Source organism: Pseudomonas sp. CFII68, assembly GCF_000416195.1.
In the GTDB taxonomy this organism is placed as follows: domain Bacteria; phylum Pseudomonadota; class Gammaproteobacteria; order Pseudomonadales; family Pseudomonadaceae; genus Aquipseudomonas; species Aquipseudomonas kilonensis.
Map to the genome: position 1 here is coordinate 56,720 of NZ_ATLN01000112.1, position 57,671 is coordinate 114,390.

Annotated in this window: 48 protein-coding genes and 2 pseudogenes (2 of these 50 running past the window's edge); 18 read left to right on the forward strand and 32 right to left on the reverse strand. The window is 62.1% G+C overall.

Annotated features, from left to right (window positions below; all coding sequences use genetic code 11):
• Nucleotides 1–573, forward strand: the 3' portion of a protein-coding gene (locus CFII68_RS07190) for a MurR/RpiR family transcriptional regulator (RefSeq protein WP_170842276.1). It extends 288 nt beyond the left edge of the window; the window shows 573 of its 861 coding nt (coding positions 289–861); the start codon falls outside the window, past its left edge; the stop codon is at nt 571–573.
• A gap of 115 nt (nt 574–688) precedes the next feature.
• Here the strand turns inward: CFII68_RS07190 and CFII68_RS07185 are convergent, their stop codons facing one another.
• From CFII68_RS07185 to edd, 11 genes are all read right to left on the reverse strand, one after another.
• Complete coding sequence (locus CFII68_RS07185; RefSeq protein WP_018611018.1) at nt 689–1,543, reverse strand: D-hexose-6-phosphate mutarotase; 855 nt, start codon at nt 1,541–1,543, stop codon at nt 689–691.
• Between the two features lie 248 nt (nt 1,544–1,791).
• Nucleotides 1,792–3,138 carry a carbohydrate porin gene (locus CFII68_RS07180; RefSeq protein ID WP_018611021.1) on the reverse strand — a complete coding sequence of 449 codons (1,347 nt, stop codon included), beginning with the start codon at nt 3,136–3,138 and terminating at the stop codon, nt 1,792–1,794.
• Nucleotides 3,139–3,362: 224 nt separating this feature from the next.
• Nucleotides 3,363–4,523 carry an ABC transporter ATP-binding protein gene (locus tag CFII68_RS07175; RefSeq protein ID WP_018611023.1) on the reverse strand — a complete coding sequence of 387 codons (1,161 nt, stop codon included), beginning with the start codon at nt 4,521–4,523 and terminating at the stop codon, nt 3,363–3,365.
• Between the two features lie 2 nt (nt 4,524–4,525).
• A complete protein-coding gene (locus CFII68_RS07170) occupies nt 4,526–5,371 on the reverse strand; it encodes a carbohydrate ABC transporter permease (protein WP_014336917.1) in 846 nt (281 codons plus the stop codon).
• Entirely contained in the window at nt 5,364–6,272 is a 909-nt protein-coding gene (locus CFII68_RS07165; protein ID WP_003198535.1) for a carbohydrate ABC transporter permease, read from the reverse strand. The genes CFII68_RS07170 and CFII68_RS07165 overlap by 8 nt, the downstream gene beginning before the upstream one ends.
• Before the next feature lie 171 nt (nt 6,273–6,443).
• Nucleotides 6,444–7,745: an ABC transporter substrate-binding protein gene (locus CFII68_RS07160; RefSeq protein WP_024616917.1), complete on the reverse strand. Its 1,302-nt coding sequence runs from the start codon at nt 7,743–7,745 to the stop codon at nt 6,444–6,446.
• A 116-nt stretch (nt 7,746–7,861) separates the two neighbouring features.
• Nucleotides 7,862–9,121 (reverse strand): AGE family epimerase/isomerase, encoded by a 1,260-nt coding sequence (locus CFII68_RS07155; protein WP_018611029.1) that lies wholly within the window; start codon nt 9,119–9,121, stop codon nt 7,862–7,864.
• 237 nt (nt 9,122–9,358) lie between these two features.
• Nucleotides 9,359–10,828 (reverse strand): ATP-binding protein, encoded by a 1,470-nt coding sequence (locus CFII68_RS07150; RefSeq protein WP_018611031.1) that lies wholly within the window; start codon nt 10,826–10,828, stop codon nt 9,359–9,361.
• On the reverse strand, nt 10,818–11,549 hold the full coding sequence (locus CFII68_RS07145; protein ID WP_014336913.1) for a response regulator: 732 nt from the start codon (nt 11,547–11,549) through the stop codon (nt 10,818–10,820). The genes CFII68_RS07150 and CFII68_RS07145 overlap by 11 nt, the downstream gene beginning before the upstream one ends.
• Nucleotides 11,550–11,717: 168 nt before the next feature.
• On the reverse strand, nt 11,718–12,668 hold the full coding sequence (locus tag CFII68_RS07140) for a glucokinase (protein ID WP_018611034.1): 951 nt from the start codon (nt 12,666–12,668) through the stop codon (nt 11,718–11,720).
• The gene (gene edd, locus CFII68_RS07135; protein WP_018611036.1) at nt 12,665–14,491 is read right to left on the reverse strand and encodes a phosphogluconate dehydratase; all 1,827 of its coding nucleotides are present in this window, start codon (nt 14,489–14,491) and stop codon (nt 12,665–12,667) included. Before edd ends, CFII68_RS07140 begins: the two co-directional genes overlap by 4 nt.
• Before the next feature lie 232 nt (nt 14,492–14,723).
• On the opposite strand from edd, the gene gap reads away from it, so the two are divergent.
• The 5 genes from gap (at nt 14,724) to CFII68_RS07110 (ending at nt 21,060) form a co-directional block, all read left to right on the forward strand.
• On the forward strand, nt 14,724–15,725 hold the full coding sequence (gene gap, locus CFII68_RS07130; RefSeq protein ID WP_003198523.1) for a type I glyceraldehyde-3-phosphate dehydrogenase: 1,002 nt from the start codon (nt 14,724–14,726) through the stop codon (nt 15,723–15,725).
• A gap of 278 nt (nt 15,726–16,003) precedes the next feature.
• Nucleotides 16,004–16,525 carry an RNA polymerase sigma factor gene (locus CFII68_RS07125; protein WP_018611039.1) on the forward strand — a complete coding sequence of 174 codons (522 nt, stop codon included), beginning with the start codon at nt 16,004–16,006 and terminating at the stop codon, nt 16,523–16,525.
• Between the two features lie 98 nt (nt 16,526–16,623).
• Nucleotides 16,624–17,586, forward strand: coding sequence for a FecR domain-containing protein (locus tag CFII68_RS07120; protein ID WP_033062801.1), 963 nt, complete (start codon nt 16,624–16,626; stop codon nt 17,584–17,586).
• A gap of 119 nt (nt 17,587–17,705) precedes the next feature.
• Nucleotides 17,706–20,300, forward strand: a complete 2,595-nt coding sequence (locus CFII68_RS07115; RefSeq protein ID WP_033062802.1) for a TonB-dependent receptor — start codon at nt 17,706–17,708, stop codon at nt 20,298–20,300.
• Nucleotides 20,301–20,469: 169 nt separating this feature from the next.
• Nucleotides 20,470–21,060: a biliverdin-producing heme oxygenase gene (locus tag CFII68_RS07110; RefSeq protein ID WP_018611046.1), complete on the forward strand. Its 591-nt coding sequence runs from the start codon at nt 20,470–20,472 to the stop codon at nt 21,058–21,060.
• 124 nt (nt 21,061–21,184) lie between these two features.
• Here CFII68_RS07110 and CFII68_RS07105 read toward each other — a convergent pair whose 3' ends face one another.
• From CFII68_RS07105 to prfB, 5 genes are all read right to left on the reverse strand, one after another.
• Nucleotides 21,185–22,462, reverse strand: coding sequence for a flavohemoglobin expression-modulating QEGLA motif protein (locus CFII68_RS07105; protein ID WP_014336757.1), 1,278 nt, complete (start codon nt 22,460–22,462; stop codon nt 21,185–21,187).
• Between the two features lie 36 nt (nt 22,463–22,498).
• Nucleotides 22,499–23,053 (reverse strand): hypothetical protein, encoded by a 555-nt coding sequence (locus CFII68_RS07100; protein WP_018611048.1) that lies wholly within the window; start codon nt 23,051–23,053, stop codon nt 22,499–22,501.
• 160 nt (nt 23,054–23,213) lie between these two features.
• Nucleotides 23,214–23,930 (reverse strand): TetR/AcrR family transcriptional regulator, encoded by a 717-nt coding sequence (locus tag CFII68_RS07095; RefSeq protein WP_003198153.1) that lies wholly within the window; start codon nt 23,928–23,930, stop codon nt 23,214–23,216.
• 101 nt (nt 23,931–24,031) lie between these two features.
• Nucleotides 24,032–25,534 carry a lysine--tRNA ligase gene (lysS, locus tag CFII68_RS07090; protein ID WP_003198151.1) on the reverse strand — a complete coding sequence of 501 codons (1,503 nt, stop codon included), beginning with the start codon at nt 25,532–25,534 and terminating at the stop codon, nt 24,032–24,034.
• Nucleotides 25,535–25,643: 109 nt separating this feature from the next.
• Nucleotides 25,644–26,739, reverse strand: a protein-coding gene (prfB, locus tag CFII68_RS27570) for a peptide chain release factor 2 (protein WP_095963568.1) whose coding sequence is annotated in 2 segments (ribosomal slippage) — nt 25,644–26,666 and nt 26,668–26,739 — 1,095 coding nt in all. Because the reading frame shifts where the segments join, the coding sequence is not laid out codon by codon here.
• 381 nt (nt 26,740–27,120) lie between these two features.
• On the opposite strand from prfB, the pseudogene CFII68_RS27975 reads away from it, so the two are divergent.
• Nucleotides 27,121–27,208 (forward strand): annotated as a pseudogene (locus CFII68_RS27975) (hypothetical protein); the annotation flags it as partial.
• 2 nt (nt 27,209–27,210) lie between these two features.
• On the opposite strand, the pseudogene CFII68_RS07080 reads toward CFII68_RS27975, so the two are convergent.
• The 8 genes and pseudogenes from CFII68_RS07080 to CFII68_RS07045 form a co-directional block, all read right to left on the reverse strand.
• Nucleotides 27,211–28,002: pseudogene (locus tag CFII68_RS07080) on the reverse strand (diguanylate cyclase domain-containing protein); the annotation flags it as partial.
• Nucleotides 28,003–28,047: 45 nt separating this feature from the next.
• Nucleotides 28,048–29,055: a chemotaxis response regulator protein-glutamate methylesterase gene (locus tag CFII68_RS07075; protein ID WP_018611056.1), complete on the reverse strand. Its 1,008-nt coding sequence runs from the start codon at nt 29,053–29,055 to the stop codon at nt 28,048–28,050.
• The gene (locus tag CFII68_RS07070) at nt 29,052–31,328 is read right to left on the reverse strand and encodes a hybrid sensor histidine kinase/response regulator (RefSeq protein ID WP_018611058.1); all 2,277 of its coding nucleotides are present in this window, start codon (nt 31,326–31,328) and stop codon (nt 29,052–29,054) included. The genes CFII68_RS07075 and CFII68_RS07070 overlap by 4 nt, the downstream gene beginning before the upstream one ends.
• Nucleotides 31,325–31,996 (reverse strand): chemotaxis protein CheW, encoded by a 672-nt coding sequence (locus CFII68_RS07065; protein WP_018611061.1) that lies wholly within the window; start codon nt 31,994–31,996, stop codon nt 31,325–31,327. Before CFII68_RS07065 ends, CFII68_RS07070 begins: the two co-directional genes overlap by 4 nt.
• Nucleotides 31,993–33,258, reverse strand: coding sequence for a protein-glutamate O-methyltransferase CheR (locus CFII68_RS07060; protein ID WP_018611063.1), 1,266 nt, complete (start codon nt 33,256–33,258; stop codon nt 31,993–31,995). The genes CFII68_RS07065 and CFII68_RS07060 overlap by 4 nt, the downstream gene beginning before the upstream one ends.
• Nucleotides 33,255–33,791, reverse strand: coding sequence for a chemotaxis protein CheW (locus CFII68_RS07055; protein ID WP_018611065.1), 537 nt, complete (start codon nt 33,789–33,791; stop codon nt 33,255–33,257). The genes CFII68_RS07060 and CFII68_RS07055 overlap by 4 nt, the downstream gene beginning before the upstream one ends.
• Nucleotides 33,791–35,413, reverse strand: a complete 1,623-nt coding sequence (locus CFII68_RS07050) for a methyl-accepting chemotaxis protein (RefSeq protein WP_018611067.1) — start codon at nt 35,411–35,413, stop codon at nt 33,791–33,793. The genes CFII68_RS07055 and CFII68_RS07050 overlap by 1 nt, the downstream gene beginning before the upstream one ends.
• A 328-nt stretch (nt 35,414–35,741) precedes the next feature.
• The gene (locus CFII68_RS07045) at nt 35,742–36,452 is read right to left on the reverse strand and encodes a tellurite resistance TerB family protein (protein ID WP_018611069.1); all 711 of its coding nucleotides are present in this window, start codon (nt 36,450–36,452) and stop codon (nt 35,742–35,744) included.
• Between the two features lie 182 nt (nt 36,453–36,634).
• Here CFII68_RS07045 and CFII68_RS07040 point away from each other — a divergent pair, with 182 nt between their 5' ends.
• The 9 genes from CFII68_RS07040 to CFII68_RS07000 all read left to right on the forward strand — a co-directional run bounded on the left by CFII68_RS07040 (nt 36,635) and on the right by CFII68_RS07000 (nt 45,646).
• A complete protein-coding gene (locus CFII68_RS07040) occupies nt 36,635–37,549 on the forward strand; it encodes a LysR family transcriptional regulator (protein WP_018611075.1) in 915 nt (304 codons plus the stop codon).
• Nucleotides 37,550–37,752: 203 nt separating this feature from the next.
• Nucleotides 37,753–39,210, forward strand: coding sequence for a gamma-aminobutyraldehyde dehydrogenase (locus CFII68_RS07035; RefSeq protein WP_024616775.1), 1,458 nt, complete (start codon nt 37,753–37,755; stop codon nt 39,208–39,210).
• A 90-nt stretch (nt 39,211–39,300) separates the two neighbouring features.
• On the forward strand, nt 39,301–40,452 hold the full coding sequence (ydcS, locus tag CFII68_RS07030) for a putative ABC transporter substrate-binding protein YdcS (RefSeq protein WP_018611078.1): 1,152 nt from the start codon (nt 39,301–39,303) through the stop codon (nt 40,450–40,452).
• Nucleotides 40,453–40,644: 192 nt separating this feature from the next.
• Nucleotides 40,645–41,682: an ABC transporter ATP-binding protein gene (locus CFII68_RS07025; RefSeq protein ID WP_018611080.1), complete on the forward strand. Its 1,038-nt coding sequence runs from the start codon at nt 40,645–40,647 to the stop codon at nt 41,680–41,682.
• 1 nt (nt 41,683) lies between these two features.
• On the forward strand, nt 41,684–42,631 hold the full coding sequence (locus CFII68_RS07020; RefSeq protein ID WP_018611082.1) for an ABC transporter permease: 948 nt from the start codon (nt 41,684–41,686) through the stop codon (nt 42,629–42,631).
• Nucleotides 42,621–43,439 (forward strand): ABC transporter permease, encoded by an 819-nt coding sequence (locus tag CFII68_RS07015; protein ID WP_018611084.1) that lies wholly within the window; start codon nt 42,621–42,623, stop codon nt 43,437–43,439. Before CFII68_RS07020 ends, CFII68_RS07015 begins: the two co-directional genes overlap by 11 nt.
• Before the next feature lie 146 nt (nt 43,440–43,585).
• Nucleotides 43,586–45,010 (forward strand): gamma-aminobutyraldehyde dehydrogenase, encoded by a 1,425-nt coding sequence (locus CFII68_RS07010; RefSeq protein ID WP_018611085.1) that lies wholly within the window; start codon nt 43,586–43,588, stop codon nt 45,008–45,010.
• 146 nt (nt 45,011–45,156) lie between these two features.
• Nucleotides 45,157–45,420, forward strand: a complete 264-nt coding sequence (locus CFII68_RS07005; protein ID WP_003198119.1) for a CopG family ribbon-helix-helix protein — start codon at nt 45,157–45,159, stop codon at nt 45,418–45,420.
• The gene (locus tag CFII68_RS07000) at nt 45,383–45,646 is read left to right on the forward strand and encodes a type II toxin-antitoxin system RelE/ParE family toxin (RefSeq protein WP_018611088.1); all 264 of its coding nucleotides are present in this window, start codon (nt 45,383–45,385) and stop codon (nt 45,644–45,646) included. Before CFII68_RS07005 ends, CFII68_RS07000 begins: the two co-directional genes overlap by 38 nt.
• A 28-nt stretch (nt 45,647–45,674) precedes the next feature.
• On the opposite strand, the gene CFII68_RS06995 is transcribed toward CFII68_RS07000, so the two are convergent.
• Nucleotides 45,675–45,860 (reverse strand): hypothetical protein, encoded by a 186-nt coding sequence (locus CFII68_RS06995; RefSeq protein ID WP_003198116.1) that lies wholly within the window; start codon nt 45,858–45,860, stop codon nt 45,675–45,677.
• Nucleotides 45,861–46,221: 361 nt separating this feature from the next.
• Here CFII68_RS06995 and CFII68_RS06990 point away from each other — a divergent pair, with 361 nt between their 5' ends.
• Nucleotides 46,222–47,847: a glucan biosynthesis protein D gene (locus CFII68_RS06990; protein WP_018611092.1), complete on the forward strand. Its 1,626-nt coding sequence runs from the start codon at nt 46,222–46,224 to the stop codon at nt 47,845–47,847.
• Between the two features lie 202 nt (nt 47,848–48,049).
• Here CFII68_RS06990 and CFII68_RS06985 read toward each other — a convergent pair whose 3' ends face one another.
• From CFII68_RS06985 to CFII68_RS06975, 3 genes are all read right to left on the reverse strand, one after another.
• On the reverse strand, nt 48,050–49,156 hold the full coding sequence (locus CFII68_RS06985; RefSeq protein ID WP_018611094.1) for an NADH:flavin oxidoreductase/NADH oxidase: 1,107 nt from the start codon (nt 49,154–49,156) through the stop codon (nt 48,050–48,052).
• A 395-nt stretch (nt 49,157–49,551) separates the two neighbouring features.
• A complete protein-coding gene (recJ, locus tag CFII68_RS06980; RefSeq protein WP_018611096.1) occupies nt 49,552–51,261 on the reverse strand; it encodes a single-stranded-DNA-specific exonuclease RecJ in 1,710 nt (569 codons plus the stop codon).
• Nucleotides 51,262–51,448: 187 nt separating this feature from the next.
• Nucleotides 51,449–51,991 carry a YaeQ family protein gene (locus CFII68_RS06975; protein ID WP_018611098.1) on the reverse strand — a complete coding sequence of 181 codons (543 nt, stop codon included), beginning with the start codon at nt 51,989–51,991 and terminating at the stop codon, nt 51,449–51,451.
• 147 nt (nt 51,992–52,138) lie between these two features.
• On the opposite strand from CFII68_RS06975, the gene CFII68_RS06970 reads away from it, so the two are divergent.
• Complete coding sequence (locus CFII68_RS06970; RefSeq protein ID WP_018611099.1) at nt 52,139–53,338, forward strand: CaiB/BaiF CoA-transferase family protein; 1,200 nt, start codon at nt 52,139–52,141, stop codon at nt 53,336–53,338.
• A 668-nt stretch (nt 53,339–54,006) separates the two neighbouring features.
• Here CFII68_RS06970 and CFII68_RS06965 read toward each other — a convergent pair.
• From CFII68_RS06965 to CFII68_RS06950, 4 genes are all read right to left on the reverse strand, one after another.
• Complete coding sequence (locus CFII68_RS06965) at nt 54,007–54,294, reverse strand: DUF3509 domain-containing protein (RefSeq protein ID WP_018611102.1); 288 nt, start codon at nt 54,292–54,294, stop codon at nt 54,007–54,009.
• Nucleotides 54,295–54,478: 184 nt separating this feature from the next.
• On the reverse strand, nt 54,479–55,849 hold the full coding sequence (locus CFII68_RS06960) for a transporter substrate-binding domain-containing protein (RefSeq protein ID WP_018611105.1): 1,371 nt from the start codon (nt 55,847–55,849) through the stop codon (nt 54,479–54,481).
• 120 nt (nt 55,850–55,969) lie between these two features.
• On the reverse strand, nt 55,970–57,379 hold the full coding sequence (gene thrC, locus CFII68_RS06955; RefSeq protein WP_018611107.1) for a threonine synthase: 1,410 nt from the start codon (nt 57,377–57,379) through the stop codon (nt 55,970–55,972).
• A gap of 105 nt (nt 57,380–57,484) precedes the next feature.
• Nucleotides 57,485–57,671, reverse strand: partial view of a homoserine dehydrogenase gene (locus tag CFII68_RS06950; protein ID WP_003198098.1) — the end only. Its footprint extends 1,118 nt past the window's final position; the window shows 187 of its 1,305 coding nt (coding positions 1,119–1,305); its start codon lies off the right edge, out of view; the stop codon is at nt 57,485–57,487.

Here is a 57,671-nt window from a genome sequence, read left to right on the forward strand (position 1 = left end):
CGAAAAATCTTTGGCAGTGCCATTGCCTCATTGGACAGCGCCTGCCAGGCCCTTGATCCCAATTTGATCAGTCGCGCGGTGGATCTGCTGATCCAGGCCCGGCAGATCCACTTCTTCGGCCTCGGCGCCTCCGCCCCGGTGGCGCTGGATGCCCAGCACAAGTTTTTCCGCTTCAACCTGGCGGTGACCGCCCACGCCGACGTACTGATGCAGCGCATGATCGCGTCGGTGGCCCATACCGGTGAACTGTTCGTGATCATTTCCTACACCGGTCGTACCCGTGAGCTGGTGGAAGTGGCGCGCATCGCCCGGGAAAACGGCGCGTCTGTGCTGGGCCTGACCGCCGAAGGCTCGCCACTGGCCAAGGCCAGTACCCTGAGCCTGAACATCCCCCTGCCCGAAGACACTGATATCTATATGCCGATGACCTCACGGATCATCCAGCTCACCGTGCTGGACGTGCTCGCCACCGGCATGACCCTGCGTCGGGGCGTGGACTTCCAGCCGCATCTGCGCAAGATCAAGGAAAGCCTGAATGCCAGCCGGTATCCGGTGGGGGATGAGTTCAACTGACCCATTCCGATCGTTCCCACGCTCTGCGTGGGAATGCATCCCGTGACGCTCTGCGTCAGACGCGGAGCGTCCATAGAGGCATTCCCACGCGGAGCGTGGGAACGATCATCCAGAGTTAAGCCCCCACCCGCGCTTGTAAACTCAGGTGCGCCCGCTCCCCCGGCGCCAGGCACAGGCTGTCGGTGCCGCCACTGGCCGCTTCGACGCAGACGAATTCGCTGACTTCATCCCAACTCACCCCCAGCAACGGCCGTGCGCCGGGATGCCAGACCACGGTGTCGGCGCTGTCGCCGGTGTCGATGCACAATTCGCGCTGCCAGGCGTGGTCCTTGAGCTGCAATTCGCCCTCATGCTGGAACACCCGCTGGCAGCCACCCTCGACCCGCAATTCGCCTTCCTGCTGGCAAACCGCACGGCTCAACTGGTCGTAGCCCTGGGCGCCTTCGAGACCAGACAGCGCTACCTCACCGACGTCACCGATACGCCAATAGGCGTGCAAAGCCTGGCTCAACTGGCACGGCAGGCTGTCCTGGTGCTCGGTGCTCAAGCGCAGCTCCATGCGCTCACCCAGGTCTGCATGCAGGTCCACTTGCCAGTCGCACAATTGCAGCTGCCAGTGCAAATGCACACCGTCGTCATCACTGCGGCTGTCGAGCAGTTTCCAATCGATCAAGCGTGCCCAGCCGTGGGACGGCCAGGCGTTTTCGCTGGGATGGCGGCCATACCACGGCCAGCACACCGGCACCCCGCCGCGTATCGCCCCCACTTGCGGCCACTTGGCCGCGCACCACAACCAGGGTTTCTGGCCTTTGGGCTGAAAATGCAGCAACTGCGCGCCCTGGCGACTGAACACCGCCTGGCACAACGGGTGATCGATCACCAACACATCGCGCTGCCGATAGCGCTCCCACGCGAACACCGGGCGTTCGCGCAAGGATCTGAAAAAGCGTTGTAGCGGATGCTCATGCATGGGCCGCGGTCCTGGGAATCATTGAGTTGCTCATCTGTTTGCAACGCTTGTTGCGGCAAGGCGATTTATCTGTGGGAGCAAAGCTTGCTCGCGATGCAAGCGCCTCGCTTCCCTGGGAGACCGCGTTGTCTTCATCGCGGGCAAGCCTTGCTCCCACAGGTTCTGTGCCAGCCACCTTGCAAAAAAAAGCGGACAGCCTTGGCCGTCCGCAAATATGCGCACATAGAGAGGAGCTTATCGCAACAGCGTTAGAACACCGACTGAATTTTCAGGCCGGCCACCAGCGCGTTGTCGACTTCATCCACACCACCTGGGTGAGTGATGTATTGCAGGTTGGGACGCACGGTCAGCCAGTTGGTCACGTGGAAACCGTAGTTGATCTCGTAGTTGTACTCAGTGCTGCGCAGCGGCGAGAACAACGGATCATCGTAGTCGCTGACGCCATTGGCGGCGTTGACCAACTCGGCGTTTTTCTTCACGTCTTCGTTGACATGGATACGCGAGAAACCGATCCCGACATCGTCTTTCGGACGCGCATCGAACGGCCCCTTGTACACGAACATCAACGACTGGTAGTTGTCGACGACGTTGGTTTCCTTGTCATGGAAAGTCGCGTTGGCCGCGATGTTCAGGCCGCGCGAAGCGTCACCGTTGTGGGTGGTGAGCTGTTGCTGCGCGACGAACCAGTAGCCGTCCTTGCTGCTGTGGCTGCGGTAGGCGTTGCGGGTGGTGGCGGCGTCGTTGCCATCTTCGTCCTCACGGACGTCATCAGCCTTGGCCGTACTTTTGTAGTAACCGACACGGTATTCGCCCGGCAAGTTATTGATCTTGGGGGACCAGACCAATTCGACCGGAATAAGGGTACCCTTGGTACCGCTGCCGCTCAGCTTGTAGCGGTTGTTGTTTTCCAGTTGCGAAGGGTTCTGGTTGTAGGCGCCGATTTGCGCATAGAGCTCAGGCGTGAGGTTGTATTTGACGCGAATCGCCGCCTGCATGATCGGCCAGTTGTACCAGATGCCGGTCGCCCAGTTACCCGCTTGCGAACCGCAGAACGCCAGGTTCTGGAACTCGCACGGGAAGGTGTTGAAGTCTTCGCCCTCACCGAAATAACCGGCTTTGACATCCAGTTTGCTGTCGAAGTACTTCTGCTTGATCCACAACTGGGTCAGACGCGTGGTTTGCCCACGGCCCCAGACTTCCTGGGAGGAACTGAGGGTACCGGCACGTGGATCACCGATACGGTCGTTGGAGATGTTGCGACCGTCACGCCGGGTGAACTGGATCTTGGCTTCCGTATCACCCCAGCCCGCCAGTTTTTCCAGGTCGAGGGCTACGCCCAGGCCAAACTGCTGGGACCAGCGCGCGGTCTTGTCATCGTTGTAGCCGCCGTGAAGGTTGGCGCCCATCTCGCCGACGAAGTCAGCCTTGATATCGATACCTTGCTCGATCAGCTTGGTCCGTTCGCCACCCCAGTCACCCGTCATCCACTGCGAATCGGCGCTGAACGCGTCGGCAGCGTGTGCGCTACCGGCCAGCATCATCGCCGCAACGGCTGACAACTGGCAGATAAGCTGGGCGTTATTTTTCTTCTTCATCCCTACATCCTCGTCTTTATTGTTATTAACTGTTTTTATCTAACGCGGTTTACAACGATTGCGATGGATGGTCCCCCACTCACCGCATACTCCTTCCTGTGGGAGAGAGCTTGTGTGGGAGCTGAGCTTGCTCACGATGAAAGCGCCTCGGTCTTTCGAATGACCGCGTTATCGTTCATCGCGAGCAAGCTTTGCTCCCACAAGCCCCCTCCCCCATTGTTTCTTCATCGACCTTTGAACTGCGCTACGTTCGCCGATCGGGCATCGGCTTGCGGCTGGCCGGCCACGCCCAGGCGTTCGCCGGACTTGGCGTCGAACAGCAACACTTTCGATGGATCGAATTGCAGCGTCAGGGTCTCCCCGACTTGCGGCGCCACGTCCGGCGCCAGGCGACAGCAGACCTTGGTGTCGTTGAGGTTGACGAACACCAGGGTGTCCGGCCCGGTGGGCTCGGTGACCTGGACTTCGGCGCGAATGGTCGGCAAGCCATTGGGCTCGCTGCCGGCCAGCATGATCTGCTCCGGGCGCATGCCCAGGATCACTTCGCGGTCTTCCAGGCCCGCGTCCTGCATGCCCATCGGCAGCTCGCAACGGGCCTGGCCGCTGTCGAGCAGCGCCAGCAGGCGACCGTCCTTGCGTTGCAGGCGCAGCGGGATGAAGTTCATCGGTGGCGAACCGATGAAGCTCGCCACGAACAGGTTGGCCGGGTTGGTGTAGATGTCTTTTGGCGTGCCGAACTGCTGGATGATCCCGTCCTTCATCACCGCCACTTTGTCGCCCAGGGTCATGGCTTCGATCTGGTCGTGGGTCACGTAGACCGTGGTGGTCTTCAGGCGCTGGTGCATCAGTTTCATTTCGGTACGCATCTCGACCCGCAGCTTGGCGTCGAGGTTGGACAGCGGTTCGTCGAACAGGTAGATCTTCGGCCGCCGCGCCAGCGCCCGGCCCATGGCCACGCGCTGTTGCTGCCCGCCGGAGAGCTGGCCGGGCTTGCGATTGAGCAGGTGCTCGATCTGCAGCAGCTTGGCCACGCGGTTGACTTCTTCGTCGATGTCCGACTGTTTCATCTTGCGGATTTTCAGGCCGAACTCGATGTTCTCGCGCACGCTCATGGTTGGGTACAGCGCGTAGGACTGGAACACCATGGCGATGTCGCGATCCTTCGGGCTCATGCCGCTGACGTCCTGGTCGCCGATCATGATCGCGCCACCGGTGATGGTCTCAAGGCCGGCGATGCAGTTCATCAGCGTCGACTTGCCGCAGCCCGAAGGCCCGACGAGGATCAGGAACTCACCGTCCTTGATCGACAACTCGATGTTCTTCAGGGTGTCCGGCAGGCCGGCACCATAGGTCTTGTTTACGTTGCGAAGTTCAAGCGTTGCCATGATTACCCCTTGACTGCGCCGGCCGTCAGACCGCGCACGAAATACTTGCCTGCGACCACATAGACCAGCAGGGTCGGCAGCCCGGCGATCATCGCCGCCGCCATATCCACGTTGTATTCCTTGGCCCCGGTACTGGTGTTGACCAAGTTGTTCAGCGCCACCGTGATGGGCTGCGAATCACCACTGGAAAACACCACGCCGAACAGGAAGTCGTTCCAGATCTGGGTGAACTGCCAGATCAGGCAGACCATGATGATCGGGGTGGACATCGGCAGGATGATCCGCCGGAAGATGGTGAAGAACCCCGCACCGTCCAGCCGCGCCGCCTTCACCAGTGCATCGGGAATGCTGACGTAGTAGTTGCGGAAGAACAGCGTGGTGAATGCCAGGCCGTAGACCACGTGCACGAACACCAGGCCCGTGGTGGTACTGGCCAGGCCCATCTTGCCGAGGGTGAACGAGGCCGGCAGCAGGACGGTCTGGAACGGCAGGAAGCACCCGAACAGCAACAGGCCGAAGAACAACTGCGAACCGCGAAAACGCCACATCGACAACACGTAGCCGTTCAAGGCACCGATGGCGGTAGAGATCAGCACCGCCGGGACGGTGATCTTGATCGAGTTCCAGAAGTAGCCGTCGACCGTGGCCCAGGCCTTGACCCAGCCGATGCCGCTGACCACGGTCGGCCAGCTCAGCAGGTTGCCGGTGCTGATGTCTTCCGGCGTCTTGAAGCTGGTCAACAGCATGACCACCAACGGCACCAGGTAAAGCAATACAGCGAGGATCAACACCGCGTAGATCGCGATGCGACTCAGGCTGAGGGAAGGTTTGGCAGCGAGACTAGTCATGACGCTTGGTCCTCAGCTCGGAGTACAGGTAAGGCACGATGATTGCGAGAATCGCACCGAGCATCAGGATTGCACTGGCCGAGCCCATGCCCATCTGACCGCGACTGAACGTGAAGGAATACATGAACATGGCTGGCAGGTCGGAGGAGTAACCCGGGCCGCCGGCGGTCATCGCCGCCACCAGGTCGAAGCTCTTGATCGCGATGTGAGCCAGGATCATCACGGCGCTGAAGAACACCGGACGCAGGCTCGGCAGCACCACTTTCCAGTAGATGCGCGGCATGCTTGCGCCATCGATCTGCGCGGCACGAATGATCGATTGATCGACACCGCGCAGGCCGGCCAGGAACATCGCCATGATGAAGCCCGAGGCTTGCCATACTGCTGCGATCACCAGGCAGTACACCACGCGATCCGGGTCGATCAGCCAGTCCAGGCGGAAGCCTTCCCAACCCCAGTCACGCAACAATTTGTCCAGGCCCATGCCCGGGTTGAGCAGCCATTTCCAGGCCGTACCGGTGACGATCATCGAGAGCGCCATCGGGTACAGGTAAATGGTGCGGATGAAACCTTCGCGACGAATGCGCTGGTCGAGGAACACCGCCAGCAACACACCGATCACCAGGGTGATGCCGATGAACAGACCGCCGAACAGCGCCAGGTTCTTGCTCGCCACCCACCAGCGGTCGTTGTCCATCAGCCGCGCATACTGCGCCAGGCCTGCCCATTTGTAGTTCGGCAGGAACGTCGAAGTGGTGAACGACAGGACGAACGTCCACAAGATATAGCCATAGAAGCCCACCAGGACGATGAACATGCTCGGCGCCAGCACCAGTTTCGGGAGCCAGCGCTGCAATGCATCGAACGGCGAGGCCTTGCTGAACACAGCAACAGAACTCATGGGAAGATCCAAAACAAGGTTACAAGGGCATCCCTTTGTGGGAGCGAGCTTGTGTGGGAGCTGAGCTTGCTCGCGATGAAGGCACCTCGGTCTTTCCAATGACCGCGTTATCGTTCATCGCGAGCAAGCTTTGCTCCCACAGGCTCGCTCCCACAAAGGAAGCGGCGCTAATTACTTGGCTGACTGAACCGCTGCGCCGAGTTTCTTGGCGGCATCGGCAGGGTCGGCTTTCGGGTCGTTGATGTAGTTGGTCACCACATCGAAGAACGCACCCTGTACGGCCAGCGTGGTCGCCATGTTGTGCGCCATGCTTGGTTGCAGGCCACCGGACTTGGCGTCCGCCAGGAAGTCCTTGGCAGCGGTCTGGGCACAGGAATCGAAACCGTACTTGGCCATGTCGCCGAGCATGTCGTTACGAACCGGGATCGAGCCCTTGTTGATGCTGAAGACTTTCTGGAAGTTCTCGCCCAACACGACCTTGGCGATGTCCTGCTGGCCAGCCGCAGTGCCTGCGTCCTTCTGCTTGAACACCGCCAGGGAGTCGATGTTGTAGGTGAAGGCCTTGTCGGTGCCCGGGAAGGCCACGCACTGGTAGTCCTTGCCGGCGACTTTCTTCGCCGCGGTCCACTCGCTCTTGGCCCAGTCACCCATGATCTGCATGCCGGCCTTGCCGTTGATGACCTTGGCTGCTTCCAGGTTCCAGTCCTGGCCCTTGCCGTCGGGGTCCATGTAGGTCGCGACTCTCTTCAGCTCGGTCAGCGCCTTGACCATTTCCGGACCGGTCAGGGCCTTGCTGTCCAGGTCGACCAGGGCTTTCTTGTAGCCATCAGCGCCCATGACCGAGAGCACCACGGCTTCGAATACGGTGCTGTCCTGCCAAGGCTGGCCACCGTGGGCGAGCGGAATAAAGCCCGCGGCCTTGAGCTTGTCGCCGGCGGCGTAGAATTCTTCGAGGGTAGTCGGTGCCTTTTCGATGCCGGCTTTCTTGAAGACTTCCGGGTTGATCCACAGCCAGTTGACGCGGTGGATGTTCACCGGCACGGCGACGTAGTCACCTTCGTACTTCACGGTATCGGAGACTTTCTTGTCGAGCAGGCTGTCCCACTTCTCGGCCTTGGCAACGTCTTTCAGGACGTCGCTGTCGAGCAGCCCGGTGGACGCCCATTCCTGGATGTCCGGACCCTTGATCTGGGCGACGCCCGGTGGGTTGCCGGCCACGGCACGGCTCTTGAGCACGGTCATGGCAGTGGAACCGCCACCACCGGCGACAGCGCCGTCCTTCCAGGTAAAGCCGTCTTTTTCTACCTGAGCCTTGAGCACATCGACCGCGGCTTTTTCGCCACCCGACGTCCACCAGTGGACGACTTCCACGGAACCTTTCGATTCGGCGGCAAGGGTGGTGACAGGGAAGGCTGCGACGGGAAGCAGGGAAGCAAGAGAAATGACAGTAGCGAGGCGAGAAATCGCATTCATCTAGAATTACCTTTCTTGTTGTTATGCATGCAAGTCTGGTGCTTGCGCTGCATGGATTCTAATCAGAGGGAATCCCTTCGCAGGTAACGAAGGGACGTGCAAATGTCACGACATGGTTACACAGGCGAAGCGCTGGATAACCGCGCCAGGGCTGACGCCATGCTCGGTGCCAGGGGCAGGCGCGGAATCAAGACCGCCTGCCAGGCGTGATACAGGTCCGGCTTACCCGGCCAGATATCGGCGCTGGGGCAATTTTGCGGATCGAGTTCGTGATGCCAGCTGCCGTTGCAGCGGTCGATGAAATGTTTGTCACAGAACTCCCAGAATCGCCGGTACCAGGCTTCGTACTTCGCCTCGTCGGTGCGCTTGAGCAAGGCGCTGGCAGCGGCCGCCGCTTCGGCGTGGACCCAGTGCAGGCGATGGCGAACCACGGCGCGGTTATCCCAATCCAGGGTGTAGACAATGCCCGGCGCACCATCGACGCCCCAGCCGTGACGGCAGTTCTGATCGAAGAGTTTCTGTGCGTCCTGGGCCAGCCAACCCGGGGTCAGCATGCCGATCTGGACGCGTGCGGCTTCAAGGTGCAGCAGCAGTCGCGCCCATTCGAAACCGTGGCCAGGGGTGGTGCCGTAGGGTCGGAAACCATCGGCGGGATTGTCCTGGTTGTATTCGCGCAACGGCTGCCAGTGACGGTCGAAATGCTCCACCACCAGGTAGTCGTTGGCGGCGGCATGGCCGTGGATCACCCGTTCGACGATGTGCAGGGCGCGAGCCAGCCAGCGTGGGTCATCGGTGGCATCGGCCAGGGCGAGGAAGGCTTCGGTGGCGTGCATGTTGCTGTTGGCGCCGCGATAGGCCTCTTCCTCGCTCCAGTCGCGGTTGAAGGATTCGCGCAGCGCGCCCTCTTCTTCGCTCCAGAAATGCTCATCGATGATCCGCACCGCTTCGTCCAGCAACGCCTGGGCGCCGGGACGCTGGGCCACTACCGCGGAACTGGCCGCCAGGGCAACGAAGGCATGCAGGTAGGCCGCCTTGCCCGCGCCGTCTTCATCAGGCCGCGTCGTGGCAAACCAGCCACCGTGCTCAGCGTCGCGCAAGGGGCCGCTCAGCGCCTGGACGCCGTGGTCCACCAGCTCGGCAAACCCCGGCAGGCCCTGGATGTGGGCCATGGCGAAGCTGTGGGTCATGCGCGCGGTGTTCATGGTCTCGGCCCGGGCGTCGGCCGGCAGGTGGCCGCGCTCGTCCAGGTTGCCAAAGCCGTCCGCCAGCTTCGACGCCTTGGCGAACGCCAGCAACCGCAAGCCTTCGTCGGCAAGCCATTGCTGGTGGGCAGGGGCATTCAGCCAACTGCTGAAGGCCGGTTGGAAGGTGTCCATTGGGTGGTACCTTTTTTGTTGTTTTGACGCAGGGAGTCTAAACAAGGGATGGCGAGGGGCAGGTAACGAAAGGGGCGAGTTATGTCACCGAGTTGTGACATTTCCTTTGATGATCGTTCCCACGCTCCGCGTGGGAATGCATCAACGGACGCTCCGCGTTCGGCTTTAGATGGGACGCAGAGCGTCCCGGGCTGCATTCCCACGCAGAGCGTGGGAACGATCAGTCAACAGGGCTGGCTACTCCACACTGCGAGGCAACTGCAACGTCACCCGCAACCCGCCTTCACGCAGGTTCTGCAAGCTCACTTCGCCGCCATGGCTGTGGGCGATGTTGCGGGCGATGCCCAGGCCCAGGCCATAACCCTGCTGTTGTCCGGCGAGGCGGAAGTGCGGTTCGAAGACTTGCTCCAGGCGTTGCTCAGGCACGCCGGGGCCTTCGTCGTCGACATGCAGGATGAAGGCGGTTTCATCGTCATCGATGTGCAGGTGGGCGTTCTGCCCGTATTTCAAGGCGTTGTCGATCAGGTTGCCGATGCAGCGCTTGAGGGCCAGCGGCTTGCCGGGATACGGCGCCAGCGCCCGGCCATCCTGGGTCACCCGGCCGTTGCCGTTGGGCGCCAGGTAAGGTTCGACCAGGCAATCGAGCACATGGTTGAGGTCCACCGGCTCGATGTTTTCGTGGATGTCGGTGTCCTTGACGCATTGCAGCGCGCCTTTGACCAGCAGTTCCAGCTCATCCAGGTCACGACCGAACTTGGCTTGCAGGTTTTCGTCCTCCAGCAACTCGACCCGCAGCCGCAATCGAGTAATCGGAGTGCGCAAGTCGTGGGAAATCGCGCTGAACAACTGGCTGCGTTCCGTCAGGTAACGGCTGATGCGTTCGCGCATGGCATTGAACGCGCGCCCCACCTCCACCACTTCACTGCCGCCGCCCTCGGCCACCGGCTCCACCTCGGCGCCCAGGGACATGTCCCGCGCGGCCCGGGCCAAACGCTTGAGCGGTCGGCTCTGCCAGTGCACCAGCAAGCCGATGAACAGCAACAGCAAGCTGCTGGTGAGCACGATGAAACCGACCTGTTGCGTGGGCAGGTCTTGCTCTTCGAGGCTGGTGTAGGGTTCGGGCAACAGCGAGGCGATGTACAGCCACTCCCCCGGCGCCATCTGGATTTGCGTGACCAATACCGGCGGGTTCACCGGTTCCAGGGTCAAGGCGTAGTGAGCCCACGAACGGGGCAGCTCATCGAGCTTGAGCCCGGCGTTGAAAATTCGCAGGTCGTCGGGGCTGACAAAATTCACCGAGATGTCGGCGTTACTGCCCAATGAACGGCGCAGCACATCATCCACCGCCTTGAGCACCGCCAGTTTGCGCGGTGTGATCGGCAGCACGTCCATGCCCAGGGGCTTGTCGTTGAGGGTCACGACGAACCGCGTACCGCCCATGCTGCGCAACTGGTCCAGCACCAATGGCCGGTACGCCACCGGCAGCGAACGCAAGTAACTGACGCTGGCGGTCATCGAATGGGCCAGGCTGCGAGCGCTGGTGACCAGGCCTTCGAGTTGGGTGGCGCGCAGTTGCGAGACCCAGATCAGGCTGGACAGGGTCTGGGCGAACAACACCACCAGCAAGGTCAGCAGCAGCATCCGGCCCAGCAACGAGCGCGGCACCGGCACGCGTCGGGCGATTTTTTTGATCCAGTCAATGACCATTGCTGGCAACCACACTGGCCGCCAGTTGATAACCGCTGCCGCGCACTGTGCGAATCAGCCGCGGTGGCTTGTCGGTGTCACGCAGGCGCTGGCGCAGGCGACTGACCGCCATATCGACGATCCGGTCCAGGGGCATCAGCTCACGACCGCGGGTCGCATTGCCAATGGTGTCGCGGTCGAGGATTTCCTGGGGGTGATCGAGAAACAACTTGAGCAGGGCGAAATCGGCACCGGAGAGAATCACTTCTTCACCGTCGGTGTGGAACAGCCGATGGCTGACCATGTCCAGCCGCCATTCATCGAAGGCCAGCACTTCGCCGCCGGCGCGTTCCTGGCCGAATTGCGCCCGACGCAGCAGCGCCTTGATGCGCGCCTGCAATTCCCGTGGGCTGAAAGGCTTGCCCAAGTAATCATCGGCGCCCAGTTCAAGACCAATGACCCGGTCGGCCTCGTCGGAACTGGCGGTGAGCATGATGATCGGCACATGGGCCTGGCGCGGGTGCTGGCGAACCCAGCGGCAAAGGCTGAAGCCGTCCTCATCAGGCAGCATCACATCAAGGATCACCAGGTCGCTCGGTGCATCGTTCAGCGCCTGGCGAAACCCGGCGCCGTCGGGTGTGGTCCGCACCTGGAAACCCGCACGGCTGAGGTAGGTGTCCAGCAGTTCGCGAATCTCCTGGTCGTCGTCGACCAACAAAATCGATTTGTTCACTGAACTCACGGGCCTCGTCCTTGTTGTTTGGATGGGGGCGATTATGCCTGATGGACATCGAGTTTTTATCGCCTGTTCGGACCTTATCGCGAGCAAGCTTTGCTCCCACAGTGCTCCCCGCAAGATCAAGCACATCTTGTGGGAGCAAGGCTTGCCCGCGATGCAAGAGACGCGGTCTTAACTTTGCTCCAACGCCACACCCGCGCCCATCAGGCCCGAGTACGGCGCGGTCACCAGCCAGACCGGAATGCCCTTGAAGTAATCGCTCATGCAGCCCTTGTCGGCGAAGCAGCGAGCGAAACCACTTTCGAGGAAAAAATCGGCAAACCTTGGGACCACACCACCGACGATGTAAACACCACCGCGCCCGCCCAGTGTCAACACATTGTTGCCGGCCACGCGCCCCAGCCAGCGGCAGAACTGCTCGAGCACTTCCAGGGCAATCGGGTCGCCGGCCAGGCCGGCGGCGGTGATGGATTCGGGGGTGTCGAGCACCGGCACATGGCCGTCCACCGCGCAAATGGCCCGGTACACCCGAGGCAAACCGCTGCCACTCAGGACGGTTTCGGCGCTGACGTGGCCGATTTCGTTGTAGATGTGCTGCCACAGCTGGGTTTCCCGCGGGCTGCTCATGGGCAGGTCGACATGGCCGCCCTCCCCCGGCAACGCCGCGAAACGACCTTCGCCCAGGTCCAGCAACGTACCAACGCCCAGCCCGGTGCCCGGGCCGATCACCACTGCCGGGCGCAACGGCTCCGGGGTGCCTTCGCACACGACCCGGTATTCATCGGGACGCAAACGGGTCATGCCCAGGGCCATGGCCGAGAAGTCGTTGACCAGCAACAGCTTCTCCACTTGCAAGGTCTGGCAGAACGCCAGGTTGCTCAGGCGCCAGTGATTGTTGGTAAAGCGAAACTCATCGCCGCTCACCGGACCGGCCACCGACAGGCACACCGAACCGATCGCGCCCGGCTTCAGGCCCAGGCCACTCAGGTACACCTGGATGGCATCTTCCGGGCAGGCATAATCCGCCGTTGCCAGCACCTGGATGTTTTCCAGGGTGTGGTTTTTCCACAGCGCAAAGCGTGCGTTGGTCCCACCGATGTCACCGACCAAAGCCAATTTCAATTAAGCGTCTCCAGGGCAGAAGTGAAGGCGCTGGCGCCCTGCTCCGCCGAGCTGAAGGCCATGCGCATGAAACCGAACAGCTCGCGACCGGTGCCGATGTTGTTGCCCAACAGGCCCTTGGCCGGCGTGCGCGCGGCGAATTCCTCGGCGTCCACCTTCAATTCCAAGGTGCCTTTGACGCCATCGACACGGATGATATCGCCCTCCTGCACCCGGGCCAACGCACCGCCGACATAAGCTTCGGGGCTGACATGAATGGCCGCCGGGATTTTTCCCGACGCGCCGGACATGCGCCCATCGGTCACCAGCGCCACTTTGAAGCCACGGTCCTGCAGCACACCGAGGAACGGCGTCATCTTGTGCAGCTCCGGCATGCCGTTGGAGCGCGGGCCCTGGAAGCGCATCACTGCGACAAAATCCTTTTCCAGCAGGCCGGCCTTGAACGCGTCCGCCAGGTCCTGTTGGTCCTGGAAGACCATGGCCGGGGCTTCGACGACCTGGTTTTCCAGGGCCACAGCCGAAACCTTCATCACGCCACGGCCCAGGTTGCCTTCCATCACCCGCAGGCCGCCCTCAGGCGAGAACGCGCGAGCCACCGGGCGCAGGATGTTTTCGTCGAGGCTTTCGATCGGGCCGTCGCGCCACACCAGCTCGCCATCCTCGAGGAACGGTTCCTGGGTGTAGCGACTCAGGCCATGGCCGAGCACGGTGTTGACGTTTTCGTGGAGCAAACCGGCTTCCAGCAATTCACGGATCAGGAACGACATGCCGCCCGCCGCCTGGAAGTGGTTGATGTCGGCCTTGCCGTTCGGGTAGACGTGGCTCAGGGTCGGCACCACCTCGGAGAGGTCGGCCATGTCCTGCCAGGTCAGCTGGATACCCGCCGCCATGGCGATGGCCGGCATGTGCAGGGTGTGGTTGGTGGAACCGCCAGTGGCATGCAGCGCGACGATGGAGTTGACCAGCGAGCGTTCGTCGACGATTGCGCCGATGGGCATGAAGTTGCCGCTTTGCTTGGTCATGCGCGTCACCTGGAATGCCGCTTCCCGGGTCAGGGCATCGCGCAGTGGCGTGTTCGGGTTGACGAACGAGGCGCCCGGCAAGTGCAGGCCCATCACTTCCATCAACAACTGGTTGGTATTGGCGGTACCGTAGAAGGTGCAGGTGCCAGGGCTGTGGTAGGACTTCATCTCCGATTCCAGCAGCTCTTCGCGGGTGGCCTTGCCTTCGGCATAGCGCTGGCGCACGTCGGCTTTTTCCTTGTTGGAAATGCCCGAGACCATCGGCCCGCCTGGCACGAAGATCGTCGGCAAGTGACCAAAGCGCAGCGCGCCCATCATCAGGCCCGGGACGATCTTGTCGCAGATGCCGAGCATCAGTGCGCCGTCAAACATGTTGTGGGACAGCGCCACCGCCGTGGAGAGCGCGATCACTTCGCGGCTCGGCAGGCTCAGTTCCATCCCCGCCTCGCCCTGGGTCACGCCGTCGCACATCGCGGGCGTGCCACCGGCGAACTGGCCGACCGAGCCGATCTCGCGCAGGGCTTTCTTGATCTGTTCCGGGAAGGTTTCGTAGGGCTGGTGGGCCGAGAGCATGTCGTTATAGGACGACACGATGGCGATGTTGGCGGCGTTCATCATCCGCAGGTGATGCTTGTCTTCGGTGCCGCAGCCAGCCACGCCGTGAGCGAAGTTGGCGCACTGCAGCTTGCCGCGCATCGGCCCGTCGCTGGCTGCACCGTGGATCAATGCAAGGTAAGCCTGACGCGTGGCGCGGCTGCGGGCGATAAGCCGTTCGGTGACCTCAAGAACGCGGGGATGCATGTGTAGAACTCCAGGCTAACGGGGTGTGGCGACCTGATTGTCTATGCTGGTCAAAAGCCCGCTGCACGCTGTGTAAAAGGCGAGGCGACAGACGGTTTCTTGACCATTCGGACCAGTTGATTCAGGTCACTCGTTGTAGATAAAACAAAATATTGCCACTAAAAAGGCTTGTTTTCTATTTTTATGCGAATAATCTTGTAATTCCAACAACAAATCGACGGCGGCGCAGTTAATGACTCTTCGAATCGCAATTAATGGTTTTGGCCGCATCGGCCGCAACGTCCTCCGTGCACTGTATACCCAAGGCTATCGCCGCGACCTGCAGATCGTCGCCATCAACGACCTGGGTGACAGTGCAATCAATGCTCATCTGCTCAAGTTCGACACCGTCCACGGCACGTTCGATGCCGATGTGCAGCACGACCACGAAAGCCTGACGGTCAATGGCGACCGCATCTCGGTCAGCGCCATCCGCAACCCGGCCGAACTGCCTTGGGCGGCTGAAAAAATCGACGTCGTGTTCGAATGCACCGGCCTGTTCACCGATCGCTCCAAGGCCGCCGCGCATATCAGCGCCGGCGCCCGCAAGGTGATCATCTCGGCCCCGGCCAAAGGTGCCGATGCTACCGTCGTGTATGGTGTGAACCACGATATCCTGCGCCAGTCCCACCAGATCATCTCCAACGCTTCGTGCACCACCAACTGCCTGGCCCCGGTGGCCCAGGTGCTGCACCGCGAGCTGGGCATCGAAAGCGGCCTGATGACCACCATCCATGCCTACACCAACGACCAGAACCTGACCGACGTCTACCACAGCGACCCGTACCGCGCCCGTTCGGCCACCCAGAACATGATCCCGAGCAAGACCGGCGCCGCCGAAGCGGTGGGCCTGGTGCTGCCGGAACTGGCCGGCAAGCTGACCGGCATGGCAGTGCGCGTACCGGTGATCAACGTGTCCCTGGTCGACCTGACCGTGCAACTCAAGCGCGAAGCGTCGGCCGAAGAAGTCAACGAACTGCTGCGCCATGCCAGCCAGCATTCGAAGATCCTCGGCTACAACACCCTGCCGCTGGTCTCCAGTGACTTCAACCACAATCCGCTGTCGTCGATCTTCGACGCCAACCACACCAAGGCCAGCGGCAAGCTGCTCAAGGTACTGGCCTGGTATGACAACGAATGGGGCTTCTCCAACCGCATGCTGGATAACTGCCTGGCGTTGTGTAACGCCGAGTAACTGACTGCTGGCCAATGTGGAGCGAGCCTGTAAGAGCAAACCTTGGGAGCAGGCCAGTGGGAGCAAACCTGTGGGAGCAAAGCTTGCTCGCGATAGCGATTTCAAAGCCAGCACAGGTGCTGCATATGACGATGTCATCGCGAGCAAGCTTTGCTCCCACAGGTTCGCTCCCCACAGGTTTGCGCTCCTCACATGGGCTCGGCGTGATGAAATGAAGGCTTGACCTGCCGAGTAGATGATAAGCATTATCATCTACTCGAACCGGATCGGGCCCTACCGTGAGTCAATCGCGCTTTCATCTCGTCTTCCTCGCCCAGCGCACGCCGCTGCTGCGCACCCTCGAGCGCATGGTCAGCAACCCCAGTACCGCCGAAGACCTGCTTCAGGAAACCTACCTGCGCGTCACCCGCGCTTTGGGCGAACGCACGGTCGAACACCTCGAGCCCTTTGTTTTCCAGACCGCCCGCAACCTGGCGCTGGACCATCTGCGTGCCCGGCGCATCCAGTCGCGGACCTTGCTCGATGACGTACCGCCGGAGGTCGTCCACAACGTCGTCGCCCCCCAGAGCAGTGCCGAGGACGCCGCCCATGCCCAACAACTGCTTGAGCGCCTGAACGTCAGCCTCCAGGCCCTGAGTTCGCGACAGCAACAGATCTTCATTCTCAGCCGCCTGCATGGCCACAGTTACCAGCAAATCGCCGAACGCCTGGGCGTGTCCCTGAGCACCGTGCAAAAGGAACTGAAACTGATCATGGCGATCTGTGTGGGTGTGGCTGAACGTAGCCACGGCGAGCAGTGACCCGCCTCACGCTTCAGGCCATAAGCTGCGTACACGCTTGCCACTTGCTGCGTACAGCTTGTAGCTTGAGCCCGTGCCGCTAATACCGAGAACCCACTGTGACGGACAATCACCGCTCTGCCGAGCCCACTGCGACGCAGGAAACCACCCATGCCATGGAGCAGGCGCTGGACTGGCTGATCCGGCTGGACAACCCCAGCGAGGAACAGACGCGGCAGTTCGACGCCTGGCTGGCAGCCGATCCACGCCACGGCGAGGCGTTCGCCCGGGCCCAGGCGATCTGGAACGGCCCGCAGGTGATGGAAAGTGCCCGCCAACTTGCAGCCGCGCCCAAGGTCACCGCGCTGTCGCGCCTGCGCGCCCACTGGAAACCCCTGGCCACCGCCGCCGTGCTGTTTCTCGGCCTGTTCAATTTCAGCGACCTGCCCCTGCGCTTGCAGGCCGACCACCTGACCGTGGTCGGTGAGCGCCAGCGCCTGCAGTTGGAGGACGGCTCCAAAGTCCTGCTCAACACCGACTCGGCCTTATCCAGCACGTTCAACGAACAACGGCATGTCGCGCGCCTGTACAAGGGCGAGGCATTTTTCGAAGTCCCGGGCAACCGTAACCTGCCGCTGGAAATCGATGCCGGCCCGGTCACGGCCAGCGTCAGCGACACCACATTCGCCGTGCGTTACCTCGACGGCGTGGCGCAAGTCCAGGTGCAGCGCGGCGACGTGGACCTGCGGGCCACCCGCAACGACGCCCATGTGCGGCTGTCGGCCGGCGAAAGCATCCGCATCGGCCCCAACGGCTTCGACCGCCCGGCCCGGCTCGAGGCCAACACGGACCTGGCCTGGGTCCAGGGTCGGCTGGTGTTCGAAAACCGGCCACTGAGCCAGGTACTGGCCGAGCTGCGACGCTATTACCCCGGCTGGATCATCAACAGTAACGAACAATTGGCCAACGTCGCTGTGACTGGCAATTACCGCCTCGACCAGCCGCTGGACGTGGTCCGTTCGCTGGCCCATATCACCTCGGCGCGGCTTCAGGAGTTCCCGGCGCTGGTGATCCTGAACTAAATGAGAATTATTTTTACTCGATAGGCTCCGCTGATTCGTCTCGTTATAGCCAATGCAATTGATTCGCATCCATCGATGTGAATCTGCACCTATAACAGATGCGACACGGAGCGCTATCGATGTCCTCTCGCCTTACTTGCCGGTTTCTTGCCCCCTCTTGCACGCTGTCACTGCTCACCGCCGCCCTTCTGATGGCCGGCACCGCGCCGCTCGCCCTGGCCGCCACCACCGTGCAACCCGCTGCACGCAACATGGGCGACTACAGCTTTGCCATCGCCCGGCAGCCACTGGTCTCGGCGCTGAATGCATTCACCGCGGTCACCGGCTGGCAGGTCGGGATGCCCGCGGAACTGGCCGCAGGCGTCGCCTCGCCAGGGGTGAACGGCTCGCTGTCACCTGAAAAAGCCCTGGAGCGCCTGTTGGTGGGGACCAACCTGAGCTACCGCAAGCTGGGCGACAACAGCATCGTCCTGGAAAAACGCAGTGCCGGCAGCGCGCTGGAGTTGCAACAGGTGACCATCAGCGCCACCCGCCAGGAACAGGACATCACCAGCGTACCGAGTACGGTCACGGTCCACGACCGCCAGGAACTGGACCGCAACAACGTCAATACCCTCAAGGACCTGGTGCGCTATGAGCCGGGCGTATCGGTGGGCGGCGCGGGCCAGCGCGGCGGTATCAGCGGCTACAACATCCGCGGCATCGACGGCAACCGGATCCTGACCCAGGTCGACGGTGTGGAAATTCCCGGCGGCTTCTTCAACGGGCCTTACGCCAAGACCCAGCGCAACTACGTCGACCCGGAAATCATCAAGCGCGTGGAAATCCTCCGCGGTCCGGCCTCGGTGCTGTACGGCAGCAATGCCATTGGCGGTGCCGTCAGCTACTTCACTCTGGATCCGGACGACATCATCAAGCCGGGCGAGGACGTTGGCGCCCGCCTGAAGACCGGCTACAGCTCCGCCGACGAGAGCTGGCTCAAGTCCGCCACCGTCGCCGGTCGCAGCGGGCAGTTCGACGGCCTGTTGCACTACAGCCAACGCGACGGTCATGAAACCGAATCCTACGGCAGCCACAACGGCACCGGCCTGGACCGCACCGCGGCCAACCCGGAAGACGTGCGCGCCAACAACGTGCTAGCCAAGCTCGGCTGGAACTACAGCGACGACGCACACCTTGGCCTGGTCTACGAGAAATACAAGGACGACCGCGACACCGACCTGAAAAGCGCCTATGGCGGCCCCTACTCCAACGGCCAGCCGGCGATCCCGAACTTTGTGCTGCCCGGCGGCATGTACCAGTGGCGCACCGGCAACGACACCATCACCCGCGAGCGTTTCGGCCTGGAGCACAGTTTCGCCCTCGACAGCCTGCTGGCCGATCACGTCAAGTGGAGCCTGAATCACCAGGTCGCCAAGACCGATGAGAGCACCGCCGAGTTCTACTTCCCCATCACCCGCCAGGTCCTGCGCACCCGGGAGACCCTCTACGAAGAGAAACAGTGGGTCTTCGACGCGCAACTGGACAAGGCCTTCCGCGTCGCCGACACCGATCACGCGCTGACTTACGGCACCACCCTCAAGCAGCAGAAAGTCACCGGCTCGCGCAGCGGCAATGGCGTGTGCCTGGCGGTCGGCGTGGGTTGCTCCGCCGTGGGTGCCATCAGTACCCGGGACGTCCTGGAAAAGGTCAGTGACTTCCCGGACCCGACCATCAACACCTACAGCCTGTTCGCCCAGGACCAGATCAGTTGGGACCGCTGGACCTTCACGCCAGGCCTGCGCTACGACTACACCCGGCTCAAGCCGCACCTGACCGAGGAGTTCCTCAACACCGTAGACCCTACCGGCGGCGGTACAGTCAGCGACAAGAACAAGACCTGGCATCGCGTCTCACCGAAGTTCGGCCTGACCTATGCCTTGAGCGATGAGTACACCGGGTACGGCCAGTACGCCGAAGGTTTCCGCACACCGACCGCCAAGGCCCTGTACGGTCGTTTCGACAACCCCGACGTCGGCTACAGCGTAGAACCCAACCCCGATCTGGAGCCGGAAAAAAGCAAGAGCTACGAGACCGGCCTGCGCGGTCGTTTCGATTCCGGTTCGTTCGACGTGGCGGTGTTCTACAACAAGTACCGCGACTTCATCAACGAGGACGCCATCACCCCCGGCGCCGACCAGTTGACCTTCCAGAGCAACAACATCAAGCACGCCACCATCAAGGGCGCCGAAGTCAAGGGACGCCTGGACCTGGACGTGTTTGGTGCACCGAAGGGCTTGTACACCCAAGGCTCGGTGGCCTACGCGTACGGTCGCAACGACGACACTGGCGAGCCGCTCAACAGCGTCAACCCGCTGACCGGCGTATTCGGCCTGGGCTACGACCAGGACCGCTACGGCACCTTGCTCAGTTGGACCCTGGTCAAGAAAAAGGACCGCGTCGACGACAGCAACTTCAACTCGCCCGATGGCGTGAGCAGCCAGTTCAAGACGCCAGGCTTCGGCATCCTCGACCTGAGCGGTTTCTACAAGGTGACCGACGACGTCACCGTCAGCGGCGGCCTCTACAACCTCACCGACAAGCAGTACTGGCTCTGGGATGACGTGCGCGGCTACGACAGCGTCGGCGAGGCGGCGGTGCTGAGCCCCGCCAACCTCGATCGCCTGACGGCGCCCGGGCGTAACTTCGCGGTGAACCTGATCTGGGATATCTGACTCGGTTGCCCAGGCCAAACAAATACCCGTGACGAGGAGAGTCATGTGGGAGCAAGGCTTGCCCGCGATGAAGGCGATGCGGTCTTTCAGAGATCGAGGCGCCTGTTTCGCGAGCAAGCTTTGCTCCCACAGCCCCTTGCCACACTGTTCCAACTCGAAGGAATTGTTCATGACCACACAACGCCCCACTTCTCGCTCCCAACGCCTGAACCAGATCACCCACGAGCCCCACAGCCGGCTCGACGCGCTGGTCAAGGCCCACGCCCCATTCGAAACCCCGGCCAGCTTCGCCCGTTTCGTCGTCGCCCAGTACCTGTTCCAGTCGGAACTGGTGGCTCTGTACAACGACGCCGAACTGTCCGCCCTGATCCCCGACCTTCCGGCCCGATGCAGGGCGGAAGCGGCCAAGGCGGACCTTGCCGACCTGGACACCGAAGTCCCTGCGCCAGTGGCCGGCTCGGTGAAAAACCCGACCCAGGCTGAGGCCTTGGGCTGGCTGTTCGTCTCCGAGGGCTCCAAGCTCGGCGCCGCGTTCCTGATCAAGCGCGCCGTGGGCCTGGGGTTGAGCGAAACCTTCGGCGCCCGGCACCTGGCAGAACCTGCCGGTGGGCGCGCCGAAGGTTGGAAATCCTTCACCCGCACCCTCGACGGCCTGGCCTTTACCGAACAGCAGGAAGCCGAGGCGGACAAAGGCGCGCTGGATGCCTTCAACCGCTTTACGGTGCTGTTGGAACAGGCTTACGCGACCGAGCTGGCCTGAAAATCACCGCTATCCCCTGTGGGAGCGGGCTTGCTCGCGAAGGCGGTGTGTCAGCCAACATAATCGTTAACTGATGCACCGCCTTCGCGAGCAAGCCCGCTCCCACAGTTGAACTTAGTGACCTTCAAAGGATATTGGAATAATCCGCTTCGATCCGGTCCAGGCTCAGGTGGTTCAGGAAGTTGGAGAAACACATCCAGGCCGACAGGGCGTTCATGTCGCGAAACTGCTCGGGCAGGTACTTGGGTGGTACGACCAGGCCTTCGTCCACCAGTTGCCGCAACGTGCGCATGTCCTCGAGGGTGGTCTTGCCGCAGAACAGCAGCGGCACCTGTTCCAGCTTGCCCTTGCGCACGGCCAACTGAATGTAGTTGTAAACCATGATGAAGCCTTTGAGGTAGGACAAGTCTTTGGTGAATGGCAGACCCGTCGGCACCGACCCTCGGAAAACCCGACTGGCGTTGCCGTAGCTTTCGGCCATTTCAAAACCCTGCTCGCGGAAGAACTCGAAGACCTGCAGGAAATCGGCGCCCTCCTCCACCATGTGAATGGCCCGGGTGCGGTTGGTCAGTTTGCGCAGGCGACTCGGGTAGGAGGCGAAGGTGATGATTTCCATCAGGATCGCCAGGCCTTCCTGGGTCACGGTGGACGAGGGCGGGCCCTTGGACAGGAAGGTGCAGATCGGCTGGTTCAAGCCATTGAGGGTGGTGCCGACGTGCACCAGCCCTTCGTGGACTTCCAGCGCTCGCACGTCGCGCTCGTTGAACATCGCATCGGTGCGGATCTTGATGTAGTCCGCACCCGCCGCTGCGTCGGCCACAATGCCATCGGACTCGAACACCCGGATAGTTTCCTCGGCTTCGCCAAACACCCGGTTGAGGCGGTGCTGCAGCAGGCTGACGGCTTCCTTGGCGCTGAGGACTTTGGGCTCGTCCTTGAGGTCGCCACGGCCATCGATGTTGTTCAGGTAATCGGAGAGCATCAGGCCCAGGTCGGCCAGGGTCGGGTCGCCGGCGTGGAAGGCATCGGAGGCGGCGCCATAGAGCTCCTGGGAGATCAGCCCGAAATCCTCGGTGCCACGCGCTTCGAGCATGCGCACCACCATGCGGTATTCCTTGCACATGCGGCGCATGATCTGGCCGACCGGGTTGAACTGCCCCAGTTGGCGGGTGATGTCACGCTCGATGTTCTGGAACTCCAGCTTCACCTTGCTGGAATCGAAGGACAGTGGCCGGTTGAGGTAATAGTCGCGATCCACCGCAGGCATTTCCTTGCCCTTGGCCTTGAGAAACCCCTTGCGGATGCTCTCGTCCCACTTCACCGCGTCGAGGATGCGAATCGGCGTTTGCGCCAGCACAATGCGATCGGACAAGGTGCGTATCGTCTGCTGGTAATCGTCCACCCGGAACTCCTGTGAAAAAACGTCCGCTTGTTGCTGTTATTGGGATTTGACCAGACGCTGGTAGCGCACGGCCTCCGAGAACACGTCGGAATTGGCCGGGTCGTCGAGGTAACCGAAAACCTTGTTCATGTCGCTGTCCACCAGCACGCCGTCACCTTCCTCGCTCTGGTTCGGTTGGCCGCTGAGGATCTTCTGGCCGATGGCCTGGTTGATCTGCTCCAGGTCCAGGTTGTAAACCACCAGCTCCTGCTTGTCGGTCAACTCGAAACCGGCGATCAGATAATGGCCGCCAAACCGGGCCGGCACCTTGGCCGACACGTACCAGCGGCTGCCATGACGGGACACCGTCAGGGGAATGGCTTCGCGCTCATGGGGCCTGGCCCTGAAGTAGCTGATGGCCTGGTAGCGGTGCTTGCCGACCTGCGTCAGCTCCAGGTTCAACGGTTCACCCCAGGCATTGGTGCTGGTCCAGTCACCGAGCAGGCCCGCGGGCGCGGCTTCGCTGTCAGGCAACGGTGCCTTGAACGACACCAGGCAACCACTGAGCAGCAGCAACGACACGGCCAGTACAACGGCACGCCAGGCTTTCATTTGAACTCCCTATGGCACGGCACCTTGTCCTTACATGTGAGAGCAGGTGTGTGTGGGAGCAAAGCTTGCTCGCGATGAAAACACCTCGGCCTATCGAGGGACCGCGTTATCGTTCATCGCGAGCAAGCTTTGCTCCCACCTAGCCTACTCCCACAAGGGGTTACACCGACGCCAGTACCAGGTGCATGTAGCGGGTCAGGATGCCGAGCATATCTTCATCGGCTACCGGCTCGGCGCCATTGAGCAAGCCCTGATATTCCATCCGACCGATAATCGCCGTCAACACTTTGGCATCCTGTTGCGGCTCACGGGAGCCCAATACCTGGAAAAACTGACAGGTGCCGTGCAGCAAAATCTGCTGGTGGGAACGCACCAATACCGCCAGGCGCGGGTTGAGCAGCGCTTCCTGGCGAAAGGCCTGTTCGGCCATCAGGTACTCACGGCGACTGTCCAATTGGTGTTGCACGTAGTCGGCGGTCATCCGGGCAATGTCGTCCGCCAGTTGCGAGCGCGATTGGGCGCTGCCGTCCCCATAGGCGACCATTTCCCGCAGCAGGCCTTCGTTGTTGGTCCACAGCTTGGCCATGAACGCCGCGCTGCGTTCCACATACTGGGCGAAGGTATCGGTGAGCAAGTCATCGATGTCCTTGAAATAATACGTGGTGGCCGACAGCGGCACGCCGGCTTCGGCGGCCACGGCGCGGTGACGTACCGCGCGCACGCCATCACGCACCACAATGCGCATGGCCGCGTCGAGAATCTCCTGGCGACGCTGCTCGCTGCCCTGTCGGCTGGCCTTGCGGCCCTGGTACTGAACACTTTCAGCGACAGCCGTGGCGACGCCCGCTGCACCTTCTGAAGCCATTGCACGATTCACGACAGGTCTTCCTCGCTCTTTGAAAAAGTAACCAATTGATACGCTTGTACCAGACAGGCAATAAAAAGCCGCCCTTCCAGGCGGCTTTTTAGTTGAAGCACTTACGCTTGTGGCCGCATGTGCGGGAAGAGAATCACGTCCCGGATCGACGGTGAGTTGGTCAACAACATCACCAGGCGATCGATGCCGATACCTTCACCAGCGGTCGGCGGCATGCCGTATTCCAGGGCACGCACGAAGTCGGCATCGTAGTGCATGGCTTCGTCGTCGCCGGCGTCCTTGTCAGCCACCTGGGCCATGAAACGCTCGGCCTGGTCTTCTGCATCGTTGAGCTCGGAATAGGCGTTGGCGATTTCACGGCCACCGATGAACAGCTCGAAACGGTCGGTCACGCTTGGGTTCTCGTCGTTGCGACGGGCCAGCGGCGACACTTCGAACGGGTACTGGGTGATGAAGTGCGGCTGTTCCAGCTTGTGCTCGACCAGCTCTTCGAAAATCATCACTTGCAGCTTGCCCAGGCCTTCGAAGCCGAGCACCTTGGCACCGGCCTTCTTGGCGATGGCGCGAGCCTTTTCGATGTCGTTCAGGTCATCGGCCGTCAGTTCAGGGTTGTACTTGAGGATCGAGTCGAACACCGACAGGCGCACGAACGGCTCGCCGAAGTGGAACACCTTGTCGCCGTACGGCACGTCGGTCGTCCCGAGAACCAGCTGCGCCAGTTCGCGGAACAGTTCCTCGGTCAGGTCCATGTTGTCTTCGTAGTCGGCGTAGGCCTGGTAGAACTCGAGCATGGTGAACTCGGGGTTGTGCCGGGTCGAAACGCCTTCGTTACGGAAGTTGCGGTTGATCTCGAAGACTTTTTCGAAGCCACCCACAACCAGACGCTTGAGGTACAGCTCCGGCGCGATACGCAGGAACATTTCCATGTCCAGGGCGTTGTGGTGGGTTTCGAACGGCTTGGCCGCCGCACCGCCGGGGATGGTCTGCAACATCGGCGTCTCGACTTCCAGGAAGTCACGCTTCATCAGGAAGCTGCGGATGTGGGCGATGACTTGCGAGCGCACGCGGAACGTCTGGCGCACGTCTTCGTTGACGATCAGGTCGACGTAGCGCTGGCGATAGCGCTGCTCGGTGTCGGTCAGGCCGTGGTGCTTGTCCGGCAGCGGGCGCAGGGACTTGGTCAGCAGGCGCACGCTGGTCATCTCGACGTACAGGTCGCCCTTGCCGGAACGGGCCAGGGTGCCTTCGGCGGCAATGATGTCGCCCAGGTCCCAGGTCTTGACGGCGGCCAGGGTTTCTTCCGGCAGGGTCTTGCGGTTGACGTAGACCTGGAGGCGCCCGGTCATGTCCTGGATCACCATGAACGAACCACGATCGAGCACGATACGACCGGCCACCTTGACTGGAATAGCCGCCTCGGCCAGCTCTTCCTTGGTCTTGTCCGCATACTGCTTCTGCAAGACGTCGCAGTAGGCGTCGCGGCGGAAGTCGTTGGGGAAGGCCTGGCCCTTGGCGCGCTCGGCAGCAAGCTTTTCCTTGCGCAGGGCGATCAGGGAGTTTTCTTCCTGTTGCAGGGCTTGCGGGTCGAGTTCTAGGTCGCTCATGTCTTTAAGGATTCCATCACAGGTTCGTTGCCCCCGGCCCCGGGCCGGAGTTTGCGGGCGAGTCATGCTCCCTGATGGAAGCGTGCCTGCCCGCCGCATGGGTGTCGCGTTACAGCCCTTGTTTGAGGCTGGCGATCAGGTATTCATCGATATCGCCATCGAGCACCTTGTCGCAATCGCTGCGTTCGATGCTGGTCCGCAGATCCTTGATCCGCGAGGCATCGAGCACGTACGAACGGATCTGGTGACCCCAGCCGATGTCCGACTTGGTGTCTTCCAGCGCCTGGGACGCCGCGTTGCGCTTCTGCACTTCCTGCTCGTACAGGCGAGCCCGGAGCATCTTCATCGCGGTGTCTTTGTTGGCGTGCTGGGAACGCTCGTTCTGGCAACTGACCACGGTGTTGGTCGGTACGTGGGTAATCCGTACGGCCGAGTCGGTGGTGTTAACGTGCTGACCACCGGCCCCGGAGGAACGGTAGGTGTCGATGCGCAAGTCCGCCGGGTTGATCTCGATCTCGATGTTGTCATCGATTTCCGGCGAGACGAATACGGCCGAGAACGAGGTGTGGCGGCGGTTGCCGGAGTCGAACGGGCTCTTGCGCACCAGGCGGTGCACGCCGATCTCGGTCCGCAGCCAGCCAAAGGCGTATTCGCCCTTGATGTGCACGGTGGCGCCCTTGATCCCGGCGACTTCACCGGCCGACAGTTCCATGATGGTGGCGTCGAAACCGCGTTTGTCAGCCCAGCGCAGGTACATGCGCAGCAGGATGTTGGCCCAGTCCTGGGCCTCGGTGCCGCCGGAACCGGCCTGGATGTCCAGGTAGGCGTTGTTCATGTCCATCTCGCCGCTGAACATGCGACGGAATTCCAGCTTGGCGAGGTTCTCGTCCAGCCGTGTCAGCTCGGCGACGACATCGCCGACTGCACCTTCATCGTTCTCTTCGACAGCCATGTCCAGCAGGTCGCGGCAATCGGCCAGGCCGCTGGACAACTCGTCCAGGGTCTCGACGATCTGCGCCAGCGCAGAACGCTCGCGGCCCAGTTCCTGGGCGTACGAAGGGTTGTTCCAGACATTCGGATCTTCAAGCTCGCGATTGACTTCGGTCAGACGCTCATGCTTTTGATCGTAGTCAAAGATACCCCCGAATAGTTTCGGAGCGCTCGGACAGGTCCTTGATGGTGTTCAGGATCGGGTTGATTTCCATGGCGGGCAGCACTCGTTGGCGAACTTTTGAAAGCCGGCGAGTATAACGTAATCAAGCGCCAGCGGCAGCCCGCCTGGCGGCTTTAGGGGTAATGAGGTTCAGGGATTGATCTGCACAATCCCCCTGTGGCGAGGGGATTTATCCCCGCTGGGCTGCGCAGCAGCCCCAAATACAGTCAACTCAATTTGCCTGACACACCGAGTTGTCGGGCTTTAGGGCTGCTGCGCAGCCCAGCGGGGATAAATCCCCTCGCCACAGGGGGATTGTGCAGATCAATCCCTGAACCTCATTACCCCTAAAGCCGCCAGGCGGGCTGCCGCTGGCGCTTGATTACGTTATACTCGCCGGCTTTCAAAAGTTCGCCAACGAGTGCTGCCCGCCATGGAAATCAACCCGATCCTGAACACCATCAAGGACCTGTCCGAGCGCTCCGAAACTATTCGGGGGTATCTTTGACTACGATCAAAAGCAGGCGCCGCCCGGCGAGGTGCCGGGCAGGACCAGGGCGAACTCCTCGCCGCCGTAGCGGGCCGGCAAGTCGGACGGACGGCTGCACGCCTCGCGGATCGCCGTGGCGACCTTGCGCAGCGCTTCGTCGCCTTCCAAGTGGCCGAAGTTGTCGTTGTAGGACTTGAAGTAGTCCACGTCGATCATCAGCAGCGACAGTTGGCTCTGGTCGCGCATCGCCCTGCGCCATTCCAGCTCCAGGTATTCGTCGAAGTGCCGGCGATTGGACAGGCCGGTCAGGCCGTCGGAGTTCATCAAGCGTTGCAGCACCAGGTTGGTGTCGAGCAGTTGCTGCTGGCTGACTCGCAGCGCCCGATAGGCCGCGTCGCGTTGCAACAGCATCATGTAGGAACGCGAGTGATAGCGGATGCGCGCCACCAGTTCGATGTTGTCCGGCAACTTGACCAGGTAGTCGTTGGCCCCGGCGGCGAACGCCGCGCTCTTGATCAACGGGTCCTCCTTGGTAGACAGGACAATGATCGGGATATCGCGGGTGGCCGGATGGTTACGGTACTCGCGCACCAGGCTCAAGCCATCCAGGCCGGGCATCACCAGGTCCTGGAGAATCACCGTCGGCTTGATGCGAATCGCATGGGCGATGGCCTGGTGAGGATCGGAGCAGAAATGGAAGTCGATGTTGTCTTCGTTCGATAGCCCGCGCCGCACCGCTTCGCCGATCATCGCCTGGTCGTCGACGAGCAAGACCATGGCGGCGTTCTCATCGCGCTTGAATTCGTCGAGCTGCAGATCATTCATGGTGGCTTACCTGAGTACGCCCTGGCGCAAGGCTGGCGGGGTTCATCATGGGGTAAAAATCTCCAACAGCCGTGGCGCGATAGCGTCCAGGGCGAGAATATGGGCGGCGGCGTCGATGGCGGCCGCCGCTTTGGGCATCCCGTACACCGCGCTGCTGCGCTGGTCCTGGGCGATGGTCACATAGCCCTGCTGGCGCATCAGTTTAAGCCCTTGCGCACCGTCGCGGCCCATGCCGGTGAGCAATACACCCACCGCGTCACCGCTCCAGTACTGGGCGACACTTTCAAAAAACACGTCGATGGAAGGCCGGTAGATCTCGTTCACCGGCTCGGCGGTGTAGGCCAGGGTGCCGTCCTTCAACAAGCGCAGATGATGATTGGTCCCGGCCAGCAACACCGTGCCGCTCTGTGGCGTCTCGCCCTGCCGGGCCAGGCGCACCGTGTGGCCCGAGACACTGCCCAGCCACTCCGCCATGCCGGCGGCGAACACCTCGTCCACATGCTGGACCAGCACGATGGCCGGGGTAAAGTCACGCGGCAGCGCCTTGAGCAGCACCTCCAGCGCCGCCGGCCCGCCCGCCGACGACCCGATGGCCACCAGGCTCTTGCGCGACACTGCCGCACGCTGCGCCGCTGGCGGTCGTTCACGCTTGTTGCGCTCACCGATCAACCAGCCGATGTTGGTGATCTTGCGCAGCAGCGGCGCTGCAGCGTCCGCCGGGTTACCGACCCCCAAGGCCGGGGTATCGACCACATCCAGCGCGCCATGGCCCATGGCCTCGAACACCCGGTGGACGTTCTGCTGGCTGTCCCCGGTGACAATCACAATAGCGCATGGGCTGTCGGCCATGATCCGCCGGGTGGCTTCCACGCCATCCATGATCGGCATGAACAAGTCCATGAGGATCAGGTCCGGGGTGTATTCGGCGCAGCGTTGCACCGCCTCGGCGCCGTTGGCGGCCACCCAGACCAGTTGATGCGCCGGCTCGAACGCCAGGGCACGACGCAGGGCCTCGACCGCCAGGGGCATGTCATTGACGATGGCGATCTTCAAGCGCGCGCCCCTCCGATCAATTCAACCACGGCGTCGAGCAGGGCGTCGTCGTGAAAACTCGCCTTGGCCAGATAATAGTCGGCCCCGGCGTCGAGACCACGACGGCGGTCTTCTTCGCGGTCCTTGTAGGACACCACCATCACCGGCAGCGACTGCAAGCGGTTGTCGCGCCGCAACAGCGACACCAGCTCGATGCCGTCCATGCGTGGCATGTCGATGTCGGTGATCAGCAAGTCGAAATCCTCCGAGCGCAATGCATTCCAGCCATCCATGCCATCCACCGCCACCGCCACGTCGTAGCCGCGACCCCGCAACAACTTGCGTTGCAGCTCGCGCACGGTGAGGGAATCGTCCACCACCAGGATCCGCTTGCGCAGGGCCTGGGCCTGGTTCTGTCGGGCGATGCGTTCCAGGCGCCCGGTATCGAGCAACTTGTCCACCGAACGCAGCAGGTCTTCGACATCGACAATCAACACCACCGAGCCATCGTCGAGCAAGGCCCCGGCGGAAATGTCCTGGACCTTGCCCAAGCGTTCGTCCAGAGGCAAAACCACCAGGGTCCGCTCGCCAATGAAGCGCTCCACCGCCACGCCGTAGATCGTCTCGCGCTCGCGGATCACCACGACCTTGAGGGTCTGGCTACTGCCTTGCGTCGCCGGGCGATTGAGCAATTGGCTGGCGGCGACCAAGCCGATATGCCGGCCTTCGTGCCAGAAATGCTGGCGACCTTCGACCTGGACGATGTCTTCCGGCGCCAGGTCGCACATGCGTTCGATGTGGGCCAGGGGAAAGGCGTACGCTTCATCGCCGACTTCCACCACCAGGCTGCGCACCACCGACAGCGTCAGCGGTACCTCGAGGTGAAAGCGACTGCCCTCGCCCGCCGTCTGCTCCAGTACCACCGCACCGCGCAGTTGCCGGACCATGTGCTGGACGGCGTCCAGGCCGACGCCGCGCCCGGACACTTCGGTAACTTTGTCGCGCAGGCTGAAACCGGGCAGGAACAGGAAGGTCAGCAGCTCCTCTTCGCTCAGGCTGGCAGCGGTTTGCTCAGGGGAAAGGCCGCGCTCGACGATACTGCGGCGCACCCGTTCCAGGTCCACCCCGGCGCCATCGTCCGCCAACTCCAACACCAACAGGCCAGCCTGATGGGAAGCCCGCAGGCGGATCAGGCCTTCGGCGGGCTTGCCGGCCAGCATTCGTTGCTCCGGGGTTTCGATGCCATGGTCCACGGCGTTGCGCAGCAAGTGGGTCAGTGGCGCTTCGAGCTTTTCCAGCACATCGCGATCGACCTGGGTTTTCTCGCCTTCAATCTCCAGGCGCACCTGTTTGCCCAGGCTGCGGCCCAGGTCACGGACCATGCGTGTCTGACCCGAAAGCACATCGGCGAACGGGCGCATGCGACAGGCCAGCGCCGTGTCGTACAGCACCTGCGCCCGTTGACTGGCCTGCCAGGCGAACTCATCCAGCTCGGCGGTTTTCTGCGCCAGCCATTGCTGGGTTTCGGCGAGCAAACGGCGGGCATCGCCAAGGGCTTCCTGGGCTTGCAGGCTCAGGGCATGGTCCTTGAGGTGCACGTTCAGCTCTTCAAGGGCGCGCAGGCCGCTGCTTTGCTGGCGCTTGAGGCGTTGCATCGTCGCCAGCCAGGGCTTGAGGCGCTGGGTCTCCACCAGGGATTTGCTCGACAGATCAAGCAAACTGTTGAGGCGTTCGGCCGTGACCCGCAAGACCCGCTCGCCGCCTTCGGTGACCCGTTTGCGCTTGGGGGCCGGCTCAGTTGCCGGGGGCAGTTCCACTTCCGGCAGCTCGACGCGTAGCGGCTCGACCGATGTCTCGACCGGAATCTCGACGCTTGGCAAGACCATTGCCGGGGCCTTTGGCGCGTTGGGATCAAGCAGCCACCCCATCAACCCCACATAGGCGTCGATGTCCGCGGCGACGACGCTGTTGCCCGGGGTGGCGATGCGCGTCAGCAGGTCGGTGCCTTGCAGCAAGGCGTCGATGTGCTCGGCGCCCAACACCAGGCGCCGCTCCTGGGCGCTGACCAGGCAATCCTCCATCACATGGGCCACGCTGACCCCGGCGTCCACCCCGACAATGCGCGCCGCGCCCTTGAGGGAGTGCGCCGCGCGCATGCACGACTCGAGGTATTCGGCCTGGGTCGGATCGCGCTCCAGGGCCAGCAGGCCGGTGCTCAGCACCTGGGTCTGGGCTTCGGCTTCCAGGCTGAACAGTTCCAGCAACGAGGCGTCGCGCATCTGATCTGGGGTCATGACAGGCTCCGGGCCACGGCGGACAGCAGCTGTTCTTCATCCAGCCAGCGCAGGCTGCGGCCCTTGAAGGGCAGCACACCACGGGTGTACTTGCCCGACGATTGCGAAGCGCTCGCCAGGATGCGTTCATCGATGGCGTGGATGCCGTCCACCTCATCCACCGGCACCACCACCGGCCCGCCCTTGGCCGCGACAATCAACATGCGCGGCATCACCCGTGCGCCGGCAACCACCGCCGCGCCGGGCTCCAGGTCCAACAGCTCGACCAGCGACAGGCAGGCCACCAGCGCCCCGCGTACATTCGCCACGCCCAACAAGGCCCGCGAGCGCTGGTGGGGCAAGGAATGGATCGGCTGCAACGGCGCCACTTCCACCAGGCTGCGAGTGGTCAGGCCCAGCCATTCCTCGCCGAGGCGGAACATCAGCAGCGAGCGCGTGACCACATCGGTGTCCACCGGGGCCAGGGACACCTCCCGCTGATCCTGCGGCAAGGCATAACGGTCGAGCAGCCGGGTGGCGGCCGCCGAATACACCGAGCAATTGCGGCAGTGGATATGCTCGACCAACAGCGGACAGGATTTGTCGCCATGCACGCCGATGCGATTCCAGCAGTCGTCGATTGCCTGGGCATCGTCATGGGTGACGGTGTAAGAAGCCGAACCGCTCATCGTTTGTGCTCACTGTCTGCCGCGCGCCCGCTACGGGCGGCGCGTTCCTGCAATCGACGGGCTCCGGCCGCGTCTCCCTGGGAAGCCAGCAGCGCCGCCAGATGCACCAGGGCCTCGGCGTGTTGCGGTTCAAGATAAAGCGCCTTGCGATAAAAACCCTGGGCTTCAAGGGCGCTGCCAGCCATGTCGCTGAGCAGGCCCAACCAATAGAACACCTGGGCGTTTGGCGCGTGGCTGCGCAAGTAGGCTTCGCAAGCCACGCGGGCCTCGGCGCTTTTGCCACCGTTGGCCAGGGCGGCGATATTGGCCAGCAAGGTCGCGGCATCGCTGCTTTTGGGCTCGACAATCGGCGTCACGCTCGCCGCAAACGGCCGCGGCCGAATCACCGGAGGGACAACGCGGGGCGGTGGCTGACGAACCGGCAGCGGGGTCGGCATCAAGGCCGGCAACGGTTGCGGCTCGGGGGCCCCCTGGCGGCTGAAGGCGAACGATTGGGCGATCCCGATCGAGCGCATGCCCAGTCGGCCCAGCAAGCTGCCCTCGGCGGGGCCGATGAACAGCACGCCGTCCTGATGGGTCAGACGCTTGAGCACCTCGAACACCTGCTGTTGGGTCGGCTGGTCGAAATAGATCAACAGGTTGCGACAGAACACAAAATCGTAAGGTGCCTCGTTCACCAGCAAAGCCGGATCCAGCAGGTTGCCTACTTGCAAACGCACCTGTTCACGCACCCGCTCGCTGAGGCGATAACCCTCGTCTTCGGCGTCGAAGTACCACTCGCGAAAACCCAGTTCCGCGCCACGGAAGGAATTCCTGCCGTAGCGCGCTTCCTTGGCCCGCGCCACCGACAGCGGGCTGACGTCCAGGCCGTCTACCTTGAACTGATGCGGTCCCAGGCCTGCGTCGAGCAAGGCCATGGCAATCGAATAAGGTTCTTCGCCAGTGGAACACGGCAGGCTGAGGATGCGCAGCGCGCGCAGGTGCTTGATCTCGGCCAGGCGCTTGACGGCCAGCCTGGCGAGGGTCGCGAAGGATTCCGGGTAGCGGAAGAACCAGGTCTCCGGGACGATCACCGCTTCGATCAGCGCCTGCTGCTCCTGGGCCGAATGCTGCAGGGCCTGCCAATATTCATCGGCGGTTCGCCCGGGCACGGCAATGATGCGCTGGCGCACGGCCCGCTCAATGATCGCGGTGCCGACGGAGGTCACATCCAGGCCGATGCGCTCCTTGAGGAAATCGAAAAAACGCTGGTCGTTGTTCATGGCGTGGCCTCGAGGTCATCGAGGTTCAGCGGCGGCGCAGGAAACAGCAGCGCCCGAACGGATTCATCGAGCAGGTCATTGACCCGCACCCATTGCAGCAACCCCAGGGCATCTTCACGGACAGGGCCGAGGTACGGCGCCTGCCGGTTGTCCAGGCCATAGGGTTTGAAATCGGCCGGGGCGCAGCGCACGGTGTCGGTCGCCTGTTCCAGGATCAACCCCAGCACTTGTCCCATTTGTTGTGCGTCGCCCTGATAGCGCACCAGCACCAATCGCGTACTGGTCCGGGCCTCGGCGCTCTGGCCGAAGGTCAGGGCGCACAGGTCGATCACCGGCACCACCGTGCCGCGCCAGGCAAACACCCCCGCCACCCAGGACGGCGCCCGGGCAATCGGCTTGAGAGGCAGGCGCGGCAGCACTTCCACCACATCGATGGCCTGCAGGGCGTAACGTTCGTTGCCGATGCAGAACACCAGGAACAACGACTGGCGGGCCGTCGGTGCGGCGCCACGGCGGGTCTCTAGTTCGCCCATCAGACTTTGAAACGCGAGACGCCGCTGCGCAGCCCTACGGCGACCTGGCTCAGCTCGTCGATGGCGGAACTGGCCTGGCGCAGGGAATCCACGGTCTGGCTGCTGGCATCGCCCAACTGCACCAAGGCGTGGTTGATCTGCTCGGCACCGGTGGCCTGGGCCTGCATGCCTTCGTTGACCATCAACACGCGCGGCGCCAGGGCCTGAACCTGATGGATGATCTGCGACAGTTGCTCACCCACCTGCTGCACTTCGGCCATGCCCCGACGCACTTCTTCGGAGAACTTGTCCATGCCCATCACACCGGCCGATACCGCGGACTGGATCTCGCGCACCATCTGCTCGATGTCATAGGTCGCCACGGCGGTCTGGTCGGCCAGGCGCCGTACTTCCGTGGCAACCACGGCGAAACCGCGCCCGTACTCACCGGCCTTCTCAGCCTCGATGGCGGCGTTGAGGGACAACAGGTTGGTCTGGTCGGCCACTTTGACGATGGTCACCACCACCTGGTTGATGTTGCCGGCCTTCTCGTTGAGGATCGCCAGCTTGGCGTTCACCAGGTCGGCGGCGCCCATCACCGAATGCATGGTTTCCTCCATGCGCGCCAGGCCTTGCTGGCCGGAGCCGGCGGCCACCGAAGCCTGGTCGGCGGCGGTGGACACTTCGGTCATGGTGCGCACCAGGTCCCGGGAAGTGGCGGCGATTTCCCGGGAGGTCGCGCCGATCTCGGTGGTGGTGGCGGCGGTTTCGGTGGCCGTGGCCTGCTGCTGGCGCGAGGTGGCGGCGATCTCGGTGACCGAGGTGGTGACCTGCACGGAGGAGCGCTGGGCCTGGGACACCAGCGAGGTCAGTTCGGCCATCATGTCGTTGAAGCCGGTTTCCACCGCACCGAATTCGTCCTTGCGCGCCAGGTTCAGGCGTCCGCTCAGGTCGCCGCTGCGCATGATCTCGAGAATCTCGACGATACGGTTCATCGGCCCCATGATCGCCCGCATCAACAACAACCCGCACAGCACGGCGATGATCAGCGCGACCAGGAACGACAGGCCCATGGCGATCTTGGCCGCGGTGACCGCATCGCCGATGGTCAGGGTGGCGTTTTCCGCCAGCTCACGATTGCGCTCGATGATCTGGTTCAAATGCCCGCGGCCGCCGATCCATTCTGGCGTCAGCTCTTTGTCCAAGGCCTGCCGCGCACCTTCGTAGTCCTTGCGCTGGTACAAGTCCAGGACCTTTGCCATGGCCTGGTTGAACGCCAGGTGATTGGCCTCGAACTCGTCGAAAGAGGCCTGGTCGGCGGGGTTCTGGATCAGTTTTTGATAGTTCTGTATTTCTTCGCGCAGGTGCTGCTCGAAGCCCTGGTAGCGGGCCTTGTCCTGGGCGGTGATTTCCCGGTTGCCCGAAAGGCCGACGATTTGTTGGGTCAAGACGTAGCTGTCGACCCAGCCGCCGCGAATCATGGAACTGAAATATACCCCCGGCACCGCATCGGTCCGGACCTTTTCTCCGCTGTCCTGGATCTTCAACAACCGTGAATACGAGACAACCACCATCAACAGCATGATGGCGATGATCACCGCAAAACTCGCCAGGATGCGTTGGCGCAATGTCCAATTCTTCACAGTAAAACCTCGGGCACTTGAAATGTTGGGCAGTATAGCCGAGGGCGGCGCCGGGCCAGTATGGCGGTGTGAGGGGATTTGACCTGTGGGAGCGAGCCTGCTCGCGATAGCGGTGCATCAGTCAAAAACACTGTGACTGACCGGGCCCCATCGCGAGCAGGCTCGCTCCCACAGGGAAATGGGTTGGACACAAGACCGCCAAACACCACAAAACCACTGTGGGAGCGGGCTTGCTCGCGAAAACGGTGCATCAGTCGACATTTCCATTGACTGACACACCGCCTTCGCGAGCAAGCCCGCTCCCACAGGGGAATGAGTTGGGACTGATCTATACAGTCGCCTGGCGTACCTGTTTCTCCAACTCCACCTTCAACCCTGGCTCCAGTTTGAGTTGGCGCGCCAGTTCGTCGAGGTAGGACTTCTCCATGAAGTTTTCCTCGTCCACCAGCATCACGCTGGCGATGTACATTTCTGCCGCCATTTCCGGGGTGCTGGCGGCGCGGGCGACGTCGGTGGGGTCCAGGGGCTTGTTGAGCTCGGCGTGCAGCCAGTGTTGCAGTTCCTGGTCGTTGTCGAGCTTGGTGAACTCGCCTTCGATCAACTGCCGTTCACGCTCATCCACGTGACCATCGGCCTTGGCCGCCGCCACCAGCGCCTTGAGGATCGCCTGGCTATGCTGCTCGACCTGCGCCGCAGGCACGCGGTCGAGGGTCTGCGGTTCGGTTTTCGGTGCGTTGCCCTGTTGGGCCTGCCAGTTGCCATAGGCTTTGTAGGCGATCACGCCCAAGGCAGCCAGGCCACCATAGGCCAGGGCCTTGCCGCCGAAGCTGCGGGCTTTCTTGTTGCCCAGCAACAGGCCCATGGCCCCGGCGGCCAGTGCCCCGCCGCCCGCGCCGGAAAGCATCCCGCCCAAGTTGCCGGAGCCACCGAGCAACCCGCCCAGACCGCCGGACGACTTGCCTTGGGAACCGCCAGCCTTGTTCTGCAACATTTCCTGGCCGGATTTGAGAAGCTGATCGAGCAATCCACGGGTGTTCATTTGTCGTCTCCACATTTCGGGTCAACGTAAGGCCCCCAGCCTAGATCGAAAGTGCCCCGGCGCCTCCGGCGAGATTGCTTCCAGATGTTGCCTGGCTCATTCAAAGACGCGCTCACCTACCTTTCTAAAAAAACGATATACACTCCAGCACATCGATAAAATCGCCCACTGGGTATTCGACCATGATGACCCTGCGTCAGATCCGTCATTTCATCGCCGTGGCTGAAACCGGCTCCATCTCCGCCGCTGCGCAAACGGCATTCATTTCCCAGTCCACCCTGACCCTGGCCATCCAGCAGTTGGAACAGGAAATCGGCGTCAGCCTGTTCAACCGCCACGCCAAAGGCATGACCCTGACCCACCAGGGCCATCAATTCCTGCGCCAGGCCCATCTGATCCTGGCCACCGTCGACAACGCCAAGCGCAGCCTGCAGCAAAGCACCGACCAGGTCGCCGGCCAAGTCACCATCGGCGTCACCAGCCTGGTCGCCGGTTATTACCTGGCGGACCTGCTGACCCGCTTCCAGCGCGCCTATCCCAACGTGGAAATCCGCGTGATGGAAGACGAACGCCCGTACATCGAGCATTTGCTGGTCAGCGGCGAAATCGACGTCGGGGTGTTGATCCTGTCCAACCTGGAAGACCGCCACGCCTTGCAGACCGAAGTCCTGACGCATTCGCCCCACCGCTTGTGGCTGCCGGCGCAGCACCCGCTGCTGGAGCACGACAGCATCAACCTGGCCGACGTGGCCCGCGAGCCGCTGATCCAACTGAACGTCGATGAAATGGACCGTAACGCCCAGCGCCTGTGGCGCGGTGCCGGCCTGCAACCGAAGATCACCCTGCGTACGGCCTCGACCGAAGCGGTGCGCAGCCTGGTGGCAGCGGGGCTGGGCGTATCGATCCAACCGGACATGACCTACCGCCCCTGGTCGCTGGAAGGCGACATCATCGAAGCGCGACCGATTGCCGACCTCAACCAGACCCTCGACGTCGGCCTGGCCTGGCGCCGAGGCACGGCGCGACCGGCGTCGGTCGACCCGTTCCTGGCCGTCGCCCGGGAACAACCCCATGGCGGGCGCAAGCCATCTATTTAATCGAACTCAGCCTTGAGTATTTCGAATTTGTTGTCCTCGGATCTGAGCACTAATCTGACTACGCTACCCGTTCCTGTGGGAGCCGAGCTTGCTCGCGATAGCGGTGGGTCAGGCAACATTGATTCAACTGACAGACCGCTATCGCGAGCAAGCTCGCTCCCACAGGTTCTGTGTTTCAACCGATATAAAAAGAGAAGGCGAACATGGCTGGTACGCAAACCCCGTTGTGCACCGCGTTGCTGATCGACGGGGAGCTGGTTCCCGGTGCAGGCATCGTCGAGCCGATCCTCAACCCGGCCACCGGTGAAGTGCTGGCTCACATCGCCGAGGCCAGTACCGAGCAGGTCGAAGCCGCGATCCTCGCCGCCCATCAGGCCTTCGACGGCTGGTCACGCACCACGCCGCAACAACGCTCGAACCTGCTGCTGGACATCGCCAGCGCCATCGAAAAGAACGCCGATGAGCTGGCCCGCCTCGAATCCCTGAACTGCGGGAAGCCGCTGCACCTGGCGCGCCAGGACGACCTCAGTGCGACGGTGGATGTATTCCGTTTCTTCGCCGGCGCCGTGCGCTGCCAGACCGGCCAGCTCAGTGGCGAATACTTGCCCGGCTACACCAGCATGGTGCGGCGCGACCCGATTGGCGTGGTGGCGTCCATTGCACCGTGGAATTACCCGATCATGATGGCCGCGTGGAAAATCGCCCCGGCCCTGGCCGCCGGCAATACGTTGGTGTTCAAGCCATCGGAGCACACGCCGCTGTCGATCCTCGCCCTGGCGCCGACACTGGCCCAGATCCTGCCACGAGGCGTCATCAACATCCTCTGCGGGGGCGGCGAAGGTGTCGGCAGCCATCTGGTCAGCCATCCCAAGGTGCGCATGGTCTCGCTGACCGGCGATATCGTCACCGGGCAGAAGATCCTCCAGGCAGCAGCGAAAACCCTCAAGCGCACGCACCTGGAGCTGGGCGGCAAGGCGCCAGTGATCGTGTGCAACGATGCCGACATCCAGGCCGTGGTCGAAGGCGTGCGCACCTACGGCTATTACAACGCTGGGCAGGATTGCACGGCGGCGTGTCGGATCTACGCCCAAGGCGCAATTCACGACCGTCTGGTGGCCGAACTCGGCGCGGCCGTCAGCAGCCTGCGCTTTGCCGGCAAGCGCGACGCCGACAATGAGATCGGCCCGCTGATCAGCACCCGTCAGCGCGACCGCGTGGCCAGTTTTGTCGAGCGCGCCCTCGGCCAACCACACATCGAACGCATTACCGGCGCGGCGGTGCATTCCGGCGCCGGTTTCTACTACCAGCCCACGCTGCTGGCCGGCTGCAAGCAAAGCGACGAAATCGTCCAGCGCGAAGTGTTCGGCCCGGTCGTCACCGTGACCCGCTTCGACGAACTCAGCCAGGCGGTGGACTGGGCCAACGACTCCGAATACGGCCTGGCGTCCTCGGTATGGACGCAGAACCTGGACAAGGCCATGCAGGTGGCGGCGCGCCTGCAATACGGCTGCACCTGGATCAACAGCCATTTCATGCTGGTCAGCGAAATGCCCCACGGCGGCCTGAAACGTTCGGGCTACGGCAAAGACCTGTCCAGCGATTCGCTCCAGGACTACAGCGTGGTGCGCCACATCATGGCCCGCCACGGCCAGCATCTGTAGATAACAGCACTACTCTAATAACAGGCCATCCATGGCGCTTCACCCTGTTCGAACACTGCCCCGACCATAATTAAAGCAAGAGGGATTTCCATGTACGCGCACAAGACCGTATTGCTCAGCGCAATCACCACGGCGCTGCTGACCAGCGTCAGCCTCCAGGCCGCCGAACCACTCAAGGCCGTTGGCGCCGGCGAAGGCCAACTGGATATCGTCGCCTGGCCGGGTTACATCGAACGCGGCGAAAGCGACAAGGCCTACGATTGGGTCACCGGTTTCGAGAAGGAAACCGGTTGCAAGGTCAATGTAAAAACCGCCGCCACCTCTGACGAAATGGTCAGCCTGATGACCAAGGGTGGCTACGACCTGGTCACCGCCTCGGGCGACGCCTCGTTGCGGCTGATTGCCGGCAAGCGTGTGCAGCCGATCAACACCGCACTGATCAGCAACTGGAAAAACCTCGACCCGCGCCTCAAGGATGCGCCGTGGTACGTGGTCAACCAGCAGACCTACGGCACCCCGTACCAGTGGGGCCCGAACGTGCTGATGTACAACACCGAGGTGTTCAAGCAGGCGCCCACCAGTTGGAGCGTGCTGTTCAGCGCCCAGGACTTGCCCGACGGCAAGCCGAACAAGGGGCGCGTGCAAGCCTACGATGGCCCGATCTACATCGCCGACGCGGCGCTGTACCTCAAGACCGCCAAGCCTGAGCTGGGCATCAAGGACCCGTACCAACTCGACGAAACCCAGTACAAGGCCGTGCTGGAAGTGCTACGGGCCCAGCAGCCGTTGATCCACCGCTACTGGCACGACACCACCGTGCAGATGAGCGACTTCAAGAACGAAGGCGTGGTGGCGTCCGGCGCCTGGCCGTATCAGGTCAACGGCTTGATGAACGAAAAACAACCGATCGCCTCGACCATTCCGAAAGAAGGCGCCACCGGCTGGGCCGACACCACGATGTTGCACGCCGAGGCCAAGCACCCCAACTGCGCGTACAAATGGATGGACTGGTCGCTGCAACCGAAAGTCCAGGGTGACGTCGCCGCGTGGTTCGGCTCGTTGCCAGCGGTGCCGGCGGCGTGCAAGGGCAGCGAGCTGCTGGGCGCCGAGGGCTGCAAGACCAACGGTTTCGATCAGTTCGACAAGATCGCCTTCTGGAAAACCCCACAGGCCGAGGGCGGCAAGTTCGTGCCGTACAGCCGCTGGACCCAGGACTACATTGCGATCATGGGTGGGCGTTAAACCCAATCAGTCGGTGTAGTTCACTGTGTGAGAGTAAGGCTTGCCCGCGATGAAGATAATGCGGTCTCCCGGGGAACCGAGGCGCCTGTATCGCGAGCAAGCTTTGCTCCCACAGCACTGCTCCCACAGGTTTGGTGCACGGCAACTCACCCCCGATCCAACAGCAGTCGCGCTTTTTTGGAGCCCCGCACCATGACGCTTGCAGTCCAATTCACCCAGGTATCCCGTCAATTTGGCGAAGTGAAAGCCGTTGACCGGGTGTGCATCGACATCCAGGACGGCGAGTTCTTTTCGATGCTGGGCCCCTCCGGCTCAGGCAAGACCACCTGCCTGAGACTGATCGCCGGGTTCGAACAACCCAGTGCCGGCTCGATCCGCATCCACGGCGAAGAGGCCACCGGGCTTGCGCCGTACCAACGGGACGTCAACACGGTGTTCCAGGATTACGCCCTCTTCCCTCATATGAACGTGCGCGACAACGTGGCCTACGGCCTGAAAGTCAAAGGCGTCGCCAAGGCCGAGCGCATCAAGCGCGCTGACGAAGCGCTGGAGATGGTTGCCCTGGGCGGCTACGGCGAACGCAAGCCGGTGCAGCTCTCCGGCGGCCAGCGTCAACGGGTGGCCCTGGCCCGCGCGTTGGTCAATCGCCCGCGAGTGTTGCTGCTCGATGAACCTTTGGGCGCCCTCGACCTGAAGCTGCGTGAACAGATGCAGGGCGAATTGAAGAAGCTGCAACGCCAGCTGGGCATCACCTTCATTTTCGTCACCCACGACCAGACCGAGGCGCTGTCGATGTCCGACCGCGTCGCGGTGTTCAACAAGGGCCGCATCGAACAGGTCGACACCCCACGCAACCTGTACATGAAACCGGCGACCACCTTCGTCGCCGAATTCGTCGGCACCTCCAACGTGATCCGTGGCGAACTGGCCCGGGAACTGAGCGGTTATCCACAGCCGTTCTCGATTCGCCCGGAACACGTGCGTTTCGCCGAGGGCCCGTTGGCCAGTGGCGAAATCGAAGTCCACGGCCTGCTGCACGACATCCAGTACCAGGGCAGCGCCACGCGCTACGAGTTGAAACTTGCCAACGGCCAGACCCTGAACCTCAGCCAGGCCAATACCCAGTGGCTCGACAACACGGCCCAGCACCAGACCGGCCAGCACCTGAGCGTACGCTGGGCGCGGGAGGCGATGGTCGCGCTGCACGACACCGTCAGTGGCGAGGTGTGAGATGAACACCCTGGCCATCGCTCAAACGCCCACGCCCGGTTCACCGTTGCGACGCTTTTCCAACCTGCTGTACCGGCGCCCCAACCTGTACCTGTCGATGTTGCTGGTGCCGCCGCTGATCTGGTTCGGCGCGATCTACCTGGGCTCGCTGCTGACCTTGCTGTGGCAGGGTTTCTACACCTTCGACGATTTCACCATGGCGGTCACGCCGGACCTGACCCTGGCGAATTTCGCGGCGCTGTTCCAGCCGTCGAACTTCGACATCATTTTGCGCACCCTGAGCATGGCGATAGCGGTGTCCATCGCCAGCGCCATCGTCGCGTTCCCGATTGCCTACTACATGGCGCGCTACACCAGTGGCAAGACCAAGGCGTTTTTCTACATCGCGGTGATGCTGCCGATGTGGGCCAGCTATATCGTCAAGGCCTATGCCTGGACGCTGCTGCTGGCCAAGGGTGGCGTGGCGCAGTGGTTCGTCCAGCACCTGGGCCTGGGGCCGGTGTTGCAGTTCGTGCTGGGGATCCCGGGCGTGGGTGGCAGCACCTTGTCCACCTCACACCTGGGGCGTTTTCTGGTATTCGTCTACATCTGGCTGCCGTTCATGATCCTGCCGATCCAGGCGTCCCTGGAGCGTCTGCCGCCATCGCTGCTGCAAGCCTCGGCCGACCTGGGCGCCAGGCCACACCAGACGTTCATGCAGGTGATCCTGCCGCTGTCGATCCCCGGTATCGCCGCCGGCTCGATCTTCACCTTCTCGCTGACCCTGGGGGATTTCATCGTGCCCCAACTGGTGGGCCCACCGGGCTACTTCGTCGGCAGCATGGTCTACGCCCAGCAAGGCGCCATCGGCAACATGCCCATGGCCGCGGCGTTCACCCTGGTGCCCATCGTGCTGATCGCCCTGTATTTATCCATCGTCAAGCGACTGGGAGCTTTCGATGCACTCTGACTCTCAAGACCGGGCCTCGTGGGGCTTGCGGATCGCGGCGTGGGGCGGGCTGGTGTTCCTGCATTTCCCGATCCTGATCATCTTCCTCTACGCCTTCAATACCGAGGACGCCGCGTTCAGCTTCCCGCCCAAGGGCCTGACCCTGAAGTGGTTCAGCGTCGCCTTCGCGCGCCCGGATGTGCTGGAGGCGATCAAGCTGTCGTTGCAGGTCGCGGCCATCGCCACGTTGATCGCCATGGTGCTTGGCACCCTGGCCTCGGCGGCGCTGTACCGACGCGATTTCTTCGGCAAGCAAGGCATTTCGCTGATGCTGATCCTGCCGATTGCCTTGCCAGGCATCATCACCGGTATTGCGCTGCTGGCGACCTTCAAGACCTTGGGCATCGAACCAGGGATGTTCACCATCGTCGTCGGCCATGCCACTTTCTGCGTGGTGATCGTCTACAACAACGTCATCGCCCGCCTGCGCCGCACCTCCCACAGCCTGATCGAGGCCTCGATGGACCTGGGGGCCGACGGCTGGCAGACCTTTCGCTACATCATCTTGCCCAACCTGGGGTCGGCACTGCTGGCCGGCGGGATGCTGGCGTTTGCGCTGTCATTCGACGAGATCATCGTCACCACCTTCACCGCCGGCCACGAACGCACCTTGCCGCTGTGGCTGCTCAACCAACTCAGCCGCCCTCGCGATGTGCCAGTGACCAACGTGGTGGCGATGCTGGTGATGATGGTCACGATGGTGCCGATATTGGGCGCGTATTACCTGACCCGTGGGGGGGAGAGCGTGGCCGGTAGCGGCGGGAAATAGATTTCACTGTGGAACCGGATCCCTTGTGGGAGCGGGCTTGCTCGCGAATGCGGTGTGTCAGCTTCGCAAGTAGCGGATGACACACTGCATTCGCGAGCAAGCCCGCTCCCACAGGAGTCACAAACAAGAATCAAGAGGACATGGACATGCAAACCAAACTGCTGATCAACGGCCATCTGGTGAACGGCGAAGGCCCTGGCCAGGCGGTGTTCAACCCATCGCTGGGCCGGGTGCTGGTGGAGATCAATGAAGCCAGCGAAGCCCAGGTCGATGCCGCCGTGCGCGCCGCCGATGCCGCCTTCGAGGCCTGGTCGCAAGTGCCGCCCAAGGACCGTTCCCTGTTGCTGCTCAAGCTGGCCGATGCCATCGAAGCCCACGGCGAAGAACTGGCGGAACTGGAGTCGGACAACTGTGGCAAACCCTTGAGTGCCGCGCTGAACGACGAGATCCCGGCGATTGCCGACGTGTTCCGCTTCTTTGCCGGCGCCAGCCGCTGCATGAGTGGTTCGGCAGGCGGCGAATACCTGCCGGGGCACACCTCGATGATCCGCCGCGACCCGGTGGGCGTCATCGCCTCCATCGCGCCGTGGAACTACCCGCTGATGATGGTCGCCTGGAAAATCGCCCCGGCCCTGGCGGCCGGCAATACCGTGGTGCTCAAGCCGTCGGAGCAGACCCCGCTGACGGCGCTGCGCCTGGCGGAACTGGCGTCGGAGATTTTCCCGGCCGGCGTGCTCAACGTGATCTTCGGTCGTGGGCAGACCGTCGGCAACCCGCTGGTCACCCACCCGAAAGTGCGCATGGTGTCGCTGACCGGCTCCATCGCCACTGGCTCGAACATCATTTCCAGCACATCCGACAGCGTCAAACGCATGCACATGGAACTGGGCGGCAAGGCCCCGGTGATCATTTTCGACGACGCCGATATTGACGCGGCGGTGGAAGGCATTCGCACTTTCGGTTTCTACAACGCCGGCCAGGACTGCACCGCCGCCTGCCGCATCTATGCCCAGAAAGGCATTTACGAGCAGTTCGTCGAGAAGCTCGGCGCCGCGGTGGGGAGCATCAAGTACGGCCTGCAAACCGCGCCAGACACCGAGATGGGCCCACTGATCACCGCCCAGCACCGCGACCGCGTGGCCGGTTTCGTCGAACGGGCCATCGCCCAGTCGCATATCCGCCTGATCACCGGCGGCAAGGCCGTGGACGGCAACGGGTTTTTCTTCGAGCCGACGGTGCTGGCCGACGCCCAGCAGGATGACGAAATCGTCCGTCGGGAAGTCTTCGGGCCAGTGGTGTCCGTCACGCAGTTCCTCGACGAGGCACAAGTGCTGGCCTGGGCCAACGATTCGGACTACGGCCTGGCCTCATCGGTGTGGACCGCCGACATCGGCCGTGCCCATCGCCTGTCAGCACGCCTGCAGTATGGCTGCACCTGGGTGAACACCCACTTCATGCTCGTCAGCGAAATGCCCCATGGCGGTCAGAAACGTTCCGGCTATGGCAAGGACATGTCCATGTATGGGCTGGAGGATTACACGGTGGTGCGGCATGTGATGTTCAAGCATTGACGCCAAGACAACCTTGGCAACACATGCCCACGCCTGCCCCGCGTTCGTCCTGCTAAGGTTTTCGTCGATCGGTGCACGCTCGCCGGTTGACGCAAATCCTGGCAGCACCTAGGGTGTCTACAACGTATACACCTTGGAGATCAGCCATGGCCTCGCCCGTTTTGTCCTTTCGTGTGGAAGAAGGTCTGGCCCAACAGCTGGACTTGCTGGCCGCCGCCACCGACCGCGACCGTCAATATCACCTCAAGCGTGCACTGGTCCGATATGTGGAGGCCGAATCCTGGCATCTGCAAGCCATCAGCGAAGGCATAGCCGATGCCGACGCTGGAAACCTGACCGATCTGGACGCCGTGAAGGCTAAGTGGGCAAAACGTGCCGAGCATCGTACTGACCGACAAAGCACAGAGTGACCTCGACTCGATCCACGAACATTACCAAAGCGCCATCCTGGAGACACTGCGCCAACTGCAACGCTTTCCCGGCTCGGGGCGTCCGTCAGTCGTTCCTGATATTCGAGAGCTGGTACTGACGCGCTACCCATTCGTAGCCCCCTACCGGCTCATGCATGGGCAACTGCAGGTCCTGCGGATACTGCACCAGCGCACCGAACGTCGCCAGGACTGGTCGTTGGAGTGATGTCGGCCGGTGCTCCCCGCCCCGGCCGCTAAAACCGCGAAACACTGCGCATCGCATCCACCAGATAGCGCATGGCGATGCGGTCGTTTTCCGACAACTCCCGATAGCGCTCCACCAGTCTCAATTCTTCCAGGCTGAGCCGGCGTGTCCTGCGTGGGTTGGTCAGGCCTGGAAAGATCCCCAGCATTTCGGTAATGCCCTGTATTTTTGTCATGAGTTGTCCTTCTTTACGTCGAGGTTGACCTGATAACGCCGTCTGAATCCGGGTTAGATCGCCTATCACGCTAAAGAATAGGGAGGATTCAAAGCGTGAAAAGGGAGTTTTAGAGTAATTAGTCAAAAAAAGTCGGAATCGACATAAAAAAAGAAATAACTGTAAGAAAATTTGACCAAGCCACGCTTTCCTTGCTCTCAAAGCCCGTATTTCCCCTATGATTTTGCGCCTCGGTGAACCGATCCTGCTCTCAGGCATCTGTTCTAACGTTCGTCGCGTTTGGCCAAAGGCATGTCCGAACTCATTTATCAGTCTCTGTAGTCAGGATCGGCTCGGGACTGTTTCGAGAAAGGTTGTATTTATGCACCGCAGGAATCTGCTCAAGGCCTCCATGGCCTTCGCCGCCTACACTGGGCTGTCGGCCTCCGGACTCATGGCCGCACGCGCCTGGGCCGCCGATCAGACTGCCGACGGCGAAGCCCGCCCCTTCGATTTCAACGGTTTGAAGGATCAGGCCAAGCGGCTGGCCGAGAGCCGCTATGTCGACACCAAGCAAGTCCTGCCAGAAACCCTGGCCCAAATGTCTCCGCTGCAGTTCAACGCCATCCAGTACGACGTCAATCACTCGCTATGGAATGAGCTGGACGGGCAACTGGACGCACAATTCTTCCACGTCGGCATGGGCTTCAAGCAGCCGGTGCGCATGTACAGCGTCGACCCGAAGACGCGCATGGCCCGTGAGGTGCACTTCCGCCCGGAGCTGTTCAACTATCAGAAAACCACGGTCAACACCTCGCAATTGAAGGGTGACCTGGGCTTCGCCGGCTTTCGCGTCTTCAAGGCGCCGGAGCTGGACCGGCACGACATCCTTTCGTTCCTGGGGGCCAGCTACTTCCGCGCCGTGGATGCCAGCGGCCAATACGGGCTGTCGGCCCGCGGTTTGGCCATCGACACCTATGCGAAGAAGCGCGAGGAGTTCCCGGACTTCACCAAGTTCTGGTTTGAAACCCCGGACAAGAACAGCACCCGCTTCGTGGTCTATGCCCTGCTCGACTCCCCCAGCGCCACCGGTGCCTATCGGTTTGACATTGATTGCCAGCCGACCCGGGTGGTGATGGAGATCGACGCGCACGTCAATGCCCGTACTGCCATCGAGCAGCTGGGCATCGCCCCCATGACCAGCATGTTCAGCTGTGGCACCGTCGAACGGCGCATGTGCGACACCATTCACCCGCAAATCCACGATTCCGACCGACTGGCCATGTGGCGCGGCAACGGCGAGTGGGTGTGCCGGCCGTTGAACAACCCCGCCACCCTGCAATTCAACGCCTTCGCCGACAAGGACCCGAAAGGTTTCGGCCTGGTGCAGACCGACCACGACTTTGCCAGCTACCAGGACACCGTGGACTGGTACAGCAAGCGCCCAAGCCTGTGGGTCGAACCGACGACGGCCTGGGGCGAAGGCTCGGTCGACTTGCTGGAGATTCCTACCACCGGCGAAACCCTGGACAACATTGTCGCGTTCTGGACGCCGAAAAAACCGGTGGCCGCCGGCGACTCGCTGAACTATGGCTACAAGCTCTACTGGAGCGCACTGCCGCCGGTCAGCACCGACCTGGCCCACGTCGACGCCACCCGCTCAGGCATGGGCGGTTTCATCGAAGGCTGGGCACCGGGCGAGCATTACCCGACCGTCTGGGCCCGTCGCTTTGCCGTGGACTTCAGCGGCGGCGGCCTCGACCAACTGCCGCCGGGCACCGGTATCGAACCCGTGGTGACCTGCTCCCATGGCGAAGTGAAGGACTTCAACGTGTTGGTGCTGGATGCAATCAAGGGCTACCGCATCACATTCGACTGGTACCCGACCGACGACAGTGTAGAGCCGGTGCAGATGCGCCTGTTCATTCGCACCAAGGACCGGACCTTGAGCGAGACCTGGTTGTACCAGTACTTCCCGCCGGCACCGGACAAGCGCAAGTACCCCTGAGCCCTGCTGCGTCCGGGATGACGCCTTCGCGAGCAAGCCCGCTCCCACATGGAGGTGGGTGTAAATCAGAAGTTCTATGATCAACAAAAATCCCTTGTGGGAGCGGGCTTGCTCGCGAAGACGGCGGTACAAGCACTAAAGATTCCAGATAAACAAAAGCTCCGGCCAATGACGACCGGGGCTTTTTTGTTTTACCAAACACTCAATCGCGCAAATCCGACTCATGAATCGGCTGGTCCCGATGCGTGGCCCGCTGGTACTGCGCCGGCCACGTGGCCTTGCGGCCGCCCAGGTCATCATCGGCATGCAAGGCCCAGTACGGATCACGCAACAATTCGCGGGCCAGGAAAATGATATCGGCCTGGCAGGTGCGCAGGATGTGTTCGGCCTGGGCCGGCTCAGTGATCATGCCGACGGTGCCGGTGGCGATTTCCGACTCCTTGCGCACCCGCTCGGCGAAACGGGTCTGGTAACCCGGGCCGGTGGGAATTTCCGCATTGGCGGCCGTGCCGCCCGATGACACATCGATCAGGTCCACCCCCAGCGCCCTGAAGCGCCGCGCCAGCTCCACGGTTTCGTCCGGGTTCCACCCGTCCTCGACCCAATCGGTGGCGGAAACGCGAACGAACACCGGCAGTTCTTCAGGCCATACGGCCCGCACCGCTTCGGTGACTTGCAGCACCAGGCGGACGCGATTTTCGAACGAGCCACCGTATTGATCGCGCCGCTGATTGCTCAAGGGCGAGAGGAACTGATGCAGCAGATACCCATGGGCCGCGTGAACCTCGACCACTTTGAAGCCGGCCGTGAGGGCGCGCTTGGCCGAATCGACGAAGGCCTGGATCACACCGGCGATCTGCCCGTCGTCCAATTGGACTGGCTGGGTGTGCTGCGGGTCGAAGGCAATCGGCGATGGACCGACCGGCATCCAGCCGCCATCCGCCGGCTTGACGCTGCCATGCTTGCCCAACCAGGGTCGCCAGGTGCTGGCCTTGCGTCCGGCATGGGCCAGTTGTATGCCCGGCACGGCCCCTTGGGCGGTGATGAACCGGGTGATGCGTTGCAAGGGTTCGATCTGTTCATCGTTCCACAGCCCCAGGTCCTGGGCGGTGATGCGGCCGTCGGCGGTAACAGCGGTGGCTTCGGTGAACACCAGGCCGGCACCGCCCACGGCACGGCTGCCCAAGTGCACCAGGTGCCAATCGTTGGCCAGGCCATCGGTGCTCGAATACTGGCACATCGGCGATACCGCGATGCGATTGGGCAGGGTCAATTGGCGAAGGGTATAGGGTTCCAGCAGCAGACTCATGGGGCACCTCTCGAATCAGTGGGCAGGCTCCAGGGTTCTGTTTGAAAAGTCGACGAGTGACAAAAGGTGCAACACCCGCCCCCGCGGGCAAAAAACTCGACAAGACGTCACAAGGGCTATCAAGCAGTGCTTAGAGCCTAGTCGACAACCCGGCAGGACGGAGGGTTCAGAACTTAAAAACCGACGGTGTGGCGAGGGCGCTTGCTCCCGCTTAGGTCGGTCACTGTGTGGCGAGGGGATTTATCCCCGCTCGACTGCGAAGCAGTCGCGAACCCGGCCAACGCCGTTTGACTGGAGAAATGCGGTGCCGGGACATTTTGGGGGCTGCTGCGCAGCCCAGCGGGGATAAATCCCCTCGCCACAAGAAGTCATCACTTAATCGATAGCACTTGTGGCTACCGCGGCTCGATATGGGCAATCATCAATTGCACCGTTTCCTGACCGCGGAACTCGTTGAGGTCGAGCTTGTAGGCCAGTTCCACCCAGCGCACGGTAGGGTTGGGCCAGATCTCGCGGTCGATGCCAAAGGCGATGCCATCAAGCTTCACCGAGCCGCACTCGCTCTTGAGGACGACCTTCAGGTGCCGCTCGCCCACCACGCGCTGTTCGACCAACTGGAACAGGCCGTGGAACATTGGCTCAGGAAAATGCTGGCCCCAGGGGCCGGCGTGGCGCAGTGCCCGGGCCAGTTCCAAGTGGAACTCCTCGACCGCCAGGGTGCCATCCGACAACAGTCGGCCGGTCAGGTCTTCTTCACGCAATTGCCGGCGCACTTCCGCGTCGAACGCTTCGGCGAACAACGGAAAATTCGCCTCCGGCAGCGTCAGTCCCGCCGCCATGGCGTGACCGCCGTACTTGCTGATCAGGGTGGGATGCTGCGCCGCCACCACGCTCAGCGCATCGCGAATGTGAAAGCCCGGCACCGAGCGGCCCGAGCCCTTGAGCAAACCGTCCCCGGCATCGGCAAAGGCGATGGTCGGACGGAAATAGCGCTCTTTCATCCGCGAAGCGAGGATGCCGATGACCCCTTGGTGCCACTGCGGATCGAACAGGCACAAACCGAACGGCATCGACTCCACCGGCAGGTCCTTGAGCTGGGCCAGGGCTTCGCGCTGCATGCCCTGCTCGATGGACTTGCGGTCCTGGTTCATGCCGTCCAGTTGCGCGGCCATCTCCCGCGCCAGGGCCGGGTCGTCGGTGAGCAGGCATTCGATGCCCAGGCTCATGTCGTCCAGGCGCCCCGCCGCATTCAGACGCGGCCCGAGGATAAATCCGAGGTCGGTGGAGGTAATCCGTGAAGCATCGCGCTTGGCCACTTCCAGGATTGCCTTGATGCCGGGCCGGGCACGTCCGGCGCGAATCCGTTCCAGGCCTTGGTGCACCAGGATCCGGTTATTCGCGTCCAGGGGCACCACGTCGGCCACGCTGCCCAGGGCCACCAGGTCGAGCAATTCGCCGATGTTCGGCTGGGGTGTGCTGGCATACCAGCCCAGGCTGCGCAGACGCGCCCGCAGCGCCATCAGCACATAGAAAATCACCCCGACACCGGCCAGGGCCTTGCTCGGGAACTCGCAGCCCGGCTGGTTCGGATTGACGATGGCGTCGGCTGCCGGCAGTTCAAGGCCGGGCAAGTGGTGGTCGGTGACCAGCACCTGGAGCCCCGCCGCTTTCGCCGCCGCCACGCCTTCCACACTGGAAATACCGTTATCCACGGTGATCAGCAACTGCGGTTCGCGGGCCAGGGCGACTTCGACGATTTCCGGGGTCAGCCCGTAGCCATATTCGAAGCGATTAGGCACCAGGTAGTCGACATGGGCCGCACCGAGCAGACGCAACCCGAGCATGCCCACGGTGCTGGCGGTCGCGCCATCGGCGTCGAAGTCACCCACGATCAGGATGCGCTGGCGTTGCTCCAGCGCCGTCACCAACAGATCCACCGCGGCGTCGATCCCCTTGAGCTGCTGGAAGGGAATCAAGCGCGCCAGGCTCTTGTCCAGTTCAGCCTCGGACTGCACGCCACGCGCTGCGTACAGGCGGGTCAACAGGGGCGGCAGGTCACCGAGAAATGGCAGGGTATCGGGCAGTTGGCGGGGTTCTATGCGCATGGGGTGACGAAAACTTCTCTTTAATGGTGAAAATCCTGGTGGCGAGGGAGCTTGGCACTGTAGGAGCTGCCGAAGGCTGCGATCTTTTGATCTTTTGATCTTTCGCTTGAGACTCAAGCGTCAGGGGAAAGATCGCAGCCTCGTTGCACTCGACAGCTCCTACACAGCTCCTACAGTCCCGGTGGGTTCAACCACGCTCGCCCAGCAACCATTGCAGCTGGACTTCATGTTGGCCACGGTCGTCGGTCACGAAAATCGTGCCCTCGCTGATCATCACATCCCACTTGATCACCCGGGGCATGTCCTGGGCCAGGGTTTCGAGCACTTCCTGGGGCACGGCGGCGATGTTGACGTTTTTCAGGTTCTTGACCGCCGGGATCACCTTGCCTTCCCAGACCCGCAGGCTGCCGTAGGCCAGCAGGCTGGTGCGCTCGGTCCGGCGCGAGCACCAGGTCAGGCGATCGGCATCCGGCTGACCGACTTCGATCCAGTGCAGCACACGGTCATCCAGGCTTTTTTCCCACAGCGCCGGCTCATCGACGTCTGACAGACCACGACCAAACGCCAGCAGTTCGTTGTACCAGAACGCGTAGGCCAACAGGCGCACGGTCATGCGCTCTTCGGTTTCCGAAGGGTGGCGGGCGATGGTCTGCTTCACACTCTCGTACACATTGCGGTCAAGGTCGGTGAGGTTCAGTTCAAACTTATAGGTCGTGGACGGCTGGGCCATGAACGGGCTTCTTGATACGAGGAAAGGCGGCAAGTCTAACCGATGACGCGGGCAATCCACGAATTGCCGACCATCAACCTGCGGCGACCGGCCTTGGCCTATGATAAAACGCTCTATTCGTTCTGCCTTTGTCCTACAGGATCTGTCATGTCGCTTACTGCCAAACCCCTTGCCGGCGTCAAAGTCATCGAACTCGGCACCTTGATCGCCGGGCCCTTCGCCTCGCGCATCTGCGGTGAATTCGGTGCCGAAGTCATCAAGGTCGAATCGCCCGACGGCGGTGACCCCCTGCGCAAGTGGCGCAAGCTGTACGAAGGCACCTCGCTGTGGTGGTTCGTCCAGGCACGCAACAAGAAGTCCCTGACCTTGAACCTCAAGCACCCCGAAGGCCTGGTGATCCTGAAAAAACTGATCGGCGAAGCCGATATCCTGATCGAGAACTTTCGCCCCGGCGTACTGGAAAAGCTCGGCCTGGGCTGGGATGTCCTGCACGCACTGAACCCGAAACTGGTGATGGTGCGGCTTTCGGGCTTCGGCCAGACCGGGCCGATGAAGGATCAACCGGGATTTGGCGCGGTGGGCGAATCCATGGGCGGCCTGCGCTACATCACCGGTTTCGAGGACCGTCCGCCGGTGCGCACCGGAATTTCCATCGGCGACTCCATCGCCGCCCTCTGGGGCGTGATCGGCGCATTGATGGCCCTGCGTCACCGCGAGATCAACGGCGGAACGGGGCAAGTGGTGGACGTGGCCTTGTACGAGGCGATTTTCGCCATGATGGAAAGCATGGTGCCGGAGTTCGACGTGTTCGGCTTCATCCGTGAGCGCACCGGCAACATCATGCCCGGCATCACCCCCTCGTCCATCCACACCAGCGCTGACGGCAAGCACGTACAGATTGGCGCCAACGGCGACGCGATCTTCAAGCGCTTCATGCAGATCATCGGCCGTGACGACCTGGCCAATGACCCGCAACTGGCCAGCAATGATGGCCGCGACAGCCGGCGTGACGAGCTCTACGGCGTCATCGATCGCTGGGTCAACTCGCTGCCGCTCGATAGCGTTATCGACCAACTGAACCAGGCCGGAGTGCCGGCCAGTCGGATCTTCAGCGCCGAGGATATGTTCAGCGACCCGCAGTTTCTGGCTCGTGAAATGTTCCTGCAGGCCAAGTTGCCCGACGGCAAGGCGTTCAAGATGCCGGGGATCGTACCGAAACTCTCCGACACCCCGGGCACCTCCGAATGGGTCGGGCCGGCGCTGGGTGAACACAACGCACAAGTGCTCGGCGAGCTTGGCTACGACGCGCAGCAGATCACCAAACTGCGCGCCGACGGGGCCATTTGACGCTCTGTAGGGGCCAGTCACCGAAGATCAAACGGTGGGAGCGAGCTTGCTCGCGATAGCGTCCGTTCAATCGACTTGATGTTGACTGGCACACCGCAATCGCGAGCAAGCTTTGCTCCCACAGGTCCTGCTCAAACAGATCTGACGGGTGTACGACCGCAAGAGCCAGGCCGGCTACTAGGCCGCCTCGCGGTGGACGTTGATCTCGGCGCCCCGTTAACCACGCTGGCCGAACGCAGGCATTGCGCAGTGGGCCCACGGAGCAATGCCTTCGTTCGGGCATGCCGAGACTAGGCGAGGCACCAAGTGGTGGGGCAGAAGCGTTTTGCTTACTTTTGACTGGGCCGGCTTCCGGGCTTCTCAAAAGTGAGCCGCCGTCAGGGCGGAACCCTAAGCCGCCGTTACCGCAGCAATGGATATGTACCCGACCATCAGGCCGCCATCGCGAGCAAGCTTTGCTCCCACAACGGCGCCAGCGCCTGACAGAACGCGCTAAAAACGTAAAAGCCAGGCAAAAAGAAACCCCGAGAAGTGGGGAGACGACTCGGGGTTAAACGTAACCAATCAAGGTTCGTACAACAAGCGACAAGCACCGGAGCACAATGCTCGCTCTTGTTGGTAAAGAGTCTGACTCATCAGGACGTAGGAAGGTTCCCACAAAACCCCAGTCAATTCGCCCCGACCATGACCTTGTCGCGCGCCAGATTGCGCAGCGCCGCAATCACACAGGGCTCCAGGCGGCCCTCGGCAATCAATACATCGCGATGCAGGCCATCGACCACATCCGTCAACTGACGCTTGTCGGTCAATTGGGCCTGATTGAACACTCGCTCGACCATGATGGCCCCGGAGGTATTCTTCAGCGTCACCAGGCATTCGCCCTTGGCGCCGGAGGGAGTCAGCGTGACCTGATACGGGCTCAAGGCTTCATTCAGCAATAGGCTGATACTTTCCATTCGCTCACCCTTCAATAGTCCGAAAACAACTGCATGTTCACAGTAAGTGACCGTGGGCCGCAGCAGAAAGTTCGTCAGCGCACCGAACCGGCACGCCTCCAACCTGTTCAACCGAGCATGCGCGCCCAATATGACAGGCAAACAACAGCCTTCTCTTGAAGTCTTGGCGTGGTGACGGTCGGCGTCAGGCCATCAACTTGTCGCAACGGCGCCATCGACGCCCGGCATCGGTCCAGCCCCCCAGAATGCCGCGCAACTGCCCGTCAGCCCCATAGAAGGGCACCGACCAATGATAGATTTCCCGCAATCCGCTGCTGAACATCAATTGTCGGTCGACGAACCGGGACTGGCCGGTGCGCAATTGCTCCATCACCTCCCCATGCAGCAACTCGGCAGTGGCCGGCGGGAATGCCGCCGAATCCGTCAGCCGCGTGCCCCGCAGCTTTTCGAAGCGGGTCGCAAACTGGTCCTCGTAGCTTTTGTTGCACATGATCAGGCGCCCTTCCAGATCCCGGATGAAAATCGGGTCGGGAATGGCATCCATCAAGGCCCGCTGGAGCATCAACTGGTCCTTGAGGACCGCCTCGGCCTTGAGACGCTGGTCGATCTGTATCTGCAGGCGACGGTTCCATAGCAGGGACAGGAGGCCGAACACCACGACCACGGTCACGCACCAGTACCCCCAGCGGGACACCCGCTCCCAGATCGATGGCGCCTGGACGGGTGTGATGCCGGCCATCCATTTGGAACGCAGCGCGCGCATGTCCTTGGCCGGGAAGGCTTCCAGGGCTTTGTTCAAGATGCTCAGCAGCACGGTCAGGTCCTGGCGTACCGCGAGGTAATCGGGTTCCCACTTGCCTTCAAGGCCCCTTCCTACCTGCAATTGTCCCGCCGGATAGAGATGCACCCCGGTTTCATTTTCGATGGTGGCATAGGCCTCCCGGCTCTCGACCAATGCCCGCGCTTCGCCATAGGTCTTGGTCGTGCGCAATTCGATGGCCGGGTAGTCGCGCCTGATCTCCGCTTCCAAGGCATGCCGCGCCGGCAACGCCAGGACCTTCCCTTCCAGCTGTTCCAGCGAATGGAGAATCGACTCTCCGTCACGGCCGACAAATACCCAGCCCGAGCCACCAAATGCATGGCTGAAACTCAGGAAATCCCTGCGTTCGTCATTCATCGCCAAGAGGGTCGTCATGTCGGCTTCGCTGTTCTCCAGCAGCGTCAGCAACTCGCCGGGGGAGAACGACTCTCGATGCACGAACTCAAGGCCAGTCATTTGCGTAATGCGCTGGAGAATGTCGTGGTTCAGACCGTTCCACTGCCCCAGTTCATTCTTGAACAGGTACAACGGAAACTGCGTCGTGGCCACGATGACGCGGGGGTTCTCCTTGATCCACTTCAATTCCTGCACATCCAGCACCAGCCGCTCGCCAGGATTGAACGGCGGCGTGTCGAAAGCCGCCAACTGTGCCGCATTGCCCCCTTGCGCCCAGTACATCAGGGCCAGGCCCATTACCCAGCCCCGGGCTGGCTTGCCTTTGCTAAAAAACGACATCTGCATTTCCTTCGAGATGACTCGCCCGTTCCTCCAAGGGCGAAAACCCGACCAGTTTGGCATGCAGAAACAAGAAAGCCCGTCAGGAGACGGGCTTCAAAATGTGACAGGTTTGCGCGGTCAGAGCGGCTTGCCGCGGTTCCCATGCTGACTGACAAAGGCCTGCACGGCCTTCAAGTCGTTGGGCAACACGGTGCAACGCTCATCTCGCTCAAACAAATCAGAAAGATGCGCAGGCAGTTCGAGCGCTTTTCCTACACCGGCTTTCTCCACGGCTTCCGGGAACTTGACCGGATGCGCCGTGCCCAGGATCACCATCGGGATGTCCAGGCTACGACGGCACTCACGAGCGGCCCTGACGCCAATGGCCGTGTGCGGATCGAGCAACTCACCGCTCTGCTCGAACACCTCGGCGATGGTTTCGCAAGTCTGCTCATCGTCCACGGCCAGGGAGTCGAACAACTTGCGGGCTTCGGTCCAGCGCTCAGGCTCGACGCTGAAACCGCCGCCCTGGCGGAAGCTGTCCATCAGGCCGGCAATCGCCGCACCATTGCGCCCGTGCAGGTCGAACAGCAGGCGTTCGAAGTTCGACGACACCATGATGTCCATCGAAGGCGACAGCGTGGCGTGCAGGGTTTCCTTGACGTACTGGTTGCCGCTCATGAAGCGGTGCAGGATGTCGTTGCGGTTGGTGGCGACGATCAATTGATTGATCGGCAGGCCCATGTTGCGCGCCAGGTAGCCGGCGAAGATATCGCCGAAGTTGCCGGTCGGCACCGAGAACGACACGGAGCGGGCCGGGCCGCCCAATTGCAGGGCCGCGTGGAAGTAATAAACGATCTGGGCCATGATCCGCGCCCAGTTGATCGAGTTCACCGCCACCAGCCGCGTGCCCTTGAGGAAGCTCTGGTCGGCGAAACTGGCCTTGACCATTTCCTGGCAGTCATCGAAGTTGCCTTCGATGGCGATGTTGTGGATGTTATTGCCGAATATCGTCGTCATCTGCCGACGTTGTACTTCCGAGACCCGGTTGTGCGGGTGCAGGATGAAAATGTCGACGTTATCGCAATGCTTGCAGCCTTCGATGGCCGCCGAACCGGTGTCGCCAGACGTGGCACCGACGATCACCACACGCTCGCCACGCTTTTGCAGCACGTAGTCCAGCAGGCGACCGAGCAATTGCAGGGCGAAGTCCTTGAACGCCAGGGTCGGGCCGTGGAACAGCTCCATGACCCATTCGTTACCGTTGAGCTGACGCAGCGGTGCGATGGCATTGTGGGAAAAGACGCCATAGGTCTCTTCCAGGATTTTCTTGAAATCGGCGTCCGGGATGCTGCCGGTGACGAACGGGCGCATGACCCGGAACGCCAGCTCGTGATACGGCAGGCCGGCCCAGGAAGCGATTTCTTCCTGGGTGAAGCGCGGCAGGTTTTCCGGCACATAGAGACCGCCGTCCGTGGCCAGGCCGGCCAGGAGGACATCTTCGAAATTCAGGGCCGGTGCCTGGCCGCGGGTGCTGATATAGCGCATGGGGCAAACCTTCGGTTTGGGCTTCAAGCGTTGAAGCTGCAGGCGATACATTCAAAGGCAAGTGTGCCTTCGTTCGCAGCCTGCAACTTACCGCTTGCCGCTAAATTAATTCAAATGTTCGACGCGGATACGGACCACCGGGCCAACGACACCCTGGAGCGCTTCCAACGCCGCAATCGCGTCGTTGATGCGCTGCTCGACCACACGGTGGGTCAGCAGGATCATCGGCACCAGGCCGTCGTGTTCCTCGACTTCCTTCTGCATGATCGACTCGATGTTGATGCCGCGTTCC

Excerpts from the sequence above, each read along its gene's own strand:
- CFII68_RS07185 (WP_018611018.1), bottom strand. The coding sequence starts at position 1,543 with ATGCATGAGCATCCGCTACAACGCTTTTTCAGATCCTTGCGCGAACGC.
- CFII68_RS07180 (WP_018611021.1), bottom strand. The coding sequence starts at position 3,138 with ATGAAGAAGAAAAATAACGCCCAGCTTATCTGCCAGTTGTCAGCCGTT.
- CFII68_RS07175 (WP_018611023.1), bottom strand. The coding sequence starts at position 4,523 with ATGGCAACGCTTGAACTTCGCAACGTAAACAAGACCTATGGTGCCGGC.
- CFII68_RS07170 (WP_014336917.1), bottom strand. The coding sequence starts at position 5,371 with ATGACTAGTCTCGCTGCCAAACCTTCCCTCAGCCTGAGTCGCATCGCG.
- CFII68_RS07165 (WP_003198535.1), bottom strand. The coding sequence starts at position 6,272 with ATGAGTTCTGTTGCTGTGTTCAGCAAGGCCTCGCCGTTCGATGCATTG.
- CFII68_RS07160 (WP_024616917.1), bottom strand. The coding sequence starts at position 7,745 with ATGAATGCGATTTCTCGCCTCGCTACTGTCATTTCTCTTGCTTCCCTG.
- CFII68_RS07155 (WP_018611029.1), bottom strand. The coding sequence starts at position 9,121 with ATGGACACCTTCCAACCGGCCTTCAGCAGTTGGCTGAATGCCCCTGCC.
- CFII68_RS07150 (WP_018611031.1), bottom strand. The coding sequence starts at position 10,828 with ATGGTCATTGACTGGATCAAAAAAATCGCCCGACGCGTGCCGGTGCCG.
- edd (WP_018611036.1), bottom strand. The coding sequence starts at position 14,491 with ATGCATCCCCGCGTTCTTGAGGTCACCGAACGGCTTATCGCCCGCAGC.
- gap (WP_003198523.1), top strand. The coding sequence starts at position 14,724 with ATGACTCTTCGAATCGCAATTAATGGTTTTGGCCGCATCGGCCGCAAC.
- CFII68_RS07115 (WP_033062802.1), top strand. The coding sequence starts at position 17,706 with ATGTCCTCTCGCCTTACTTGCCGGTTTCTTGCCCCCTCTTGCACGCTG.
- CFII68_RS07110 (WP_018611046.1), top strand. The coding sequence starts at position 20,470 with ATGACCACACAACGCCCCACTTCTCGCTCCCAACGCCTGAACCAGATC.
- CFII68_RS07100 (WP_018611048.1), bottom strand. The coding sequence starts at position 23,053 with ATGAAAGCCTGGCGTGCCGTTGTACTGGCCGTGTCGTTGCTGCTGCTC.
- lysS (WP_003198151.1), bottom strand. The coding sequence starts at position 25,534 with ATGAGCGACCTAGAACTCGACCCGCAAGCCCTGCAACAGGAAGAAAAC.
- CFII68_RS07070 (WP_018611058.1), bottom strand. The coding sequence starts at position 31,328 with ATGACCCCAGATCAGATGCGCGACGCCTCGTTGCTGGAACTGTTCAGC.
- CFII68_RS07065 (WP_018611061.1), bottom strand. The coding sequence starts at position 31,996 with ATGAGCGGTTCGGCTTCTTACACCGTCACCCATGACGATGCCCAGGCA.
- CFII68_RS07060 (WP_018611063.1), bottom strand. The coding sequence starts at position 33,258 with ATGAACAACGACCAGCGTTTTTTCGATTTCCTCAAGGAGCGCATCGGC.
- CFII68_RS07055 (WP_018611065.1), bottom strand. The coding sequence starts at position 33,791 with ATGGGCGAACTAGAGACCCGCCGTGGCGCCGCACCGACGGCCCGCCAG.
- CFII68_RS07045 (WP_018611069.1), bottom strand. The coding sequence starts at position 36,452 with ATGAACACCCGTGGATTGCTCGATCAGCTTCTCAAATCCGGCCAGGAA.
- CFII68_RS07040 (WP_018611075.1), top strand. The coding sequence starts at position 36,635 with ATGATGACCCTGCGTCAGATCCGTCATTTCATCGCCGTGGCTGAAACC.
- CFII68_RS07035 (WP_024616775.1), top strand. The coding sequence starts at position 37,753 with ATGGCTGGTACGCAAACCCCGTTGTGCACCGCGTTGCTGATCGACGGG.
- ydcS (WP_018611078.1), top strand. The coding sequence starts at position 39,301 with ATGTACGCGCACAAGACCGTATTGCTCAGCGCAATCACCACGGCGCTG.
- CFII68_RS07025 (WP_018611080.1), top strand. The coding sequence starts at position 40,645 with ATGACGCTTGCAGTCCAATTCACCCAGGTATCCCGTCAATTTGGCGAA.
- CFII68_RS07020 (WP_018611082.1), top strand. The coding sequence starts at position 41,684 with ATGAACACCCTGGCCATCGCTCAAACGCCCACGCCCGGTTCACCGTTG.
- CFII68_RS07015 (WP_018611084.1), top strand. The coding sequence starts at position 42,621 with ATGCACTCTGACTCTCAAGACCGGGCCTCGTGGGGCTTGCGGATCGCG.
- CFII68_RS07010 (WP_018611085.1), top strand. The coding sequence starts at position 43,586 with ATGCAAACCAAACTGCTGATCAACGGCCATCTGGTGAACGGCGAAGGC.
- CFII68_RS07005 (WP_003198119.1), top strand. The coding sequence starts at position 45,157 with ATGGCCTCGCCCGTTTTGTCCTTTCGTGTGGAAGAAGGTCTGGCCCAA.
- CFII68_RS06995 (WP_003198116.1), bottom strand. The coding sequence starts at position 45,860 with ATGACAAAAATACAGGGCATTACCGAAATGCTGGGGATCTTTCCAGGC.
- CFII68_RS06990 (WP_018611092.1), top strand. The coding sequence starts at position 46,222 with ATGCACCGCAGGAATCTGCTCAAGGCCTCCATGGCCTTCGCCGCCTAC.
- CFII68_RS06985 (WP_018611094.1), bottom strand. The coding sequence starts at position 49,156 with ATGAGTCTGCTGCTGGAACCCTATACCCTTCGCCAATTGACCCTGCCC.
- recJ (WP_018611096.1), bottom strand. The coding sequence starts at position 51,261 with ATGCGCATAGAACCCCGCCAACTGCCCGATACCCTGCCATTTCTCGGT.
- CFII68_RS06975 (WP_018611098.1), bottom strand. The coding sequence starts at position 51,991 with ATGGCCCAGCCGTCCACGACCTATAAGTTTGAACTGAACCTCACCGAC.
- CFII68_RS06970 (WP_018611099.1), top strand. The coding sequence starts at position 52,139 with ATGTCGCTTACTGCCAAACCCCTTGCCGGCGTCAAAGTCATCGAACTC.
- CFII68_RS06965 (WP_018611102.1), bottom strand. The coding sequence starts at position 54,294 with ATGGAAAGTATCAGCCTATTGCTGAATGAAGCCTTGAGCCCGTATCAG.
- CFII68_RS06960 (WP_018611105.1), bottom strand. The coding sequence starts at position 55,849 with ATGTCGTTTTTTAGCAAAGGCAAGCCAGCCCGGGGCTGGGTAATGGGC.
- thrC (WP_018611107.1), bottom strand. The coding sequence starts at position 57,379 with ATGCGCTATATCAGCACCCGCGGCCAGGCACCGGCCCTGAATTTCGAA.